Origin of the sequence: Rhodococcus sp. NCIMB 12038 (assembly GCF_002165735.1) — a bacterium.
Classification (GTDB): Bacteria; Actinomycetota; Actinomycetes; order Mycobacteriales; family Mycobacteriaceae; genus Rhodococcus_F.
Map to the genome: position 1 here is coordinate 171,640 of NZ_NHML01000017.1, position 56,171 is coordinate 227,810.

Sequence of the window (56,171 nt, forward strand, 5' to 3'; positions counted from 1 at the left end):
CGCGGGCCCCAGAACCAGCATCCGGGCCGTCTTGGACAGTTCCACCAAAGCGTGGGCGGGTGGACCGGGATGGGTACTGCGCTCCACCTCCAAGTCCTGCTGCCCGTTCAGTACGGCGCGCTCGGCGGCCGCGAGGACCTCCTCGCCGTCCGGGTGCCCGTCCGCGCCACCCCCCGAATTCGGATGCTTCGGTAACACGTGGACGAGGCGCAGCGGCTCCTCGAAGCGCCGCGCGGCGGACGCAGCCCACGCCGCCGCCTCCAGTGCGCCGTCCGATCCGTCGATACCTGCCACGATGCCGCGTCGAATCCGTGCTGTGCTCATGGGGGTGCTCCTCACCTCCATTCCAGTTTGATCCAGGACGGCGGCGACGCGCCAGAGGTAAATCGGCAGGCGGCCGATACCGGTGCGATCGACGTGGTCCCCGGGAATACTCGGGAGACCGGCGAGCGAAGACGAACCCGGGCTCTTGTCACGCAGGCCGACCCCGACGTGGTCGAGGAGTGGAAGTGGCGAGGGGTCCTCGAGGGCAACACCCGGCGCGCCATCGACTTCCACGAGGGCGACACGGTCGACGCGAAGGCGTTCCAGGCGCTCGTCCACGCAGCCGTGGCACTGAACACAGCCTGATGCGGGCCAAGGGGTTTCGGTCGCCGAGACCCCGGTTCACCTGGGCTTTCCTCTCGTTTCGTGGTGTGGTGAACCGGAGGCGCGCGTGAACCGTGTGTACTGCTGGGAGGTGGTGACCGATGCCGGATGCCCAGACGGAGCTCATGCACGCCCTGTACGAGGAACATGCCCCCGCCGTGTGGCGGTATGCGCTCCGGCTGACCGGCGACCGCGCCCGCGCCGAGGACATCGTGCAGGAGGTACTGCTGCGCGCCTGGAAGCACCCGAACGTGCTCGACCAGTCGGAGTCTTCGGCTCGGGCGTGGTTGTTCACGGTCGCCAGGAACCTCGTGTTCGACGAGCACCGCAGTGCCCGCTCCCAGCGTGAGGTCGGGATGAGTACGACACCCGAACGGGCCGCCCCGGACGGTTCGGACGGCGCACTCGACGCCTGGATGATGGGGGATGCGCTGGCCCGGGTCAGCGCCGACCACCGTGCGGTCCTCGTGCTCGGCTACTACCGGGGTATGTCGACCCACCAGATCGCCGACGAACTCGGGATACCCGAGGGAACGGTGAAATCCCGCATGCATTACGGATTGCGGGCACTTCGATTGGCTCTGCAGGAAATGGGGGTGACCCGATGACGCTCGACGACTTCGAGTCGCACGACGATCCCTACGTCCGCTGGGACGCCGCCTACGTGCTCGGTGCCATGTCCGGCGCCGATCGGCGCGAGTACGAGGCCCACCTCGCCCACTGCGCACAGTGCTCGCAGGCCGTGTCCGAATTGGCGGGCATGCCCGGACTGCTGGCCCTGATCACACCGGAAGAAGCGTTCGGCACGCTGTCCGACGGTGCGCCCGCAGACGAGGAGATGCCCGCACCACGCGTGCTGACCGGGCTGGTGGGCACGGTGCAGCGGCGCCGACGTCACCGGCGCGCGGCGACGGCCCTCGCAGCGGCGGCCGCCGTGATCGCCGTGGCCGTCCCCGTCGGGGTGCTGGCGACCCAGGACCGGACACCGGCCGCACCCGTCACGGCGCTGCCCGTCCCGGACCGTGCGAACACAACCGAGGCGGTGTTCGCGCCCGTGGTTCCGACGACGATCACAGCGAGCGCGTCCGTCGTGTCGACGTCCTGGGGCACGGTGATCTTCGTCGAGTGCTCCTACGAGGACACGTGGCCCGGCGACGGACGCTACGGCGCCGACACCGAGGGGTACGCGCTCACCGTGACCGATCGCTCCGGAGTGGTCACCACCGTGGCCACCTGGACCGGGGAAGCCGGGCAGACGGTGCGGCCCACGGCCACCACCAGCCTGCCCCTCGACGCGATCGCGAGCATCGACGTGCGATCCGACGACGACCATCAGGTATTGCTGACCACAGCGTTGTGAACGGGCCGCAGGGAGTCGGCCCAGTTTCCGTACTCCCTGCACGCAGGGCCGCCGTGTCGCCTCCGTCACGACCGTTTCGGGAAAAATGTTCTGCCACCGGTGAACCCGGCCGGTACGTGGTTCGTGTGTATATCCAGTGGGTGATCACAGGTCGCCCCATCCGATCCACGACACGGGGGTCTGCCGATGAATCTCACACATCACGAGCCACGGAAAACCGGTCGGAGCATGCGTGTCGCCGACTACATCGTCGCGGCGCTGGCGGCCGAGGGCGTCGAGCACGTCTTCGGTGTGGGAGGCGCGAACATCGAGGACCTGTACGACGCGCTGCACCGCTCCCCGGACGTCGAGGGTGTCGTCGCCAAACACGAGTTCTCGGCGACGACCATGGCTGACGGATATGCCAGAACCTCGAACCGGACCGGTGTGGTCGCCGCGACGTCGGGCGGTGGTGCGCTCAATGTGATCGCCGGGCTCGGTGAGGCATTCGCGTCCCGGGTACCGCTGCTGGCGTTGATCGGGCAACCGCCGACGTCGCTCGAAGGGTCGGGCGCGTTCCAGGACACGAGCGGACTGGCGGGGTCGATCGATGCGTCCCGGTTGTTCGGCGAGGTGTCGCTGTACTGTGCGCGCGTCGAATCGCCGCTCGACCTCGACCGACAACTGGCCGAGGCGCTTGCGGCGGCGCGGCGCGGGGGACCGGCAGTACTGCTGCTGCCGAAAGACATTCAGCGGGCGGTCGGCGAGTTCCCGGAACCACCCCGAACGGACTCGGCCGCACAGCGCATTTCCACCACCGACGTCACGCGGCTCGCCGAGGCACTGCGCGACGACTACGGCCGCATCACCGTCATCGCAGGCGACGAGGTCGCGCGGGCAGGCGCGCGAGAGGAACTCGCAGAACTCGTGCACGTGCTCGGGGCGCGGGTCGCCGTCACACCCGACGCGAAGGACGTGCTCGACCCGGCGGTACCGGGACAACTCGGGATCACCGGCGCGATGGGGAACCCGGATGTGATCGACGCACTGCAGGATTGCGACCTCTGCTTGCTCGTCGGCACCCGATTGCCGGTGATGGCGCGGGGAGGGCTCGACACCGTGCTGGAGAAGACGCTGGTGTACAGCGTCGGGTCGGCGACGCCGTACGTGCAGGCCCGGCACGTCCCGACCCGGGATCTGCGGGCGACGCTACGCGGGCTCGTCACCGACATCGGACCCGCCGCAACACCGGTACCCGTCGCGCACAGCGATCCGACCCCGATCGACGTGCCTCGATCGGACACGTCGGGCCTGCACTACACGGACGCGGTGAAGGCGCTCGCCGCAGCGCTGCCCGACGGCGCCGACGTGTTCGCGGACGCCGGGAACACGGGTGCCGCTGTGGTGCATCACCTTCCGGTCGCGAGGGGAGGGCGGTTCGTGGTCGCGCTGGGAATGGGCGGGATGGGCTACACCTTCGGCGCCGCGATCGGTTCCGCGTTCTCACGGGGCCGCCGCACGTTCGTGATCGCGGGCGACGGCGCGTTCTACGCGCACGGACTCGAGATCCACACGGCCGTCGAGTACGGCGTGCCGGTCACGTTCGTCGTGTTCAACAACAACGCCCACGCGATGTGCCTCACGCGCGAACAGGTGTATTTCGAGGGCACGTACACCTACAGCCGGTTCCGTCCCGCACGCATCGGGGCCGGGGTCGGCGCGCTGTTCCCCGGGCTGCCGTCCCACACGGTCGACACCCACGCCGATCTCGCCCACGCTCTGCGGTCCACGGCGGAGTCGACGGGGCCCGCCGTCATCGAGGTCGTCTGCGACGCCGACGAACTGCCGCCGTTCCTGCCGTTCCTGACCGCCCCCGTTCCAGCCGAAAAATCCGAACCCCGAGAAGGAGCACGCTGATGACCGCCCACGAGATCGCACCGCTGCCCGACCTTCCCGCCGACCTGCCCGGCCTCGTCCGCATCGAGACCTCCGACCGTCACGCGACGACACCGATCATCATGGACATGCTGAGGTCGGTGTACCCGCACGACCAGGTGTTCGGAAAGTACTGCACCGTCCAGGACTACATCGACTGCCCGCCGGACGAGGTGTTCCGCTACCTTTCGCACACCCGGAGCCTCGCGGAATGGACGTACAGCCTGCGGGGATTCACCCCCGCAGGAGAACCCGGGCTGTGGCTCGCGTACGACCGGCTCGGCGACACGACCGAAATCTACACCCGCACCGTCGCACACCCCGCCGCGATGACCGTCGACTATCACTGCGCCTGGGACCAGGGGAAACACCTGTGGATGGTGTACCTGATGCGGGTGGTGGACGCGCGCACGGTCCTCGACGTCGACGGATCCGTCGTGCTGTGGACCAACTGCCACCACCCGTTCTACGACGAGAATCCCTACCCCGAGACCGCTCCCGCCGACCGGGTTCCGTGGGTGGGTGACTTCTGGGAGATGTTCTCCGCCGGACACCAGCTCGAGATGAGCAATCTCAAGGCGATCTGCGAATACCGATGGTCGAACGACCTGCCCGTGACCCCGACCTGGATGAGTGAGTGAGACATGGACACCGTCAGCCTGATCGACATCGCCGGCTACCTGCCCGAGAACCGGGTGGGAGCAGACTATTTCGCCCGATTCGCCGACTCCGACCGGCTCGCCGCGAACATCATGTTCCGCGCGCCGAAATTCCGCCACCACATCGCGAGCGACGAGAACGCCGTCGACATGGCCGAACGCGCGGTCGCCCCGCTGATCGAACGGAACGGCTCCGAACTCGTCTCCAACGTGGACGTCCTCATCACCCACACCCAGCTGCCGGACGTCCCGGTCCTGGGCACCGGCGGAGAACTCGCGCGCCGGCTGGGGATCACCCCGGACTGGGTGGTGGACCTGCACAACGGGGGCTGCGCGTCGTTCGTGTACATGATCAAGCTGGCGCGCCAGATCATGCAGACCGGTGACGCGTCGACCGCCCTGATCGTGTCGGTGCAGAACAGTGCAGGCCAGATCTTCACGCAGTCGGACGTGCGCGTGCTGGCGCAGTCGGCGGTGCCGGGTGACGGCGCCGGCGCGTGCCTGCTGGTGAAATCGGAGGCCGCGCCGGTGCTCGGGCTCGAGTGCCGGACCTACCCCGAGTTCGCCGGGGACATGACGGCCGCCGTCGATCCGCCGCGCAAGTACTGGGAGGCGGGAACCGGCCAATTGCACATCGGGTTCACCGAAACGAAGATCGCGAAGGTCTTCGCCCGCGGGAACCGGCTGGTCCCCGAGGTTGCGCTCGCGGTGTGCAAGCAGATCGGCATCACCCCGGACGAGATCGACACCCTGGTCACCAACCAGCCCAACCGGCTGTTCCTCCGCAACTGGCGGGACGCACTCGAGCTACCGCCGGAACGACATCCCGACACGTTCGACGAATGCGGGAACCTGTTCGGCGCCGCGATCCCCGTCACCCTCGACCTCGAGAACCGGGCGGGCCGGATCCCCAACGGTTCGCTGGTGATGATGTCCGCCTTCGCGCACGCGGGCGACTTCGCCGGGGCCGGGGCCATCCGATGGGGCGCCGCCCCGGTGGGGGTGTGAGATGACGGCGCCGACCCTTGCCGGGCCCGGCGTGAGATACGATCTCGCGCTGAGCGAGAACCCCTTCGCCCCACTGCCTTCCGTGCTCGCCGCGCTCGACGGTGTGATGATGCAGGCGCATCGGTATCCGGAGTTCCTGCCCGACCGGTTGGTGGGGGTCATCGCCGATCACGAAGGGCTCGACGCCGATCAGGTGGTGGTGGGCGAGGGCGCCACCGGCGTCGCCCTGCAGATCATGCGCTCCGTCGCGGGGCCGGGGGAGCGGATCGTGTTCACCGCCCCGACATTCGATGGGTACCCGATCCTCGCGAGGATCGCGGCCCTGGGCGCGGTGCCGGTACCGATACTCCCGGACGGCGGGCAGGATCTGGCGGCGATGGCGGCCGCGATCGACGACCGCACCCGGCTCGTCGTCGTGTGCCGCCCGCACAACCCCACCGGAACCCTCGTCGACGCCACCGAATTGGAGGACTTCCTCCGGCGGGTACCGGAGCGGGTGGTCGTCGTTCTCGACGAGGCGTACGTGGAGTTCGTTCACCACCGACTGGTCCTGGACGCGCACCGCATTCTCGTCGAACATCCGAACGTCGTGTTCCTGCGCACGTTCTCCAAGGCGTACGGTCTGGCCGGGTTGCGGATCGGATTCGGCTTCGCGGATGCGGTTCTGGCCCGGAGGATTCGAACGCTGCAACTGCCGTTCGGGATGGGCAGCGCCGCCGTTCCCGCGGTCACGGCGTCGTACGCCGCCGAACACGAACTCCGCACCCGGGTGTCCGCGATCGTCGCCGAACGCGAGGAACTGTGGCGCACGTTGCGGGCGGCGGGAATTCCGGTCCCGCGCAGTCACGCCAACTTCCTGTACGTCCCCGGATCGGGTGTCGGTGACGCACTCGCCCGTGCCGGCGTCCACGCGCGGACGTATCCCAGTGGTGACGTGCGGATCGCGGTCGGGAACCCGGACGCCGGGCGTGCGGTGATCGACGCGCTCAGGCCGACAGTGCGCGGAAGCGCTGCAGTTCCGTGTGCGACTGCGAGTAGCGGTCGAGCATGACGTCGAGCAGTCGGGTGTGCGGTCCGATGGTGGCCGCGTAGATGATGCCGGGCCCGCAGGATTCCGCGGCGCGGCTCAACCGGTCCGTGAGCAGTCCCGGCGCGAGGAACCATGGTGCGATCACGATGCGCTCGGCGCCGCCCTGCCGCAGCGTCGAAATAGACTGCTGCACCGTCGGTTCCGCCGCGGTGGCGAAGCACGTGACCGCGCCCGACCATCGGGTGCCCGCGACGACCGGCCCGGCCAGCGCGCGCGTGCGGTCGTTGGCCTCCGGGTCGGAAGAACCGACCGCGGCGAGGACGATCCCGAGTCCGGACTCGTCGCCGGTCGCACCGACGGCTTCGCCGATCCGGTCACGGACCGCCGCGACCAACCGGGCATCGTGCCCGAGAACGTCGGCCTGCCGGACGTGCAGGTGGGGGTGACGGAGGCGGGCCGCGTCCAGGAGTGCCGGAAGGTCGACGCGGGCGTGGAACGCGCTGCCCAGCAGCATCGGCACCACCACGGCGGAGGAATGCCCCTCGGCGGCGACCGCATCGATCACCTGGTCCACGGACGGCGCGTTGAGGTCGAGGAAGCACAACCGGACGTCGAGATCCGGGCGCCGCTCCCGAAGCGCCGACACGGCAGCCGCCACCACCCGCGCACTGCGGGGGTCGCGACTGCCGTGAGCGACAGCGATCAGCGGAGTCATCGCACTAGACGCGCTCGCCGAGCTCCACCGCTGCGATGGCGTCCCCGACGAGGCCGGCCGCGAGCGTGTTGCCGCCGGCCGGATCGATCAGCAGGAAGCTGCCGGTGTGGCGGTTCACGGTGTAGTCGTCGGCGACGATCGGCTCGGCGACACGCACCGAGATCTTGCCGATCTCGTTGAGCTCCAGCGACTCCGGGCTGGGCTCCGACGTGAGTTCCTGCTCGTTGAAACGCTCGACGAGCGTGCCCACGATGGCCTGCGTGGTGCGGGTGCCGTGCTTGAGCAGCAGGCGGGCACCGGGACGCAGCGGCTTCTCGGCCAGCCAGCAGACGGTCGCGTCGAACTCGCCGAGCGGCTCCGGGGCGTCGGCGGGAGAGGCGATGACGTCACCGCGGGAGACGTCGACGTCGTCGGCGAGCACGAGAGTGACGCTGCGGCCGGCGTGGGCGCTGTCGAGTTCGCCGTCCGCCGTGTCGATGCGGGTGACCGTGGTGCGGACACCCGACGGCAGGATCACGACCTCGTCGCCCGGCGTCACCTCACCGGCGGCGATCTGTCCGGCGTACCCGCGGTAGTCGGGGAACTCGGCGGTCCGCGGGCGGATCACGTACTGGACGGGGAAGCGGAGACCGACCCGGTGGGGTTCGGCGTCGACCGGCACCGACTCGAGGTGCTCGATGAGGGTGGGGCCGTCGTAGTACGGGGTGTTCTCCGAACGCACCGCGACGTTGTCGCCGTGCAGGGCCGACACCGGGATCTCGACGACGTCCTCGGACGCCCAGCCGAGGGAACTGGTCAGCGAGTTGAACTCCGCCGAAATGGTCGCGAACACGGTGGCCGGGTCCTCGACGAGGTCGATCTTGTTGACGGCCAACACCAGCTTGGGGACACCCAGCAGCGCGAGAACGGCGGCGTGCTTCCGCGTCTGCGAGATGACACCCTTGCGGGCGTCGACCAGCAGGATCACCATCTGCGCGGTGGACGCACCCGACACCGTGTTCCGGGTGTACTGCACGTGCCCGGGAGTGTCGGCGAGGACGAACGAGCGGCGCGGCGTCGCGAAGTACCGGTACGCCACGTCGATCGTGATGCCCTGTTCACGCTCCGCGCGCAGGCCGTCGACCAGCAGCGACAGGTCGGGGGTGGACAGGCCCTTGTCCACCGACGCCCGGGTGACGGCGTCGATCTGATCGGCGAGAACCGATTTCGTGTCGTACAGCAGACGGCCGACGAGAGTCGACTTGCCGTCGTCCACACTGCCGGCGGTGGCAAGCCGAAGTAACTGCGTGCTTCGCGGGCTACGCACATGGAGGTCGCTCATGATCAGAAATAGCCCTCTCGCTTGCGGTCTTCCATGGCCGCTTCGGAAACTCGGTCGTCGCCGCGGGTCGCGCCGCGCTCGGTCAGCCGGGACGCTGCGACCTCGGCGAGGATCGCCTCGTTGTCGCCGGCCTCGGAAAGAACTGCGCCGGTGGTGGACCCGTCGCCGACGGTGCGGTACCGCACCGACAGCGTCTGCAGGTCTTCACCCTCGGACGGTCCGCCCCACACGCCGGGCGTCATCCACATGCCGTCGCGCTGGTACACCTCGCGCTGGTGCGCGTAGTAGATGCTGGCCAGTTCGACGTCGTCGCGGGCGATGTACCGCCAGATGTCGAGTTCGGTGAAGTTGCTGAGCGGGAAGACGCGGACCTGCTCGCCGGGGGAGTGCTTGCCGTTGTACAGGTTCCACAGTTCAGGGCGCTGCTTCTTCGGATCCCATTGGCCGAAACTGTTGCGCAGCGAGAAGATGCGCTCCTTGGCCCGGGCCCGCTCCTCGTCGCGGCGAGCGCCACCGAAGACCGCGTCGAAACGGTTCTCGGAGATCGCGTCGAGCAGGGGAACCGTCTGCAGCGGGTTCCGGATCCCGTCGGGACGCTCGGTGAGCCGGCCGTCGGCGAGGTAGTCCTCGACCTTCGCGACGTGCAGGCGCAGGTTGTACTTGGACACGACGTGATCGCGGAAGTCGAGGACTTCCTGCAGGTTGTGGCCCGTGTCGACGTGCAGCAGCGCGAACGGCAGCGGTGCAGGCCAGAACGCCTTGATCGCCAGGTGCAGCAGCACCGTGGAGTCCTTGCCGCCGGAGAACAGGATCACGGGGCGTTCGAACTCGCCCGCGACCTCGCGGAAGATGTGGATCGCTTCCGACTCGAGTGCGTCGAGCGTGTCGAACTGCGTTCCGTCCAACTGCGGCCGGGCGGCGGCTTCTGCGAGGGAAGTGGAGATGTCGATGGTCATGAGGCGTGCAACCCGCATTCTGTCTTGGCCTGACCGGCCCAGCGGCCGCTGCGCGGATCGCTGCCGGGGGCTGGCTTGCTGGTGCACGGAGCGCACCCGATGGACGGATAGCCCTCGTCGACGAGAGGATTCACCAGAATCGAGTGCTCGTCGATGTAGGACTGCATGTCTTCGTCGGACCACGCGGCGATCGGATTGATCTTCACCAGACCGAACGCGTCGTCGAACGAGATCAGGGGGGCGTTGGCGCGGGTGGGGGCCTCGACCCGGCGGATGCCGGTGACCCACGCCTTGTAGCCTGCGAGCGTCTTCTTCAGCGGGGCGACCTTCCGCAGCGCGCAGCACCGGTTGGGTTCGCGGGCGAACAGATCCTTGCCCTCCGCCGCGTCCTGTTCGGCGACACTCGCCTCGGCCCGCGCGTTGATCACGTTGACGCCGTAGACCTGCTCGACGGCGTCACGGGTGCCGATGGTCTCCGCGAAGTGGTAGCCGGTGTCGAGGAACAGCACGTCCACGCCGGGATGAATCTGGGCGGCGAGGTGAACGAGCACACCGTCCTGCATATTCGACGCGACGATGTAGTCGCTGCCGAACGTGTCCTCCGTCCACTGCAACAATTCCCGCGCGGAGGCGCCTTCGAGACTTGCCGCCCCCTGCGCGGCAAGGAGCCGGAGGTCCTCCTGTGTGGCTGTGGCGAGATTCAACGCAAGTCTCCTTCGTCTGCGCGCACGACCCATTCCGCGAAGCGTTCACCCTCGTTGCGGTGCTTCACGAAGTGCCGGACGACGCGATCGATGTAGTCACCGAGTTCGGCGCTGGTGACCTTGTGCTGGCGAAGCTTCCGGCCGAAGGCCGAATCGAATCCGAGGCTGCCGCCGAGGTGGACCTGGAAGCCCTCCACCTGGTTGCCCTCGCCGTCGTCGACGAGCATTCCCTTGAACCCGATGTCCGCGACCTGCGAGCGGGCGCAGGAGTTGGGGCAGCCGTTGATGTTGATCGTGATCGGCACGTCGAGCTGCGCGTTGATGTCGGCGAGCCGCTGCTCGAGCTCGGGAACGAGCACCTGCGAGCGCTTCCGCGTCTCCGCGAACGACAGCTTGCAGAACTCGATGCCCGAGCAGGCCATCAGGTTCTTGCGCCAGTGCGACGGACGCGCGGGCAGGCCCAGCTCGTCCAGGTCGGCGATCAGCTGCTCGAGCTTGTCGTCGGCGACGTCGAGGATGATCAGCTTCTGGTACGGCGTGAAGCGGATCTTGTCGCTGCCCGCACGCTCGGCGGCGTCCGCGACCTTGGCCAGGATCGTGCCCGACACGCGACCCGCGATGGGGGCGACCCCGACGGCGTTGAGGCCGTTGCGGGTCTTCTGCACACCGACGTGGTCGATCGGCCGGGTGGGCTTCTCCGGCGCGGGGCCGTCGATGAGCTTGCGCTTCAGGTACTCGGTCTCGAGGACCTCGCGGAACCGCTCGATGCCCCAATCCTTCACCAGGAACTTCAGGCGAGCCTTGTTCCGCAGCCGGCGGTAGCCGTAGTCGCGGAAGATCGACACGACGGCCTCCCACACGTCGGGAACCTCGTCGAGCGGCACCCAGACGCCGACGCGCTGCGCCAGCATCGGGTTGGTGGACAGGCCGCCGCCGACCCACAGGTCGAGGCCGGGACCGTGCTCGGGATGGTTGACGCCGACGAACGCGACGTCGTTGATCTCGTGCACCACGTCCTGCTGGCCGGAGATCGCGGTCTTGAACTTGCGCGGCAGGTTGGAGTACTCGGGCTTGCCGATGTAGCGGCGGACGATCTCGTCGATCGCGGGAGTCGGGTCGAGGACCTCGGACAGCGATTCGCCTGCCAGCGGTGAACCGAGGACGACGCGGGGGCAGTCGCCGCACGCTTCCGTGGTCTTGAGGCCGACGCCTTCGAGGCGCTTCCAGATCTCGGGGACGTTCTCGACCTCGATCCAGTGGTACTGGACGTTCTCTCGGTCCGAGAGGTCGGCGGTGTCGCGGGCGAACTCGGTGGAGATCCCGGCGATGGTCCGCAACTGCTCGACGTTCAGGGCGCCGGCGTCGCAGCGGACTCGCATCATGAAGTACCTGGCTTCGAGCAGGTCGATGTTCTCGTCGCCGGTGAACGTGCCGTCGTAGCCCTGCTCGCGCTGGGTGTAGAGACCCCACCAGCGCATGCGGCCCCGCAGGTCGCCCTTGTCGATGCTGTCGAAGCCCTGCTTCGAGTAGATGTTCTCGATGCGTGCCCGGACGTTGAGCGGGTTGTCGTCCTTCTTGGCCTGCTCGTTGGCATTGAGGGGCTCGCGGTAGCCGAGGGCCCACTGGCCTTCGGCGCGACGCCGGGCCGGCTTTGCCGTGCGCGTGCGCGCGGGTGCTGCCTGGGCGGCAGCGGGGGAGGCGTCGGTGGTCGACGTCATGGAGCACTCCTGAATCTCAAGATGCACCGGCTGAGGCCGAGGAGGAGGGCTGATCCTCGCTCGGGGCATTCGAATCCGGCCGGAAGTCGAGAAGAAAGATGAACGGGCTGACAGGCTGAATTACTGCGCGAGACAGGGCAGACAACAACAGCTGCAGACACGCTTGAGATCGACGTGGCGACGCGCCACAAGTCGCACTCCGGGTCCGGTCATGCAGACCATTGTGCCACGTCAGATCGCTCACGCAGAGCCGGGCACCGATTTCCACCATTTTTGCGGGAAATATCACGACGAGGGGCCGTTGACGGTGGGGTGGTCACCGGTGGGGAGCCGGCCATGGACACGGAGGCGAGCCGGCCATGGACACGGAGGCGAGCCGGCCATGGACACGGAGGCGAGCCGACCATGGACACGGAGGCGAGCCGACCATGGACACTGGTGGGGTGAGCGGATTGAGTACTACCACGGTCGGTCGGGGTGAGGCGGCGGCATTCGCGCTGCCCGAGAGTGCGCTGGCGGGTGTGGGCAGCCGTCCGTTCGGGATCTACGTGCATGTGCCTTTCTGTGCCACACGCTGCGGATACTGCGATTTCAACACGTACACGGCCGGTGAGCTGGGGACGTCGGCGTCGCCGCAGTCGTGGATGGAGGGTTTGCGCCGCGAACTCGACCTGGCCGCGCAGATGACGGGCGCTCCGGCAGTCGACACGGTGTTCGTCGGCGGCGGCACGCCGTCCCTTCTCGGCGGCGACGGCCTGGCGGACGTCCTCGGCGCGGTCCGCTCGAGTTTCGGGCTCGCGGACGGCGCCGAGGTGACCACCGAGTCGAATCCGGAGTCCACGTCGCCGGAGTTCTTCGACCGATTGCTCGCGGGCGGATTCACGCGGATCTCGCTGGGCATGCAGTCGGCGGCGCAGCACGTGCTGAAGGTCCTCGACCGCACCCACACGCCGGGGCGTGCGGTGGCGGCGGCGCTGGAGGCGCGGTCCGCCGGGTTCGGGCACGTCAATCTCGACCTCATCTATGGAACGCCGGGGGAGCGCGACGAGGACCTCGACCTGTCGCTCGACGCGGTGCTCTCGGCGGGCGTCGACCACGTGTCCGCGTACGCGCTGATCGTCGAGGACGGCACCGCCCTGGCGCGGAAGGTGCGCCGCGGGGAACTGCCCGCCCCCGACGACGACGTGCTCGCGTCGCGGTACGAGCGGATCGACGCCCGGCTCGCGGAGGCGGGCCTGACCTGGTACGAGGTGTCGAACTGGGCGCGCGAGGACGCGGCCTGCCTGCACAATCTGGGCTACTGGGACGGCGGCGACTGGTGGGGCGCCGGGCCGGGCGCGCACAGCCACGTCGGCGGTGTGCGCTGGTGGAACGTCAAGCATCCGGCGCGCTACGCGGACCAGTTGGCGGCGGGAAGCCTGCCGGTCGGTGGCAGCGAGCAACTGACGGAGGAGGACGTCCACGTCGAGCGGGTCATGCTGACGGCGCGGCTGCGCACGGGACTTCCCGTGGCGGAACTGGACGACGCGGAGCAGCGCGCGGCCGAGACGGTGGTCGCCGACGGACTGCTGGTGCGTGCGGGGGAGCACCTGGTGCTGACCGACCGCGGTCGGCTCCTCGCCGACGCCGTGGTCCGGACGGTGCTGCGCTGAGACGCTTCCGTCTCAGGCCGTGACGATGCCGGGCATCTCGTCGTAGTCGAACACGCGGGCGTGCAGCACGACGCGGTTCCGCAGCGCCGAGCGCACCGCCCGGTGCAACCCGTCCTCGAGGTAGAGCACCCCGTGCCACTGCACGGCGTGCGGGAACAGGTCGCCGTAGAATGTCGAGTCCTCCGACAGCAGCCGGTCGAGTTCGAGAACCTTGGTCGTGGTGACGATCTCGTCGAGCCGCACCTGCCGCGGCGGGATCTTGGACCAGTCGCGCAGCGACAACCCGTGGTCCGGGTACGGCTTGCCGTCCATGACACCTTTGAAAATCATCGCCTCGTCATCCGCCCGTGGTGGTTGCCTCTGCTCGTCTCCGCCCACCACAGTAAGGCCTGAACCGGTATCGGCGACGCGACGATTAGACTGGACCGAGCCGAGACGCACGCGCATCTGCGCGTAGCTCAGGGGATGTGACGGCCGACCCGAACGAAGGTTCGGTGACGTCGCTGCTCGTGACGATCGAGAATTGGAGGTGGACGGCGATGTCGAGTACGGACGACAGACGGTTCGAGGTTCTCCGCGCCATCGTCGCCGACTACGTCTCGACCCAGGAGCCGGTGGGATCGAAGGCGCTGGTCGAGCGGCACAATCTGGGTGTTTCCAGTGCGACGGTGCGTAACGACATGGCGTTCCTCGAGAGCGAGGGCTACATCGCCCAGCCGCACACGAGTTCGGGCCGTGTCCCCACCGACAAGGGATACCGGCAGTTCGTCGACCGCATCGCCGACGTGAAGCCGCTGTCGACGGCGGAGCGTCGCGCGATCCTCGATTTCCTCGAGTCCGGCGTCGACCTGGACGACGTCCTCCGGCGCGGTGTGCGCCTGCTCGCGCAACTCACACGCCAGGTCGCGGTTGTGCAATATCCCACACTCTCGGCGTCGTCCGTCCGCCACCTCGAGGTGGTCGCGCTGACCCCCGCCCGGCTGCTGCTGGTGCTCATCACCGATTCGGGCCGAGTGGATCAGCGCATCGTCGAACTCGGCGACGTCCTCGACGACGAGGACCTGGCGCGGCTGCGTGGACTGCTCGGCGGAGCCCTCGACGGCAAACGGCTCGCGGCGGCGTCCATCGCCGTGTCGGAACTGGCCGACGAGGCCCCCGAAGATCTGCGCGACGCCGTCATCCGTTCGGCCACCGTGCTCGTGGAAACGCTCGTCGAGCACCCCGAGGAGCGCCTCGTCCTCGGCGGCACCGCGAACCTGACCCGCAACGCGGCCGATTTCACGGGAATCAGCGGATTCCCCGGTTCGCTGCGCGCGGTCCTCGAGGCGCTCGAGGAGCAGGTGGTGGTGCTCAAGCTGCTGGCCGCCACCCAGGACGCGGGCACGGTGACGGTCCGGATCGGGGAGGAAACCCAGGTGGAGCAGATGCGCGGCACCTCCGTCATCTCGACCGGCTACGGTGCGGCGGGCACCGTGCTCGGCGGAATGGGCGTGCTCGGACCTACCCGGATGGACTATCCGGGAACAATCGCGTCGGTGGCAGCCGTTGCGAGATACATCGGCCAGGTGCTCGCCGAGCGGTGACGGCCGGCCCGGCGACAGCGCCGCGCGTAGACAGCGCGCACAGGTACTAGTGGCGAGATAACGAAGTAGAGAAGGACGAGAGACTCAACGTGGCACGGGATTACTACGCAACGCTCGGCGTCGATCAGAAGGCGACCGATCAGGAGCTCAAGCGCGCGTACCGCAAGCTGGCGAGGGAACTGCATCCGGACGTGAACCCCGACGAGGCGGCGCAGGCCCGGTTCCGGGACATCTCGACGGCCTATGAGGTGCTGTCGGATCCGGAGAAGCGCCGCATCGTCGACCTCGGCGGCGACCCTCTCTCCTCGGGCGGCGGCGGAGGCGGTGCCGGCTTCGGCGGCGGTTTCGGTGGTGGCCTCGGCGACGTGTTCGAAGCGTTCTTCGGCGGCGGAGGCGGTGCGGGCCGCGGGCCGCGCGGCCGTGTCCAGCCGGGCGCCGATTCACTGCTGCGCACCAAGCTCACGCTGGCGGAGTGCGCGACCGGTGTCAGCAAGCACGTCACCGTCGAGACAGCGATCCTGTGCGACAGCTGCACCGGTTCGGGCACCAACGGCGACTCCAAGCCGGTGCGCTGTGAGACGTGTGGCGGCGCGGGCGAGGTCCAGTCGGTGCAGCGTTCGTTCCTCGGTCAGGTCATGACGTCCCGGCCGTGCCCCACCTGTCGCGGCGCGGGCGAGACGATTCCCGACCCGTGCCACAAGTGCGGCGGCGACGGCCGGGTGCGTGCCCGCCGCGACATCACGGTGAAGGTGCCCGCCGGCGTCGCTGGCGGCATGCGGATCCGTCTCGCCGCGCAGGGCGAGGTCGGTCCCGGCGGCGGACCCGCGGGCGACCTGTACGTCGAGGTCGTCGAGCAGGCGCACGAGGTGTTCGTGCGCGACGGCGAGGACCTGCACTGCACGATCCGGGTTCCGATGATCGACGCCGCCCTCGGCACGACCGTGACGATCGACACGATCATCGACGGTCCCAAGGAGATCACCATCGAGCCGGGCACCCAGCCGGGGTCGGTGACGGTACTGCGCGGGCACGGCATGCCGAAGCTGCGGTCCGGTATCCGCGGCGACGTGCACGCACACCTCGAGGTCGTGGTTCCGTCGCGTCTCGACCACAAGGAGACGAAGCTTCTCCGCGAACTCAAGGACCTGCGCGACCGCGACATCGCCGAGGTCGTCTCCACCGGGTCCCAGCACAGCGGCGGATTGTTCTCGCGCCTGCGTGAAGCGTTCAGCGGTCGCTGACCGTGGCGGCGACGGTCTTCTTCCTCGACCCGCTGCCCGAGGTGGGGAGCACCGCCGTCCTGGACGGCCCGGAGGGCAGGCACGCCGCGACGGTGCGCCGGATCGGTGTGGGGGAGCGGATCGTGCTGGCCGACGGCCGGGGTGGTCTCGCCGACACCGAGGTGACGGCGGCCGGTAAGGACCGGCTCGAACTCACCGTCCACGAGCGTCGTCAGGTGACGGCGCCGTCGCCGAGTGTGACGGTGGTGCAGGCGCTTCCGAAGGCGGAGCGGTCCGAGCTGGCGGTCGAGCTGGCCACCGAGGCCGGGGTCGACGCGATCGTGCCGTGGCAGTCGTCGCGGTGTGTGGCGCGGTGGGAGGGCCCGAAGGTCGCGAAGGGTGTCGCTCGCTGGCGTAGCGCGGCTCTCGCCGCCGCCAAGCAGTCCCGGCGGGCGATCGTGCCCGAGGTGTCGGATCTGCACCGCACCGCCGGGATGCTCGCCGTCGTCCGTGCGGTGGTCGGCCGGGGCGGAGTCGTCGCCGTGCTGCACGAGGCGGCGACGCAGGGCCTCGCCGAGCTTCCGCTGCGTTCGGCGGCCGAGATCGTGCTCGTCGTCGGTCCCGAGGGAGGCATCTCCGAGGACGAGATCACCGCGCTGTCCGAGGCGGGCGCCGTGCCGGTGCTGCTCGGACCGCACGTCCTGCGGACCTCGACCGCCGCGGCCGTCGCGCTGGGCGCCATCGGCGTCCTCACCGACCGCTGGGGCGCGGCCCCGCTAGCCTGACTGTCCGTGGACCGCATTCGCATCGCCTACGGAACCGAACCGCAGCAGTTCGGGCACTTCTATCCGCCCGAGGAACCGGTGTCGACCCCGGTGCCGGTGGTGATGGTCGTTCACGGCGGTTTCTGGAGCGGGAAATACCACCTGAACCTAGGCACGAGTTTCGCGGTCGACCTGGCACGCCACGGCGTCGCCGTCTGGAACATCGAATACCGCAGGCTCGGTGCGGGCGGCCGGTGGGACGAGATGTCCGCCGACGTCCTCGCCGCGCTCGACGCGATCGCCGGTCCGGTCGCCGAGCGGTCGCCGGTCCCGTTCGACCTCTCGAAGGTCCGGGTCGTCGGTCACTCGGCCGGCGGGCAACTCGCGGTGTGGCTGGCCGGTCAGCGGCAGACGACGGTCCGGCCGGACAGGGTCGTGTCCCAGGCAGGTGCCCTCGACCTCGCCTCGGCGGGGGAACGCGGCCGGCGGATCGGGTATATCGAGGACCTCCTCGGGGTGCCGTTCGACGAGGACCCGGACCGGTACCGCGCCGCGTCCCCGCTGCACCGCATCCCCACCGGGGTGCCGGTGGTGTGCATCCACGGCACCGAGGACGCGCAGGTTCCGGCGAAGGTGAGCGTCCGGTACAGCGAGGCGGCGCGGGCGGCAGGCGATCCCGTCGCGCTGCACGTCGTCGACGGGGAAGACCACTACGCGTTCCTGAATCCCGACACCGAGTGCTGGAAGATCTCGCGGGACGCCCTACTGTCCGACGACGGCGAGTTCTGAACTGCGGTCCCCGGATTCGGATGTGACCGTGCGTCCGGGCAGGACGAGCGCCACTACCACCGCGCCGATGCCCAGCGCGAGTCCGCCGACCAGGCCGGCCTGGGAGACGGCGTTCGCGAACGCCGTTCCCGCGGCGTCGAGGAGCGCCTGGGACTGCGACGCGAACAGCGGGTTTCTGCCCAGTTCCGCGGCCACGACCGACGCTCCGCCGATCGAGTCGCCCGCGACGTCCGCTGCCTGGGCGGCCTGCGCGGCCTGCTCCCCGGACAGCTGACCGACGGGCAGTGTGTCGAGGAAACCGGCGACGTCGTCCTTGTACGCCGATGCGAGGACCGAGCCGAGGATCGCGATCCCGAGCGATCCGCCCAGTTCGATCGCGGTGTCGTTGAGGCCGCCCGCGGCGCCGAGGTCGCTCTCGGGGAAGTTGCCCATGATGGCGTCCGTGGCGGGGGACACGCTGAGGCCGATTCCGACGCCGAGCAGGATCAGCGGGGCCAGGAAGTCGAGGTAGTCCGAACTGCCGTCCACGGTCGTCGTCAGCAGCACGCCCGCGGCCGCGATCACCATGCCGGTGACGACGGTGACCCGGGTGCCGAGCCTCGGGTTCACGCGCCCGCTGAGCAACGATCCGACCGACACCGCTGCGGCGAGCGGCAGCAGGTGGACGCCGGTGGCGAGAGGGCTGAGCCCCAGCACGAACTGGAATTCCTGCGACATGTAGTAGATCGACCCGAACGCCGCGAGGAACAGCAACAGCACGGCGAGGGTGGACCCACCCACCTCGCGCCTGCCCAGCCTGCGGACGTCGAGCAGTGGCTGCGGATGGCGTAACTCCCACACGACGAACAGTCCGAGACCCACCCCCGCGGTGATCGCGGCGCCGACAGCGCCTGCGCCCCAGCCGAAGTGGAATCCGTCGATGATCGCGTACACGAGCGACCCGATGGTCGTCACCGACAGCAGCCCGCCCAGCCAGTCGATCGGACCCCGGCCGTCGGCCTTCGACGGCGGCACGAGCATCAGCGCCGCGACCATCGCGACGGCGGCGATCGGGACGTTGACGAGGAAGGTGGCGCTCCACGAGTGGCTCTCCAGCAGCCAGCCGGCGAGCAGCGGCCCGAGGGCGATGGCGAGCCCGGACGTCGCGGCCCAGGCGGCGATGGCCCGCGCCCGTTCGGCCCGCGGGAACGTGGCCACGAGGAGGGACAGTGTGGCGGGCATGATGATCGCCGCTCCGACGCCCATGACCATGCGTGCTGCGACGACGGCCGTGGTGGTGTCGGCGAGGCTGCCGACGACGGCGCCGGCGCCGAACACGAGCAGTCCCGCGAGTAGCGCGCCGCGCCGGCTGTACTTGTCGCCGATCACGCCGAACAGGAGCATCAGCGCGGCGTAGGGAACGGTGTAGCCGTCGATCACCCACTGCAGATCGGAGCTGCTCAGGGCGAGGTCGCGGGTCATGTCGGGGGCCGCGACGATCAGGGCGGTGTTGGCCATCACGACGATCAGCAGGCTCAGGCAGAGCACGCCGAGCGCGGCCCAGCGTCGGGAGTACGGCCCGTCCATTCGGGAGACCGGTGTGTTCATCACGGTGGTCATGTCGACGCTCCTGGGGTTGTGCTCGATCGGATCGGCGCAGTTAATTGCACAGTGATGTGTAAGTTAGCTACTTGCACACCAGTGTGCAAGTACGATTGGCGTAGATCACACCAACCAGCGAGGGAGTTCCGCCCGTGTCTGTCCCGACGAAGTCGCCCGGTGACCCCGGGAAGACCCGCCGAAGTCACGCGCGCGCCAACCGGGCGCGAATTCTCGACGCCGCAGTCGCCGCCTTCATCGCCGACCCGGACGCGAGCATGGACGACGTCGCGCGGGCCGCCGGGGTCGTGCGCCGCACCGTCTACGCTCATTTCCCCAGCCGCGAGGCGCTCGTCGAGGGCATCGCCGACGAGGCCTCCGCCGCCCTCGTGGTCGCCATGGGGGACGAGGCGCGGCAGCCGGAGCGTCCCGACCTCGCGGTCGCCGTGATGGCGCTGCGAACGTGGCCGATCGGCGACCGCTTTCGCATGCTGCTGTCGTTCGCCCGTCGCGAACTCGGCGAGCAGCGCATCCACGACCTCCTCGGGGTGGTCCGCGACCGGGACGTGCGGGTGGTCGAGCGTGGCCGGCAGTCGGGGGTGTTCGCGTCCTACCTGCCGTCGACGGTGCTGGTGGCCCTCGCGGAAGCGATGACGATCACCCTGCTGGACCAGGCGAATTCCGGCGCAGTGCAGGATTCGGGCGAGTCGTTCGCCGTCGCGTACCTCGCGGTGCTCGGCTTGATTCCGGCCGAGGGCGCCCGCGTCGTGGACGAGGCGCGCCGGTGGCTGCGCGAGAATCCGGACGTCGCGGATCGGTGACGGCGTCGCGTAAACGAGTGGGCGCTGTGACCTGCGAGCGATAGACTTCCTTCATCGCGACGACCGTCGTGACCGACCAGGAACCCGGAAGAAGGCCATATCCCTCACGTGAGCGAACAAGACCAGAACGGCGAGACGTTCGGCGCCACGCGTCCGGCGGAACGCACCGTGCGTTCGAGTATCGATCTCCCACCCGAAACGGTCCCGCCTCTCCTCGGTTCTTCCGACGAGAATCTGCGCGCTCTCGAACGGGTCCTGGACGCAGACATCCATGTACGCGGCAACGCCGTCACGTTGACGGGACGGCCCGGTGACGTCGCGCTCGCCGAGCGGGTCATCGCCGAACTGAGCGCCATCGTCGGCCGCGGGCAGCCGCTGACCCCCGACGCGGTGCGCCGCACGGTCGGCATGCTCACGCAGGGCCTGAGCGATTCGCCCGCCGAGGTCCTCACCCTCGACATCCTGTCGCGCCGCGGCAAGACGATCCGGCCGAAGACGCTGAACCAGAAGCGGTACGTCGACGCGATCGATGCCAACACCATCGTGTTCGGCATCGGGCCGGCGGGCACCGGCAAGACGTACCTCGCCATGGCGAAGGCGGTGCAGGCCCTGCAGACCAAGCAGGTGTCGCGGATCATCCTCACCCGCCCCGCGGTCGAGGCGGGGGAGCGGCTCGGCTTCCTGCCCGGCACGCTGCACGAGAAGATCGATCCGTACCTGCGGCCGCTGCACGACGCCCTGCACGACATGATGGACCCCGAGGCCATCCCGAAGCTGATGCAATCGGGTGTCATCGAGGTGGCGCCGCTCGCCTATATGCGCGGACGCACGCTCAACGACGCGTTCATCATCCTCGACGAGGCGCAGAACACCACCGCCGAGCAGATGAAGATGTTCCTCACCCGCCTCGGCTTCGGTTCCAAGGTCGTCGTCACCGGCGACGTCACGCAGGTGGACCTTCCGGGCGGCGCCCGGTCCGGGCTCCGCGCGGCCACCGAGATCCTCGGTGACATCGACGACATCTACTTCGCCGAACTCAACAGCAGCGACGTGGTCCGGCACCGGCTGGTGTCCGACATCGTCGACGCGTACGAGCGTTTCGAGGCGGACCGGGACGGCAAGGTCGAGCTCGGGAACCGCGCACAGCGGAGAGCGGCGCACTCGCGTTCTCCACGACGGTAGGGTGAGTGTCGCCGGAACCAGGAGGAAGCGACACACATGAGCATCGAAGTCTCGAACGAATCGGGCATGGACGTCTCCGAAGAGGAGCTGATCAGCGTTGCCCGCTTCGTGATCGCGAGGATGGACGTGCACCCCGCGGCCGAGTTGTCGATGGTCCTCGTGGACTCGGCCACCATGGCCGACCTCCACATGCGGTGGATGGACCTGCCCGGTCCCACCGACGTGATGTCGTTCCCGATGGACGAGCTCGAGCCCGGCGGCCGCCCGGATTCACCCGAGCCGGGACCGTCGATGCTCGGCGACATCGTGCTGTGCCCGTCCTTCGCCGCCGACCAGGCCGACAAGGCCGGTCATCCGCTAGCCCACGAACTCGCTCTGCTCACCGTGCACGGTGTGCTTCACCTTCTCGGCTACGACCACGCCGAACCGGAGGAGGAGAAGGAGATGTTCGGCCTGCAGAACCAGTTGCTCGACGACTGGTACGAGGATCTGCGCCAGGCCGAACGGGACGCCGCGCTCGCTGCCCGGGACCAGAAGCTGCTCGGCAAGGCCGGCTTCTTCGACGCCCCGGATCAGTAACCGCCACGTGAAGGGTCTTCTGTGAGTAGCGCCATCGCGCTGATCGTCCTCGCGATCGTCCTCGTCCCTCTCGGTGGTGTCTTCGCCGCCGTCGATTCCGCGCTCAACACGATCTCGTCTGCGCGCATCGAGGAGATGGCGAAGGAGGATCGCCCCGGCGCCACCCGGGTGCTCCGCATCCTGTCGGATCGCCCCCGCTACGTGAATCTCATGGTGCTGCTGCGCATCCTGTGCGAGATCACGGCGACGGTGGTGCTCGTCGGTGGCCTGTCCGACCTCCTCGAACCCGTGTGGGCGCTCACGTTCACCGCCGTCATCATGGTGCTCGTCGACTACGTGGTGATCGGGGTCGGCCCGCGCACGCTCGGCCGCCAGCACGCGTACACGATCGCGTTGATCACGTCGCTTCCCCTGCAGGTCATCGGAACCCTGCTCGGCCCGATCAGCCGCCTGCTCATCCTGATCGGTAACGCGATCACCCCGGGTAAGGGATTCCGCAACGGCCCCTTCGCGTCCGAGATCGAATTGCGCGAACTCGTCGACATGGCGCAGGAACGCGGCGTCGTCGCCGACGAGGAACGCCGGATGATCCAGTCCGTGTTCGAACTCGGCGACACCTCTGCCCGCGAGGTGATGGTGCCGCGCACCGAGATGGTGTGGATCGAGAACGACAAGAGCGCGGGGCAGGCGACGTCGCTGGCCGTCCGCAGCGGACATTCGCGGATCCCCGTGATCGGGGAGAACGTCGACGACGTCCTCGGCGTGGTCTACCTCAAGGACCTCGTGCAGCAGACGTACCACTCCCGCGACGGTGGACGCAGTGTCCTCGTCGGCGACGTGATGCGGCCGGCCGTGTTCGTGCCCGATTCCAAACCCCTCGACAGCCTGCTCGCCGAGATGCAGCGCGACCGCAACCACATGGCCGTGCTGGTCGACGAATACGGCGGCATCGCAGGCCTGGTCACCATCGAGGACGTCATCGAGGAGATCGTCGGGGAGATCGCCGACGAATACGACCAGGACGAGACCCCGCCCGTCGAGGACCTCGGCGACGGCATGTACCGGGTGTCCGCGCGGCTGCCGATCGAGGATCTCGGTGAACTGTTCGGCATCGAGGTGGAGAACGACGAAGTCGAAACAGTCGGTGGGCTCATCGGATACGAACTCGGCAGGGTGCCGCTCCCGGGATCGGAGGTCGTCTCGCACGGTCTCGTCCTGCGCGGTGAGGGTTCGCCCGACGTGCGTGGGCGGGTGCGGATCAGCACGGTCTTCGTGCAACGCGCACCGATCGACGAGGACGACGACGTCAACGACCGTGAACGGGAGGGCGACGATGACTGAACTGGACGCCGAGGACGCGAAACTGATCGTGCTCGCGCGAGGAGCGTTCGGCCGCACCGGAAGTGGCCAGGGCGCCGCCGTCCGCGACCTCGACGGCCGCACCTACGCGGCCGGCGCGGTCGCGTTGACGGCGCTGTCGCTGACCGCGTTGCAGGCGGCCCTCGCGGCGGCGGTGTCGAGTGGTGCCGAGGGTTTCGAGGCGGCAGCCGTGATCGGCGGGAACCCGGACGACCCGGGCATCGCCGCGCTACACGAAGTCAGTGCGCAGGCGGCCGTCGTCTTCGCGCGAACCGATGGATCCGTGATCGAGGAGCAACATGAGTAAACCCGAATTCCGTTCCGGATTTGTCTGTTTCGTCGGACGGCCCAACACGGGCAAGTCCACGCTGACCAACGCGCTGGTGGGCAGCAAGATCGCGATCACGTCCTCGCGGCCGCAGACCACCCGGCACACCATCCGCGGCATCGTGCACCGCGACCACGCGCAGCTGATCCTCGTCGACACCCCGGGGCTGCACCGGCCGCGGACGCTCCTCGGCCAGCGCCTCAACGACCTCGTGCGCGACACCTACTCCGAGGTCGACGTCATCTGTCTGTGCATCCCGGCGGACGAGAAGATCGGCCCCGGCGACCGGTGGATCGTGCAGCAGGTCCGGCAGATCGCCCCGAAGACCACGCTCGTCGGCATCGTCACGAAGATCGACAAGGTCAGCAAGGACATGGTCGGGCAGCAGTTGCTGGCCGTCTCCAAGCTCCTCGGGCCGGAGACGGACGTCGTGCCGGTGTCCGCCGCGTCCGGCGAGCAGGTGGAGGTGCTGGTCGACGTCCTCGCGTCGAAGATGGAGGAGGGGCCGGCGTTCTACCCGGACGGCGAACTCACCGACGAACCCGAAGAGACGCTGATGGCCGAACTCATTCGCGAGGCCGCTCTCGAGGGGCTCGGCGACGAACTGCCGCACTCGCTGGCCGTGGTCATCGAGGAGATCATCCCCCGCGAGGGCCGCACCGAGAAGCAGGGCGAACTGCTCAACGTGCACGCGCTGCTGTACGTCGAGCGGCCGTCGCAGAAGGGCATCGTGATCGGCAAGGGCGGCGCCCGCCTCCGCGACGTGGGGACCAAGGCGCGGCTGCAGATCGAGAAACTGCTCGGCACGAAGATCTTCCTCGAACTGCACGTGAAGGTCGCCAAGGACTGGCAGCGCGACCCGAAACAGCTCGGCAGGCTGGGGTTCTAGGCGGCTCCGCCGCCCGTGCGTGGTCAGCGAGTCCAGGGACTCGTCAGCCGCTCACGGGGCCGGCGGCCCGGAGGAGCAGCAGCACCGACGCCGCGAAATCGTGCTCCCCGTCGCTGCCGGTGGCGAGCCTCCGCAACTGCAGGCCGGCGATGGTCGCCACGACCGTCGGGGCGACGGACGCCGCGTCGGGGACACCGAGGGCGGTGAGGATCGTCACCGTCAATTCGTCGTACGCGGCGAAACATTCGGCGGCGGCCTGACGGAGTTCGTGATCGCGGCCCGCCTGGATGTACAGCTCGAACGGGGCGATCCGCTCGGCGGAGAACGCCAGATCCTTCGCGACCTTCTCCGTCAGGGCGGCGACGTCCTCGAAGCTCAGCCCCTTGTCCCGGTACCCCTCCGCCAGCTCCGACAGCCGCTGCGTCTCCTCCGTCACGAACCCCGACAGCGCGGCGCGCAGCAGGTCCGTCTGCGTGGGGAAGTGGTACGTGATGGAGCCGAGCGACACCCCGGCCTGCGCCGCGATCCGCCGATTGGTCACGCCGGGAATGCCTTCCGTGCCGACTATGTGCAGCGCCGCCGCGAGGATCCGGTCACGGACGTCCGTCGACGCCACGGTCACCACCACTTCCCGGGACGTTCCAGATCCCACCGGAGCACCGACTCGAGTTGGGCCGCAACCGAAACCAGGAGCGGCTCGGCGTTGTCGTGCCCCATCAGCTGGGCGCCGATCGGCAGGTTTCCGGACGTGAACCCGGCCGGGACGTTCACGCTCGGCCAGCCCAGCACGTTCCACGGCCACGCGTACGGGCAGACCGCGGTGATCACCTTGTCCGTGGCCCACGAACCGATGCCCTCGATCCCCTCGACCCTCGGCGGGGGAGTGGCAGTGGTGGGGGCGAGGACGAGGTCGTACTCGTCGAAGATGGCGCCGACGCGTCGCCGCATCCTCGGCTCGGCCGCCCGGGCGGCGCGCAGCGGGGCCCCGCGCAACAGCCGCCCGGTCCGGGCGTTGCCCTTCGTGCGGGGATCGACGAGCGCCGGGTCGGGGACCTTCCGCATCCAGTCGTCGATGCCGACCATCGACCGGGGGAGGAAACCGAGCCCGAACATGATTCCGTAGTCGGGGTCGTCCACCACGACGCGGTGCCCGAGCCCGCGCAGCGCATCGGCGATCCGCGCGACGCCCCGACGCACCTCGGGGTGCAGTGTCGTGGGGGTGGCGGTGAAGGGGATCCGCAGCGACAGCGCAATGCGCAGCGGCCCGGGATCGCGGCCGACGGCGTCGCTGACGGTGACCGGTGGCGGGGTGTGAGTGTCGCCGTCGTGCGGTCCTGCCGCGACGTCGAGGAGCAGGGCGGCGTCGGCGACCGTCCGAGCCAGCGGTCCGTTGACGGTGAGACCGTAGAACGCCTCGGCGGCGGGCCAGGTGGAGATGCGGCCGCGTTGCGGTTTGATTCCGACGAGGTTGGTCCACGCGGCGGGGATGCGGATGGAACCGGCGCCGTCGGAGCCGATCGCGGCGGACACGAGGCCGGCGGACACGGCCGCCGCGGCGCCCCCGGACGACCCGCCCGGGGTGTGGTCGCCGTTCCACGGGTTGCGGGTGTGACCGAAGGCGGGTCCGCCGGTGAGCGGCCACTGCCCCAGTTCGGGGCTGTTGGTCTTGCCGACGACGACGGCACCGGCGGCGCGCAGTCGCCGCACCATCTCGGAGTCCCGCGCCGCGGGCGGGAAGTCGCCCGGGCAGCCGAACGCGGTGGGCTCCCCGGCCACGTCGACGTCGTCCTTGACGGCGATCGGGACACCGAGGAGCGGGAGGCGTTCACCGGCGGCGATCCGGCGGTCGGCTTCGGCGGCCTCGGCCAGTGCCTTGTTCCGGCGGACCACCTTGAACGCGTTGAGCGTCGGCTGGCTCGCGTCGATGCGGTCGAGTGCGGCGCGGGTGGCCGCGACCGACGTGGTGTCGCCGGAGACCAGGGCGTTCACCTGTTCGACGAGTCCCGGTGCCCGGTCGCCTTCCTCGTCGTGCCGCTGTTCACTGCCCAGTTGTCCCGTGCTCATCTCGCCCCTCCCCGTGACTGTTCGTTCGAACGAACAGTATCAGCGGAGGTGCGGGCGGACCACCTCTCCGATCACCCCGGCGGCGCCGCGCGCCTGAGATTCGGGCAGCCGGGCGTACCCGCAAACCAGTCCCCGGGGTCCGCCCGGCGTGGTGCGGTAGTCGGCGAGGCTCGGCACCGTCACCCCGTGGTCCTGCAGTTCCGCCGAGAGGGCGACGTCGTCGACCGAGCGCGGCAGTGTCAGGACGACATGGAGACCGGCGTCGATGCCGGCGACCCCGACGCCGTCCGTGCCGACCGCGGACAGTTGCTGATGCAGACCGGCGACGAACGCGCACCGGCGGGCCGCATACGTGCGGGACGCGCGGGCGAGGTGCCGCGACAACGCACCCGAGTCGATGAAATGCGCCAGCGCGAGGGCCGTGATCGCGCAGCAGGCCTCGCCGGTCGTGTCCAGCGCCCGGACGATCCCCGGCCGCAGCGCCGGTGGGGCGATCACCCACGCCACCCGGATCGCGGGAGTGAGGATCTTCGACGCGGTGCCCACGTAGGCCACGCAGTCGGGCCCGCGGTCGATGCTGCGCAGGGCGGGCAACGCCGAGACGTCGTAGCGGAACTCGCCGTCGTAGTCGTCCTCGATGATCAGCGTTCCCGACGCCGCGGCGTCGGCGACGAGCCGGGCCCTGCGGCCCACCGGCATCCGGGCCCCCATCGGGTACTGGTGGGCGGGCGTGCAATAGGCCGCCGCGTCGGTGCTGCGCAGCAGTGCGGGATCGAGGCCGTCGTCGTCCACGGGCACGCAGCGTGTCCGGGAGCCCAAGGACTCGAGGTCCCGGCGGGCCCGGGTGTAGCCGGGCTCCTCGAACACCACGTCGCGGCCGCTCAGCCCGGCCGCGGCGACGAGGGTCCGGAGCGCGGAGCCCACTCCCGGAACGATGACGAGTTCGTCGGGCCGTGCCGCGATGCCCCGGGTGCGGCGCAGATGCCCCGCGAGGGCGCGCCGCAATTCCGGGTGTCCGTCAGGGCCCGGAACGTCGGACGTCACCGGGGCGGCGGCGGCCGACCGCCATGCCCGGCGCCAGTCGGTGGTCGAGATCAGGCCGGGGTCGGGGTGGCCCGGGGTGAGGTCCCACCGCGCCTCCGGTGTCGCGGGCACGGCCTGCGACGCCCGCTCCGACCTGTGCGTGATCGCGTGCGAGGCGACGTGCGCGCGGGCCGCCACGTCGGCACCTGGCGCGATCCGGGTGCCGGAACCGGCGCGGGCGTTCGCGTATCCGGACGAGCAGAGTTCGTCGTACGCGTCGACCACCGACGCCCGCGCGACCGTCAGGTGGCCGGCGAGCGCCCGCGTGGAGGGCAGCGGGTCGCCGGGCCGCAGACGGCCGCCTCGGATCTCGTCGAGGATCGACTCCGCGATGCGGTGCCGAAGCGGTGCGTCGGTGTCGGGGAGCCGCAACGTCAGGTGCAGTTCGGGGCTGATCCGGGGCATGGACCCACAATACTGGTCTGCCGATATGTGCGATTGTGGATCTGGAGGCTGGTCCACATGGGGTTGAGGATGGTCTCGTGGACAAGATCAAGAGATACCCGGACCGTGCCCGAACCGAACGAGCGCAACTCGACGCCGTCCTCGACGCCGCGCCGATGGGCACCCTCGCCACCGTCGTCGACGGCCTGCCCTGGGCGGTGCCGATGCTCTACGCCCGCGACGGCGACAGGATCCTGCTGCACGGTTCCACCGGCGCCGGTGCGCTGCGGCAGGTGGCGGCAGGCGCGCCCGCGGTGCTGTGCGTCGCGATGCTCGACGGAATCGTCGTCGCGGACACGCTGTTCGACTCGTCGGCCAACTACCGATCCGCGGTGGTCCGCGGCAATCTCGTGACGCTGGACCAGGACGAATCCGCCGGCGCCCTGGACGCGCTGTCGGACGTGCTGATCCCCGGTCGCAGCAGGGAGGTCCGGGGACACCGGCGCAAGGAACTCGCCGCGACGCTGGCCCTCGCCCTCCCGATCACGCCGGGGCAGTGGACCGTCAAGGTGCGGGACGCGCCGCCGGGCGAACCCGCCGAGGCGAGCAGTGCGTGGGCCGGCGTCGTCCCCGTGCGATCGGTCGCCGGTGCGCCCGTCCCTGCGCCGTGGGTGGCGACCGGCACACCCGTGCCCGCGTCCGTGTCGCGGCTGACCCGGACCGCGTAAGGAAAGCGTCAAGAGCCGTGGTCGTCCCGTAAGCGCTTCGTCAGCGAGGCCTCTGTCGCCCGGATCCGGCGCGATGCTGGCATGACACCCCGCAACCGTGGGGTGTCATGCCTGCGCTGAACCGCAGGATCAGTACGAAGAGGGATCCTCACATGGCCGACGTGGCCTACGTTGCGCTCGTGCTCGGCGGGTTCGCCTGTTGCGCGCTCGTTCTCCGGGCCCTGCAGACCGGACGCGTGAAATGACCGCCGCCGGAACACTCGCTGTCGCCCTCGTCGCGATCGCGGCGGCGCTCGTCGTGTATCTGCTGGTCGCGCTCATCGACCCGGAGCGGTTCTGATGACGCCCGCCCTCGCGGCCGGCCTGCAGATCGCGTTCGTGATCGCGGTCCTCGCAGTGCTGTACGTGCCGGTGGGCGACTACATGGCCCGCGTGTACGAATCACGCAGGCACCTGCGGATCGAATCCGTGCTGTACCGCCTGTGCCGCATCAACCCCCACACGGAGCAGACCTGGTACGGCTACGCAGGCAGCGTGCTGGGCTTCTCGATGGCCGACGTGCTCTTCCTGTATGTCCTGCAACGCATTCAGGGCGTGCTGCCGCTGTCCGGCGACCTGTCCGGGGTCAGCCCCGCGGTCGCGTTCAACACGGCCGTGTCGTTCGTGACCAACACCAACTGGCAGTCCTACGCCCCCGAGACCACGATGGGCAACCTGACCCAGCCGGTCGGACTCGCCGTGCAGAACTTCGTGTCCGCGGCGGTCGGCATGGCCGTCGCGGTCGCGCTGATCCGCGGGTTCGTCCGCGTGGCCCGCGGCGGTGAGATCGGCAACTTCTGGGTGGACCTCACCCGCGGCAGTCTGCGGATCCTGCTGCCGTTCTCGTTTGTCATCGCGTTGATTCTGTTGAGCCAGGGCGTGATCCAGTCGTTCCACACGGGCTTCGAATCCACCGGCCTGGACGGCAGGGCCGTCACCAACGCGCTGGCGCCCGTCGCCTCGCAGGAGGCGATCAAGGAACTCGGCACCAACGGCGGCGGCATCCTCGCCGCCAACTCGGCACACCCGTTCGAGAACCCCACCCCGGTCAGCAACATCGTCGAGATCCTCGCGATCCTGCTGATCCCGGTGTCCCTCACCCGCACGTTCGGCACCATGGTCGGCGATCGCAAACAAGGTCTGACGCTGCTGGCCGTGATGGGCATCCTGTGGGGGTCACTGCTCGCCGTCACCCTCGCCGCCGAATCGGGACGACGCGGCGTCGCCGCCACCGCGGCAGGCGCGATGATGGAAGGCAAGGAAGTCCGCTTCGGCATTCCGGGCACCGCACTGTTCGCCGTGAGCACCACGGGAACGTCCACGGGCGCGGTGAATTCCGCCCACGACAGCCTGTCGCCGCTCGGTGGCGGGGCCGTGCTGCTGAACATGCTGCTCGGGGAGATCGCGCCCGGCGGTGTGGGCACCGGGCTCTACGGCATTCTCGTCCTCGCTCTGATCGCCGTCTTCGTCGGCGGACTCCTCGTCGGCCGCACACCCGAGTACCTCGGCAAGAAACTACGGCAACGGGAGATCACCCTCGCGGCACTGTCGGTGCTGGTGATGCCCGCGCTGGTCCTGATCGGAACGGGAATCACCGTGATCCTGTCCTCGACCACCGGTTACCAGGGCAACAGCGGCGACCCCGGCAGTCCCGGATCGATCCACGGATTCTCGGAGGTGCTGTATGCGTTCGCGTCGGCGTCGAACAACAACGGCAGCGCGTTCGGCGGGCTGACGGTCACGAGCGACTGGTTCCAGGCCGCGCTCGGGGTGTGCATGCTGTTCGGCCGGTTCCTGCCGATCCTCTTCGTCCTCGCGCTCGCCGGATCCCTGGCGTCGCAGAAGAAGACGGCCGCGGGCGCCGGCACCCTGCCGACGACGGGCCCGATGTTCACCGGGCTGCTCACCGGCACCGTCGTGCTCGTCGCGGCGTTGACATTCTTCCCGGCCCTCGCGCTGGGACCGATCGCGGAGGCTCTGCAGTGAGTGTGAACGTGACCAGTCGTCCGGCGACCGACCCGGCGACGACGCCGGACGGCGGCCACGCTCCGGCGCCCGTCAAGGCCGGGATCTTCAGCCCCGCCCAGCTGGTGACGGCGCTGCCGGGCGCGCTGCGCAAACTCGACCCGCGGCACCTCGCCCGCAACCCGGTGATGTTCGTGGTGTTCGCCGGTTCCGTCGTCACCACCGTCATGGCCGTCGCCGACCCGTCGTTGTTCTCCTGGGCGGTCACCGCCTGGCTGTGGTTCACCGTCCTGTTCGCGAATCTCGCCGAGTCGGTCGCGGAGGGGCGGGGCAAGGCGCAGGCGGCAAGCCTGCGGAAGGTGAAGCAGGACACGGTCGCCCACCGGGTCGCGGCGAGCGGCGCTCTGGAATCGGTGCCGGGCACCGACCTCGTCGTCGGTGACCGCGTGGTCGTCGTCGCCGGTGAGGTGATCCCGGGCGACGGCGACGTCGTCGAGGGCATCGCCACCGTGGACGAGTCGGCCATCACCGGCGAGTCCGCGCCCGTCGTCCGCGAATCCGGCGGCGACCGGTGCGCCGTCACCGGCGGCACGACCGTACTGTCCGACCGGATCGTCGTCCGCGTCACCGCGGCCCCCGGGCAGTCGTTCGTGGACCGGATGATCGCCCTCGTGGAGGGGGCGGCGCGGCAGAAGACGCCGAACGAGATCGCGCTGAACATCCTGCTGGCGTCGCTGACGATCATCTTCCTGCTGGCCGTCGTCGCGATCGGCCCGATGGGCCTGTACGCGGGGCAGGAGCAGGATCCGATCAAACTGATCGCGCTGCTGGTGTGCCTGATCCCCACCACGATCGGCGCCCTGCTGTCGGCCATCGGCATCGCCGGAATGGACCGGCTGGTGCAGCGCAACGTCCTGGCGATGTCGGGGCGGGCGGTGGAGGCCGCCGGCGACATCGACACCCTGCTGATGGACAAGACCGGCACCATCACGTTCGGCAACCGGCAGGCCACCGCCCTGCATCCCGCACCGGGAGTGTCCGCGCTCGAGCTGGCCACGGCGGCACGGCTGTCCAGCCTCGCGGACGGCACCCCCGAGGGCCGCAGCATCGTGGACCTGTGCGCCCGGGACTTCGGGCTGGATGTCGCGCCGTCGGAGGCGGAGAGAGCGGCGGAGTTCGTGCCGTTCACGGCGCAGACCCGGATGAGCGGGCTCGACATCGACGGCACCCGCATCCGCAAGGGCGCCAGCGACGCGGTGCTGACCTGGGTGCGGGCGCTCGGCGGTCACACGACGCCCGCGGTCACCGGCGCGGTGAACGAGATCGCGCAGGCAGGCGGAACACCCCTCGTGGTGGCCTCCGCTCACGCAGATGCGCCGACGGTGCTCGGCGTGATCGCACTGTCGGACGTGGTGAAACCGGGCATCGCCGAGCGGTTCGCGGAACTGCGGGCGATGGGAATCCGCACGGTGATGATCACCGGCGACAATCCGCTTACCGCCAAGGCGATCGCGGCGGAGGCCGGTGTCGACGACTTCATGGCGGAGGCGACACCCGAGGACAAACTCGCGCTGATCCGCAAGGAACAGGAGGGCGGACGGCTCGTCGCGATGACCGGGGACGGCACCAACGACGCCCCGGCCCTGGCCCAGGCGGACGTCGGGGTGGCGATGAACACCGGCACGTCCGCGGCGAAAGAAGCCGGGAACATGGTGGATCTCGATTCCGATCCCACCAAGCTCATCGAAGTGGTGGAGATCGGCAAGCAGCTGCTCATCACCCGCGGGGCGCTGACCACATTCTCGCTCGCCAACGACCTGGCCAAGTACTTCGCCATCCTCCCCGCGTTGTTCAGCGTCATCTATCCGCAGCTGGACACGCTGAACATCATGCGGCTGGCCACACCGGGATCGGCCATCCTCTCGGCGGTGATCTTCAACGCCGTCGTGATCGTGGCCCTGATCCCGTTGTCGCTGAAAGGTGTTCGCTACCGGCCGTCGTCGGCGTCGACACTGCTGGGCCGCAACCTGCTGATCTACGGCCTCGGCGGTGTGATCACACCGTTCGCCGGTATCTGGCTCATCGACCTCGTCGTCCGTCTCATTCCCGGAATTGGGTGAGTTTCCATGCGTTTTCTCCTCGGACTGCTCCGGCAGACCTGGGCCGGACTCCTGGTCCTGCTCGCACTCACCGCCGTTCTCGGCGTGCTCTATCCGGCCGCGGTGTGGGGGGTGAGCCGGATCGGCGCAGGCGCGGCCGAGGGTTCGCCGGTCCGCGACACCACCGGGTGCGTCGTCGGGAGCCGGTGGGTCGGTGTCGACCCGCAGGTGCCGGCGGGGGAGCCGGACCCGTTCTTCCACAACCGGGTCACCGGGTCGGTGGCCGAACAGGATCCGTTCGCACCGGGCGACCCCGCCACCGCGCTGCCCACCAACCAGGGACCGAGCAGCGAGATCCTGGCCGCGTTCGTCACCGAGCGCCGGAACGCGATCGCCACCCGCGAGGGCGTGCAGCCCGAGGCCGTTCCGGCGGACGTGGTCACCGGATCGGGTTCGGGCATCGACCCGCACATCAGCCCCGCGTACGCCGCGTTGCAGGTGCCGAGGGTCGCGCAGGTGAACGGCCTCCGTGAGAGCCGGGTCCGGCAGCTGGTCGACGAGAACACCGAGGGAAGGCAACTCGGGTTCCTCGGCGAGCAGCGGGTGAACGTCCTCGAGTTGAATCTCGCCCTCGGCCTGACCTCACCTCGGTGCACCGCCCCGACAGCTGGTGGATGATGGCGAGGTGAGTGGTACCGGACCCGAAGGCGAACGCCGGCGCGGCGAACTGCGCATCTATCTCGGTGCCGCACCGGGGGTCGGGAAGACGTTCGCGATGCTCGGCGAGGCGCACCGCCGCCGCGAGCGGGGGTGTGACGTCGTCGCGGCCGTGGTGGAAACCCACGGACGCGACCGCACGGCGGCGCAACTCGGTGACCTCGAACTGATTCCGCCGAAGGTCATCGCCTACCGCGGCACCTTCGGCCGCGAACTGGACGTCGAGGCCGTGCTGGCGCGCAGGCCGGCGCTGGTGCTCGTGGACGAACTCGCGCACACGAACACCCCGGGCAGTGTCCACGAGAAACGCTGGCAGGACGTCGAGATACTCCTCGCCGCGGGCATCGACGTCCTGACGACGCTGAACGTCCAGCACCTCGAAAGCCTGGGCGACGTGGTCCAGCGGATCACCGGTGTGGTGCAGCAGGAGACGGTCCCCGACGAGGTGGTGCGCGCCGCCACCCAGGTGGAGCTGGTGGACATCACCCCGGAAGCGCTGCGCCGCAGGCTGTCCCACGGCAACATCTACGCCGCGGAGAAGGTCGATGCCGCGTTGAGCAACTACTTCCGGACAGGGAACCTCACCGCACTCCGCGAACTGGCGTTGCTGTGGGTCGCCGATCAGGTCGACGCCGCACTCGCGAAATATCGCGCGGAGAACAAGATCACCGACACGTGGGAGGCTCGGGAACGGGTGGTGGTCGCGGTGACGGGCGGACCGGAATCGGAGACACTCGTCCGGCGCGCAGGCCGGATCGCGTCGAGGTCCAGCGCCGAGCTGATCGTCGTGCACGTAGTGCGCGGCGACGGCCTCGCCGGCGTTTCGGCCCCGGAGATGGGCAAGGTGCGGACGATTGCCGCGAGTATCGGGGCGAGCCTGCACAGCGTCGTCGGCGACGACGTCCCGACCACACTCCTCGACTTCGCCCGGACCGCGAACGCCACCCAGCTGGTGCTCGGGACGTCGAGACGCTCGAGATGGGCGCGCATCCTCGACGAGGGCATCGGCGCGAGCGTGGTGCAACAGTCCGGGTCGATCGACGTGCACATGGTCACGCACGGCGAATCCCAGCGGCCGAGGCGGTTGTCGCCGGTGGGTACGCGGTCCCGCACGGCGATCGCCTGGATCGCCGCGGTCCTCGTTCCGTCCGTCGCCACCCTGGTGATGAGCGCCGTCGACCGCTGGCTCGGATTGAGCGGTGAGGGCGCACTGTTCTTCATCGTGGTGCTGCTCGTCTCGCTGCTCGGCGGTGTCGCACCTGCGGCCTTCTCCGCGCTGATCTCGGGTCTGTTCCTCAACTACTTCTTCACGCCGCCGGTGCACAGCTTCACCATCGCGGAGCCGGACAACTTCATCACCACCGTCGTGCTGCTCGTGGTCGCCGTCGCCGTCGCCGTCCTGGTCGACGCGGCCGCCAAGCGGTCGCGGGAGGCCCGGCGGGCGTCGCAGGAGGCCGAGTTGCTGGCGCTGTTCGCCGGATCGGTGCTGCGGGGAGCCGATCTCGGCACGCTGCTCGAGAAGGTGCGCGAGACGTACGGTCAGGAGTCGGTGAGCGTCCTGCACCGGGACCGCGGTCTCGTGGGATCCGTCGGTCCGAATCCGCCGGCGAGCGTCGACGACGCCGACACGGTCTGCGAGGTGGGGGAAGGGGAGTACGCGCTCGCCCTGCGCGGGAGCGAACTGCGCGCCCGGGACCGCCGCGTGCTGCTCGCCGTCGCGAACCAGGCCGTGGGGATGATCCGCCAGGCGGAACTCGCGCAGGAGGCGGGGCAGGCGCAGGCGCTGGCCGAGGCCGACCGGCTGCGGCGGTCGCTGCTGTCCGCCGTCAGCCACGACCTCCGGACCCCGCTGGCCGCGGTCAAGGCCGCCGCGTCCAGCCTGCGCAGCGACGACGTCGACTTCTCCCCGGAGGACACCGCCGAACTGCTCGCGACCATCGAGGAATCGGCCGACGTCCTGACCTCCCTCGTCGGCAACCTGCTCGACTCGTCGCGGCTCGCGGCGGGGGTGGTGACCCCGACGCTGCGCCCCGTGTATCTCGACGAGGTGGTGCACCGGGCGCTGGTGGGGCTGGGAATCGGCGGCCGGACCGGGACCCGGGCCCGCGAACGGGTGGAGGTCGACGTCGGGACGGTCGCGGCGATGGCGGATTCGGGCCTGCTCGAGCGGGTGCTCGCGAATCTGATCGACAACGCACTCCGCTACGGTGAGGACTCCGTGATCCGGGTCGGTGCGGCGGCGGTGGGAGACCGCGCCGTCGTCACCGTCGCCGACACGGGCCCGGGAATTCCGCGGGGGCGGGCGGAGGAGATGTTCGCCCCGTTCCAGCGGCTGGGGGACCGCGACACGACCACGGGAGTCGGGCTCGGGCTGTCCGTCGTCCGCGGTTTCGTCGACGCGATGGGCGGCACCATCAGCGCCACCGACACCCCCGGTGGTGGTCTGACGATGGTGGTGGAACTGGCCGGAGCGGGAGGGGAGCACCCATGACGAGAATCCTCGTCGTCGACGACGAACCGCAGATCCTCCGCGCCCTGCGGATCAATCTCAGTGTGCGCGGATACGACGTGGTGACGGCCGCATCCGGGGCCGCCGCACTGCGCGCCGCGGCCGAGCGACCGCCGGATGTGATCGTGCTCGACCTCGGGTTGCCCGACATGGACGGCACCGAGGTGCTCGCGGGCCTGCGCGGCTGGTGTCCGGCGCCGGTGATCGTGCTGTCGGCCCGCACCGATTCCGCGGACAAGGTGGACGCACTGGACGCGGGCGCCGACGACTACGTCACCAAGCCGTTCGGGATGGACGAGTTCCTGGCCCGGGTGCGGGCCGCGGCCCGCCGCGCGACGACGGCCGTCGACACGAGCGAACCTGTGGTGGAGACGGATTCGTTCACGGTCGACCTGGCGGCGAAGACGGTGCGGCGGGCGGGGGCCGAGGTGCACCTGACGCCGACGGAGTGGGGGATGCTCGAGATGCTCGTGCGTAACAAGGGCAAGCTGGTGGGGCAGAAGGAACTGCTCCGGGAGGTGTGGGGCCCGGCGTACGCCACCGAGACGCATTACCTGCGGGTGTACCTGGCGCAGTTGCGGCGCAAGCTCGAGGACGACCCGTCGCACCCGCGTCACCTCATCACCGAGGCCGGAATGGGGTACCGGTTCCAGGTGTGAGGCCCGGCGGCTCAGCCTGCGGACCGTCGCCGCCCGGGCGTGGGAGACTGGACCGGTGAGGTTGTATCGAGACAATGCGGTGGTCCTGCGCCAGCACAAGCTGGGCGAGGCCGACCGTATCGTCACCCTCCTCACCCGGCAGCACGGTCTGGTGCGCGCGGTGGCCAAGGGCGTGCGCCGCACGAAATCCAAGTTCGGCGCCCGGCTCGAGCCGTTCGCGCACATCGACGTGCAGCTCTACCCGGGCCGCAACCTCGACATCGTCACCCAGGTCCAGACGGTCGACGCGTTCGCGACCGACATCGTCGACGACTACTCCCGGTACACCACGGCGTGCGCGATCCTCGAAACCGCCGAGCGGCTCGCCGGGGAGGAACGGGCCCCGGCGCTGCAACTGCACCGCCTGACGGTCGGGGCGCTGCGGGCCGTCGCGGAACACCACCGGCCGTGCGAGCTGATCCTCGACGCCTTCCTGTTGCGGGCCATGGGTTTTGCGGGGTGGGCTCCTGCCCTCGACGACTGCGCGCGGTGCAGCGCACCCGGCCCGCACCGGGCATTCCACGTGGCCGCCGGGGGAGCGGTGTGCGTCCAGTGCCGGCCGCCGGGCGCCGCCACCCCGTCACCGGGTGTCCTCGACCTGATGGACGCCCTGTTCCGCGGCGACTGGGCGAGCACCGAGCAGGTGCCCGAGTCGTTGCGGGGGCAGGCCAGCGGTCTGGTCGCGGCGCATCTGCAATGGCACCTCGAACGGCAACTCCGCACCCTCCCGCTGATCGAACGCGCACGACCGCATGCGGCGGTAGGGGCGGAGGATTCGGTCAGGCAGGATGGGGACCGTGATTCGACGACGCGAACCCCGAGCTCCGCATAATTCCGGGGCCGAGCGCCAGATCCGGCCGCCGGACCCGCATCCCTCGGGCGCCCGCCCGCCGGGCCTGCAACCCGAACTCGTGCCCCGGCACATCGCGCTGGTGATGGACGGCAACGGCCGCTGGGCGCAGGAGCGGGGACTGCCCAGGACCGCAGGCCACGAACGCGGCGAGGCCGTGTTGATGGACGCCGTCTGCGGGTGCATCGAGATGGGCGTCGAATGGCTGTCGGCATACGCGTTCTCCACCGAGAACTGGAAACGCAGCCCCGAGGAGGTGCGCTTCCTGATGGGCTTCAACCGCGACGTGATCCGCCGCCGCCGTGACGAGATGCACGAGATGGGGGTGCGGGTGCGGTGGGCCGGTCGCAGGCCCAAGCTGTGGCGCAGCGTCATCAAGGAACTCGAGATCGCCGAGGAGCTGACGAAGCACAACACGGTCATGAACCTGACCATGTGCGTCAACTACGGCGGCCGCGCGGAGATCGCCGACGCGGTGAAGGAGATCGGCAGGCGGGTCGCGGCGGGTCAGCTCGACCCGGAGAAGATCACCGAGGCGACCGTCGCCCGCTATCTCGACGAGCCGGACATGCCGGACGTCGACTTGTTCCTCCGGCCGTCCGGCGAGCAGCGCACGTCCAACTTCCTGATCTGGCAGTCGGCCTACGCCGAGATGGTGTACCAGGAGAAGCTGTTTCCCGATTTCGACCGTCGCGACCTGTGGGCGGCGTGCGTCGAATACGCGTCGCGCGACCGCCGGTTCGGTGGCGTGAAATGACCGTCGACGGAGCACCCGCACTGCTCGGGCGGACAGCGGACGCACTGGAGCACTTCGCCACCGTCGCCCGGGCGGACGACGGCTCGCTGAGCTTCGAATACGCCGGGGCGCTGTGCTCGATCAGTGCGATGACCCTCACCGACGGCCTCGACGTGCTGTCGATGACGTGCGTGCTGGCCTGGGATCGTCCGGTCAGCGCCGCGCTGCACAAGAAGGTCGCGGAGCGCAACGGCGCGTTGCAGTTCGGCTCGATCGCGGTGTTCGGTCACGGCCGGCTCGCGGACGTCATCCTGCGGTACACGTTCCCCGCCGCCGGGTTGGGGGACGAGGCGCTGACCACGATGCTGCTTCTCGTGCTGAGCGGCGCAGACACCGCCCGGCAGGGCCTGATCCCCTGATGCCTACCGCGGCGCGCTGCAGTCCTTGCACACGCCGAAGATCTCGATGGTGTGGCTGACGTCGGAGAAACCGTGCGCGTCGGCGATCGACTGCGACCACTGCTCGACGGTCGGCCCCTCGACCTCGACGGTGTAGCCGCACGCGCGGCAGACCAGGTGATGGTGGTGTCCGGAGGAACAGCGCCGGTACACCGATTCGCCGGTGTCGGTCCGCAGGACGTCGACGGTGCCTGCGTCGGCGAGGGTCTGCAGGGTGCGGTAGACGGTGGTGAGCCCGATGCCCTCGCCGCGCTTGCGGAGTTCGTCGTGCAGTTCCTGCGCCGACCGGAACTCCTCGATGTCGTCGAGGAGTGCGGAGATGGCGCTGCGCTGCTTGGTGGCGCGGACTCCCACGACGACGGGTTTGCGCTGGCCGGTGTTCTGGGTCAAGGCTTCTATCCTTCCTCGGCGTGCGCGACGGCGTCCACGACGATGTGGGCGAGGTGGTCGTCCACCAGGCGGTAGAGGACCTCACGTCCGGTGCGTTCGCCGCGTACGACGCCCGCGGCCTTGAGCACGCGAAGATGCTGGCTGATCAGTGGCTGGGTGACGCCGAGTGCCCCGACGAGTTCGTGTACGCAGCGCTCGGATTCGCGGAGTTGGAGGACGATCGCGATGCGGACGGGGGCCGCGAGGGCGCGCAGGATGTCGCCTGCCGCCGTCAGTGTCTCCTTCGACGGCACGGGTGCGGGCGGCGCCGCCTCGAACGGATGCAGATCCCCGGGATCGACGACGCTCACCAGTGATCTCCTTCGGTGTGCCGGACAGGTGTGCCGGACAATGGACGGGACCGTGGCCGCGTGGCCGTCGGCCCCGGGAGGAACACCCCATCTTATTGCAAATCGATTCCATTTTGATATGCACGAATACGCATGTCAACCGGCGGGGTGAACCGACCGCGATCGGGCAGATAGGCTGGGATCCGAAAAGCGCACGTGAACCATGCATCTATTACCCAGATGGAGAGCACCCGAGTGGCACCGAAGTCCAAAGTCGAAACCGTCGTCAATCTCGCCAAGCGTCGTGGCCTGGTCTACCCGTGCGGTGAGATCTACGGAGGCACGAAGTCGGCCTGGGACTACGGCCCCTTGGGCGTCGAGCTCAAGGAGAACATCAAGAAGCAGTGGTGGCGCAACATGGTCACCAGCCGCGAGGACGTCGTCGGCCTCGACTCCTCGGTGATCCTGCCGCGCGAGGTCTGGGTGGCGTCGGGTCACGTCGGCGTGTTCAACGACCCGCTCGTCGAGTGCCTGAACTGTCACAAGCGTCACCGTCAGGACCACCTGCAGGAGGCGTACGCAGAGAAGAAGGGCCTCGACAACCCGGACGACGTCCCCATGGACGTCGTGGGCTGCCCCGACTGCGGCACCGTCGGTCAGTGGACCGAGCCCCGCGACTTCAACATGATGCTCAAGACGTACCTCGGCCCGGTCGAGAGCGAAGAGGGCATGCACTACCTCCGCCCGGAGACCGCGCAGGGCATCTTCGTGAACTTCGCGAACGTGCTCACCACGTCGCGCAAGAAGCCGCCGTTCGGCATCGGCCAGATCGGCAAGAGCTTCCGCAACGAGATCACTCCCGGCAACTTCATCTTCCGCACCCGCGAGTTCGAGCAGATGGAGATGGAATTCTTCGTCAAGCCCGGCGAAGACGAAGAGTGGCACCAGTACTGGATCGACTACCGCATGGACTGGTACACCGGCCTCGGCATCAACAAGGACAACCTGCGGCTGTACGAGCACGCGCAGGACAAGCTGTCGCACTACTCCAAGCGCACCGTCGACATCGAGTACCGCTTCCACTTCCAAGGCAGCGAATGGGGCGAGCTCGAGGGTGTGGCCAACCGCACCGACTTCGACCTGTCGACCCACTCGAAGTACTCGGGCACCGACCTCAACTACTACGACCAGGCCTCCGGTGAGCGGTACACGCCGTACGTCATCGAGCCGGCGGCCGGTCTGACGCGTTCGCTGATGGCGTTCCTCGTCGACGCGTACACCGAGGACGAGGCGCCGAACGCGAAGGGTGGCGTCGACAAGCGCACCGTGCTGCGCCTGGACCGTCGTCTCGCCCCGGTGAAGGCCGCGGTGCTGCCGCTGTCGCGTAACGCGGACCTGACGCCGAAGGCCAAAGATCTCGCCGCGACGCTCCGCCAGCACTGGAACGTCGAGTTCGACGACGCAGGCGCGATCGGCCGCCGCTACCGCCGTCAGGACGAGATCGGCACGCCGTTCTGCATCACCGTGGACTTCGACACCCTCGAGGATCACGCCGTGACCGTGCGTGAGCGCGACTCCATGGCCCAGGAGCGGGTCGCGCTCGACCAGGTCGAGGGCTACCTGGCGCAGCGCCTCATCGGTTCCTGATCCGCGGTCACCTGCGCGCGTCGCAGGTGGTGGTCAGATAGTTCGTCAGGATTCGGCGGTTCTCCGCGGACACCGGGATACGCGAGTATTCCGGTGCCGAGGAGCCGACCGCGATCCACAGCGGAAAGACGAAGGGCTTCTTCGCTTCCGCGAGTGCGTGTGGGTCGCAGCGTGCCGCGTCGATCGTGATGTCGACGCTCAGCCGGTCCTCGTCCGCCCGCATGGTGGCGGGCAGCGCCCCACGCAGGGCATACAGGACGCTGCCGCCGATCTCGTCGACCCGGACGTCACCTGACGCCGTTCCCCGGCTCACGACGAGCCGAGCGGGGAGGGGAGCGGCCGGCTCCGGCGGCGCCGCCGCAGGGATCAGCGTCACCGGGACGGCCCGCGCCAGTTCCTCTGCGGCGCAGTCTCCGTCGTGGATGCGGCCGAGGACGTCGTACGGGGTGGCGAGCGGCACCCGCACGGGCGACGCGCCCTGATCGGCGACCCCGATCACGGCGTACGCCGGGTCCGGCCGGGTGTCGCAGCGGACGGCGCCGTACTCGGCCTCGACGTCGATCCGGTTGCCGGGGCCGAGTTCGACGACCCGCCCGGTCTCGGGCGCCGCCTCGAAGCCCGGGCTGTCCAGCGCCACGGATGTCACGGTCACGGGCTCGCCGCCGGTATTCGCGATCCGCACGTGGATCCGGCCGCCCGCCGCGTCGTCCTCCCGGCTGCGGTACGCCTCCGCCGACAGCGGGATCGCCGGCTCGTCCCCGGTGTCTCGCCCGCCCGCGCACCCCGACAGGACGCCGCAGCAGGTGGCCGCGACGCAGGCGAGTGCGACGAATGCTCGGGGGGACGTCAGAATCGGCCGCCCCCGCTGATCCGGCCCGAACTGCTCGGCCCGCCGAACGAACGGGGACCGCTGTCGCGGCCGCCGCCGGAGCCGCGGCTACCCCAGTTGCCGCCGCCACTGAATCCGCCGCGCAGGATGCTGTCGATCAGGATGCCGCCGAGGATCGCGCCGGTGGCATTCCCGCCACCGCCGCCGGGGCCGGGCCGCTGGCGGGACTCCCAGCGGCTCACGTCGTTCTGTGCCAGGCGCAGCGCGTCGGCGGCCAGGCCCGCGGCGGCCTGGGCGTGCTGCAGTGCGCGGGAGGCGTCGGTGGTGCGCAACTGTTGCGCCCCCGCCAGGTGCCGCTGCGCCTCCGTCAGGCGGGTCCGTGCCTCCGCTCCCACCGCGCCGCGGCGGGTGCCGATGAAGTCCGACGCCGCCGTGACCTGCGACTGCGCCGCCACGAGGTCCTGCTCGAGACGCTGTTGCGCACGTTCGGCCTGCTGCCGCGATTCCTGCGCCTCGGCGAGCACGGCGTCGAGTTCCGCGTCGGCCTTCACGATCTGGGTGAAGCTGCCGAGCGGGTCGGTGTCCGCGGCCGTCCGGGCCGCCGCCAGCGCGGCCTCGGCCGCAGCGCGGGCCGCCGCGAGCCGGTCCCCACCCTGCTCGGTGAACTGGGCCGCGGCCGCAATCCCCGCCTCCACGTCGGTGATCGCGGCAGGCAGCGTGGCGATGGCGTGCCGGATGTCCTCCGCGGCGTGATCGACGGCGTCGAGCAGAATCCGGGCCTGTTCGAGGGCGCCCTCGGCGCCGCGGATCGCCGACACCGCCGGTCCCTGCTTCCCCGGTGGCAGGGCGACCGCGTCCCGGCCCTCCGCCACGGCCTTCTCCGCGTACGCGAGCCGCTCCTCCGCCATCGTCACGTTGTGGGCGACGGAAGCGAGTGCGGCGGCCGGGAATTCGGTCTGCAGGGTGGCGAGGGTCTGCGTGGAGTCGGGAATGCGCACGGTCAGCGCCACCATGTCGCGGGTGAGCGCGTCGAGCCGATCGGGGGCGTTGATCAGCAGGTCCCGCAAACCGTCGAACTCCTGGACCTTCTCGTTGAGTTCGCGGTCGGCGCGCCCGCACGAGGTGATGATGTCGATGAGCATCTCCCGCTGCTGCTGCGGGGTCTCGGGGATCGCGTCGTCGAGTCGCTGACGCACGGTGAACGCCGCCGCGAGGGTGGACTGCGCGGTGTCGAACGCCGCCGTGAACGCAGCGGTGGCCTGCTCGCCGAATTCGCCGCGGGCCAGTTCGAGTTCCTCCTGGCTCGTGCGCAGCGCGTCGTCCGTCTCGACGAGCACCTCCTTGGCTCGCTCGTCGAGCGTGTCCAACGGCAGCGCCGTCAGTGCGGCCGTGTCTTCGGGGCTGATGCTGCGTGCCGCCTCGACGCCCGCCCGGGACCGGTCGTGCTTCCTCTTCCGCGAATACAGGACGAGCCCGCCCGCGCCCACGACGACCACGCCGCCGCCGATCAGCAGCGTGCGCACCGACATTCCGCCGCCCGGACTCATCGCGTCACCGAGCCCGCCTGCCGCGGCGATCGCGCCGCCGGCCCAGTCCTCCTCGCGCAGGGCCGGTTCCACCGCGTCCACCCGGATCGACTCGGCTTCGTCGCTGGTGATCTCGGACAGCCCGTCCGGTGCGATGAGGGCGTACTCACGGTCGACCGTCGCGACCGCGAGCAGTGCGTCGCGATCGCCGAGGGACGATGCCTGCGCCGTCTGATCCGCCCACGGGCCTGCGCCGAGACCGTTGAAGTCGGGAACGTAGACCACCCACAACCGCACCTTGTGCTCGTCGTAGAGCTGGTCGATCGCGGCCTGGACGTCGCTCTGCTGGTCCGCGTCGAGTACCCCGACGGTGTCCGTGATCTGGCCGGGCAGGCGGAACGGTGCGTCCGCCGACGCGATCGCGGGGGAGAACAGGATCGCCACGAGCGTCAGGAGTGTGGAGACGGCGCCGAGGGCGGCGCACCGCCGGGCGCCGGGGAAGGGGATTCGGGGGTGGGACGACGGCGTCTGCTCGAGGCGCGGTGCGAGTGGCATGCCAGCAAATCTATCGGGTGTGGCGAGTCGTCATCGGGACAGTTCGGCGACAGCTGGCAGAATCAGGGAGTGAATTCTGCACCGAGCCGTGAACGCCACGACCTCCCGCGCCATCCTGCGCGCCTGGGGTTCGCAGGCACGCTGGCGCGGTGGACCCGCCGGATCATCGCCGGCGTCGTTCTCCTCGCGGCGACTCTGGTGCTCGGCACCGCGGTCCGGGTGTGGCAGGTCGCGCGGATCGACGACACGTCGACGGCCGACGCGATCGTGGTGCTCGGCGCCGCCCAGTACTCGGGAACCCCGTCGTCCGTGTTCGAGGCCAGGCTCGAGCAGGCGTACAAGCTGTACGAGCGCGGGGTGGCCCCGGAGGTCATCACGGTCGGCGGCAAGCAGGAGGGCGACGAGTACACCGAGGCGGCGTCCGGGAAGAACTACCTGATCTCGCGCGGTGTCCCCGCCGACAGCATCACCGCGGTCGAGGAGGGGTCCGACACCCTGCTCAGCATCGAGGCGGTGAGTGAGGCGATGGGTGCGCAGGGCATCGATTCGGCGGTGCTCGTCAGCGACCCGTGGCATTCGCTGCGGACCCGGACGATGGCCCGCGACGCCGGACTCGAGGCCTGGACGGCGCCCACCCGGCAGGGGCCCGCGGTGTTCACCCGAGAGTCGCAGTTGCACGGAATCGCCCGGGAGACAGGGGCGTTGATCTGGTATCAGCTCACCCACTTCTCGGCCGACTTCCCCTACACGGCGGGACAGTAGGCGTTTCGATGACACCACACACGACACCCCGCGGCGAGGTGTACTCCGCGCACGACGTCGCCCGGCGGGTCCGCGAGGCACCGAAACGGGCGGGGATCCCGGGCAGCCAGATCGCGGCCGCCCAGCACCGCTCCGTCTTCTCCCGCGACCGCGCGCGCGTCCAGCACTCGGCAGCGCTGCGCAGGCTCGCCGACAAGACCCAGGTGGTGGGCCCCCGGGACGGGGACACCCCGCGGACGCGGTTGACGCACTCGATCGAGGTGGCGCAGATCGGCCGCGGGATCGCCGACGGTCTCGGCTGCGATCCCGATCTGGTCGACCTCGCCGGCCTCGCGCACGACATCGGTCACCCGCCGTACGGTCACAACGGTGAGAAGGCCCTCGACGAGGTCGCGGAACGCTGCGGCGGGTTCGAGGGCAACGCCCAGAATCTGCGCATCCTGACGAACCTCGAACCGAAGGTGCTCTACCCCGACGGACGCAGCGCCGGGCTCAACCTGACCCGGGCGTCGCTGGACGCGGCGATCAAGTACCCGTGGACCCGGCCGCGCCCGGGCGCCAAGTTCGGGGCCTACGACGACGACGCCGAGGTGCTCGCGTGGATCCGTGAGGGCGCCCCGGACGGTCACCAGTGTCTCGAGGCGCAGGTCATGGACTGGGCCGACGACGTCGCCTACTCCGTGCACGACGTCGAGGACGGGGTGATCGACGGGCGCATCGACCTGCGTGCGCTGGCCGATCCGGTGGACCAGCGGGCGCTCGCCGAGTTCGGCGCCGCGGAGTTCGTGGGACTCGACGTCGAGGAACTCGTCGAGGCCGCGAAACGGCTCAGCCTTCTGCCGGTCGTCGTCGCGGTGGGCAGCTACGACGGCACGCTCACCAGTTCGGTCGCCCTGAAAAACCTCACCAGCGAACTGGTGGGCCGGTTCGCGACCGCCGCGATCATCGGGACCCGCGACGTCCACGGCGACAAGCCGGTCGCCCGGTACGACGCCGATCTGGTGGTCCCGCCGGTGGTGGCGTCCGAGGTGGCGCTGCTCAAGACGTTCGCATTGAATTTCGTGATGTCCGATGCCGGCCACCGGGCGCGGCAGGAACGGCAGCGGGACCGCGTGCACCGCGTCGCGGAATGGCTGCTCGCGACCGCACCCGACGGGCTCGACCCGATCCTGGTTCCGGCCTGGAACGCCGCGGCCGACGACCCCGCACGAGTCCGGGTCGTCGTCGACCAGATCGCCTCCTACACCGAGAGCAGGCTCGAACGCGTCGACAAGTCCAGTCTCGGGGCCCAGGCGAGCTGGGGCTGACGAACATCGAAGTCGGACCAATCCGGCCGGCGCGGTGCTACGAATAGGACTACAGACAGCTTGCACCCAATGGTCAGGGAGACGGGATGAAGTCTGCAGTGCGCAAGATCATCGGTTCGACATCCGCAGCGCTGGCGGTGGCGGTCGGCGCCGCCCTGCTGGCCCCACCCGCGGTACAGGCCGCGCCCGCATACCCGTTCGCCGACCCCGACCCGTTCTACGGTGCGCCCGCCGATGTCGGGGCGCGCGCCGACGGTGACGTGCTGGCGAGCCGTCCGGTCGCCGCCACCGGTTTCCCCACCGCCGACGCCTGGCAGGTCAAGTACAAGTCGACCAACTCCGCAGGCGCGCCCATCGCCGCGGTCACCACGGTGCTGGTGCCCCGCGGCACTCCCGCGAACCGGCCGCTGGTGTCGTATCAGCCGTTCGTCAACGCGCTCGGGCTCGAATGCGCACCGTCGCATCAGCTGTTCAACGGCGGACTCCAGGAGGCCCCGGCCCTCAACGCCCTGCTCGCGCGGGGATGGGCGGTCGCCGTGCCCGACCACCTCGGTCCCACCAGCGCGTACGGGGCGGCGAAACTCGGCGGCCGGCTCGTCCTCGACGGCGTCCGCGCCGCGCAGCGGCTCCCCGAGGCCGGTCTCGGCGGCAGTCCGGTCGGGCTCGCCGGGTACTCGGGTGGCGCCATGGCGACCAACTGGGCTGCGGCGCTCGCCCCCACCTACGCCCCGGAATTGAACATCGTGGGCGCCGCCGAGGGCGGCACCCCGGTCAACATCGGCGAACTGGCCGACCGCCTCGGCGGCACCCGCTCGCAGGCGTTCGGCCTGGGTTTCGCGGCCGCTATCGGGCTCGAGCGTGAGTACCCGACGCGTTCCCCGCTCGGGGACGGCCTCAACGACGAGGGACTCGCCCTGCGCGCGCAGATGAGCAACATGTGCACCGATTCGATCCTCGGCGCCGGTGCGGGCAAATCGCTGCCCGACCTGACCAACGGTCCCGGGATCCTCGCCGATCCGTCCGGCCGCGCGGTGATGGACGAGAACAGCGTCGAACTGTATCCGGGGGTTCCGCGGACCCCGATGTTCGTCTGGCACGGCAGCGCGGACCCCCTCGTCGCCATCGGACCGGTGCAGAACACCGTCGCCCGGTACTGCTCACAGGGTGCGCGGGTGCAGTTCGACGTGATCCCGGGCGCCGACCACGGCACCGCCACCATGCTCGGCGCCGGCCCCGCGTTCAGCTATCTCGGCGACCGATTCGCCGGGATTCCCGCCCCCTCGAACTGCTGATTCCGAGGCGGAATTCCGGGCTCTGGGAGAGCGCCTAGACTGTCGGGCGTGGCTGGCAGAATCCCTGATCGTGACGTTGCGGCCATTCGCGAGCGCACACGGATCGAGGACATCGTGGGGGAGTACGTCTCCCTCAAGCGCGCGGGCGGCGACTCCATGAAGGGGCTGTGCCCGTTCCACGACGAGAAGTCGCCGTCGTTCCACGTGCGCCCCAACCACGGGCACTTCCACTGCTTCGGGTGCGGCGAGGGCGGCGACGTCTACTCGTTCCTCCAGAAGATCGACCACATCAGTTTCGTCGAGGCCGTCGAGCAGTTGGCCGACCGGCTTAACTACACCATCTCGTACGAGGGTGGCGGAACGTCGGTGCAGCGCGACCGCGGCACCCGCGCCCGGCTGGTCGCGGCCAACGCGGCCGCGCAGGAGTTCTACTCGGCGCGTCTACAGGAGCCCGACGCGCAGGCCGCCCGCGACTACCTGACGGAACGGAACTTCGACGCCCAGGCCGCGCAGCAGTTCGGCTGCGGGTATGCGCCCGACGGCTGGGACATCCTCACGAAGCATTTGCTGGGCAAGGGTTTCGACGTCAAGGAACTCGAGGCCGCGGGCCTGTCGAAGGCAGGGCGGCGCGGTCACATCGACCGCTTCCACCGGCGGCTGCTCTGGCCGATCCGGAACCTCTCCGGCGACGTCATCGGTTTCGGCGCCCGCAAGTTGTTCGACGACGACACCATGCCCGGCAAGTACGTCAACACACCGGAAACCGTGCTGTACAAGAAGTCTCAGGTGCTGTTCGGGCTCGACCTCGCCAAGCGGGAGATCGCCAAAGGGCATCAGGCGGTGGTGGTCGAGGGATACACCGACGTCATGGCGATGCACCTGGCCGGGGTCAAGACCGCCGTCGCCGCCTGCGGCACCGCGTTCGGTGACGACCACCTCTCGATGTTGCGGCGACTGCTGATGGACGACAGCTATTTTCGCGGCGAGATCATCTACACGTTCGACGGGGACGCCGCAGGCCAGGCCGCGGCGATGAAGGCGTTCGAGGGTGACCAGAAGATGGCCGGGCAGACGTTCGTCGCCGTCGCGCCGGACGGCATGGACCCGTGCGAACTGCGGCAGAAGTCCGGTGACGCCGCCGTCCGCGATCTGGTGGCACGTCGCACCCCGATGTTCGAGTTCGTGGTCAAGTCGATCCTCACCGAGCACGACCTCGAGACCGCGGAGGGCCGGGTCGAGGCGCTGCGGCGCACGGTGCCGGTGGTCGCCCAGATCAAGGAAGCGACGCTGCGTGACAGTTACTCCGTCCAGTTGTCCGGCTGGGTGGGCTGGGACGACATCGCCGCGGTCCGGCAACGGGTGCGTGACGAGGCGCGCAAGGGGGCGTCCACCCGCGGGTCGGTGACCGCGCCGCCCAGGAAGAGGGCGGCCCGGGACGAGAACCAGGACGCCCCGCCATTGCCGGTCGGCCTGTCCCGGCCCCGGCCGAACGACCCGACGCTGTGGGCGCAACGCGAGGCGCTGAAAGGTGCGCTGCAGTACCCGGCCATCGCGGGCACCGTCTTCGACTCGCTGCCGGTGGAGACGTTCACGCACCCGACGTACGTCGTGATCCGCGAATCGATGATCGCGGCGGGCGGCGCCAGCGCGGGCCTCGGCGGCGGCGAGTGGGTCGACGCAGTCAGTCGGGGAGTCGAGGACGTCACAGCGGCGTCTCTCGTGTCCGAACTCGCCGTCGAACCGTTGCCCGCCGAGGAGGACACCGTCCCGCGATACATCTCCGGCGTCATCGCACGCCTGCAGGAGGTGTGGGTGGGGGAGCAGGTGGCGGAACTGAAATCCAAGCTGCAGCGCATCTCGCCGGCTACGGCGTCGGACGAGTTCCACTCGCTGCTCGGCGACCTCGTCGCCCTGGAACAGTACCGCCGGAGCCTGCTCGATCAGGCGATCGGCGACACCAACCGTGACGGCATGGCCGGCTGAACCGGCCGCCGTCGGCTACTTCTTCTTGAGCTGATCCTGGGGAACCAGGATGGTCGTGTCCTCGTCGAGCGGTTTCATGGGTTCGAGCTTGGGCTGGGTGTTCAGCGAGTCGGACAACTTTTGTCGTGACATCTGCAACACCTTCTTCGTGGCCGGGCTGGTGGCCACGGCCTTGGTGGCCCGGCTGATCTGTTCGTAGCGCGCACGTCCTGCTCGCGTACCCAGCACGTACCCAGCAGCGATACCGATCAACAACCGCATCATTCCCGCTTCCTCCCGACGCACAACGACCTCCCCCATCCTGCCTGATGCGTCGACAGGCAGGCGATTTGGTACTGGGGTGGGGCTATGCGCTACAGTTTCTCTCGCATCGCCGGGAACGGCGAAGCACAGCAGAATAATCCCCTGTAGCTCAATTGGCAGAGCTTCCGACTGTTAATCGGACGGTTGCTGGTTCGAGTCCAGCCGGGGGAGCACCGAAACCCCGTCCGGTCCATCCGGGCGGGGTTTTCTGCTGCACCCGGCCAATTCGGATCGGTGCGCGTCCCGGGCGAGTACATTCCCGCTGTATCGGCAGCAAGCGACCGCGGGGTGTGCGATGAGCGAGGACGGCGGCGAAACCGAGCGGACGGGGCCGGTCCGGCGTTTCGGCGCCCGCGATGCCCCACGGTGGTTGCTGCCCTCGATCCTGTACGTCCTGCTGGCCGTCGCCGCCTACCAGTTGTCGGGGTGGCTGTTCGTCAACCTGCGCGGATTCCTGGGACTGCTGTTTCTCGCGTGGCTGTTCAGCATCACCCTCGAACCGGTCGTCGACTGGCTCGAGCGCCGGGGGCTGCGGCGCGGCCTCGCCACCGGACTCGTTCTGCTGGCACTGTTCGTCTTCGCCATCGGATTTCTGGCGCTCTTCGGGACACTGCTCGCCCAGCAGCTCGCCCAGCTCCTCAAGGCCTTGCCGAGCGCCCTGTCCTCCGTCACCGACTGGTCCAATCGTGTCTTCGACACAGACTTCGCGACCGGCGAGGATCTGATCCGCCTCACCCCCGAGACCGTGCGGGACCTCGCCGAGCGATTCACGCCCGGAGTTCTCGGCGTGCTGTCCTCGCTGCTCGGCGTCGTTTTCCAGATGTTGACGCTGCTGCTGTTCGTGTTCTACATGTCCGCGCAGGGACCGGCTCTCCGCCGCACCATCTCGAGCTGGTTTCCCGCGCGGCAACAGCGGGTCATCTCGGTGGTCTGGGAGATCTCGGTCGAGAAGGCCGGTGGTTACGTCGTGTCGCGGCTCATCCTCGCCGCCATCAGTTCGGTCGCCACCGGCATCTTCCTCGTGGTGATCGGCGTGCCCTATTGGCTGCCGCTGGCACTGTGGACCGGCATCGTCTCGCAGTTCGTCCCCACGCTGGGCACCTACCTCGCGATCGCCCTCCCGGCGATCATCGCGGCGGCGTCCCAGCCCATGGACGGCGTGTGGGTGATCGTGTTCGGCACCGTCTACCAGCAGATCGAGAACTACGTGCTGCACCCGCGCATCACGTCCGCGACGGTCTCGATCCACCCCGCGGTCGCGTTCGGGTCGGTGATCGTGGGCGCCTCGCTGTTCGGTGCGGTCGGAGCGCTGGTGTCGGTCCCGGTGGTCGCGGCGATCCAGGCCCTCGTCGAAACGTACGGGCGACGATACGAACTCGTCGCCGACGAACCGGCGACGGTCATCTCAGTCGAACAACGCGAACACGCGAGCGACGAAGAACGCCGCGATTCCCAGGATGAGTAGCCCGATCAGGATGAAGGCGAGGACCGGCACCGTCCGACCCGGCATCGGCTGCGGGTGCGACAACCCCGACGTCTGGCCGGCGTCCGGTGGTGTGTCGCCCGGCTGAACGCCCCCACCCGCGTCGAGGGCCGGTGCGTCTTCCGGTTCCGGTCCTGGATGTTCGACGCTCATCGTCCACTCCCTTCCCGTGATCCTCGGCAATGACGGTGACACCCGCGTACCCCGGGAGGCGTATTTGCACACAGGACGACGAGCAGGCGCCGCGATCGGGACGTCGAATCGACCCGTCGACGACGAAAAGCGCTGTCGGGACCGGCTTCGTCCCGGCTACGCGCCCGCGGCGGGCGCACGGTAACATCGGCAGGCCGCGATGCGAGTAGTGCGGTGATGGGGCGGTAGCTCAGTCGGTTAGAGCCGTGGACTCATAATCCATTGGTCGCGGGTTCGAGCCCCGCCCGCCCCACCCACTTCCCCGGTCGGCCGGGGCTTCCCAAGTCGGCCCGGAGGCGGGCAGTGTGAAGTCCATGGAGTTGGCGCGCGAGGAACGGGAAGAATTCGCCGAACTGCTCGCCGGTCTGTCCCCGCACCAGTGGGAGTCGCCGAGCCTGTGCGAGCGGTGGCGGGTCCGGGACGTGGTCGCGCACGTGATCAGCTACGACGAACTCGATTTCCGCAGCCTGGCCGCACGGTTCGCGAAGGGCTGGTTCCTGCAGGATCGGGTCAACGAACTCGGGGTCGCCGACCTCGCGGACCGCACCCCCGCGCAGCTGCTCGAGTTGATGCGCATTCACGCCGAACCCAGCGGTCTGCCAGCCGGTTGGTTCGCTCCGCTGATCCGCGGCGCCTGGCGAGCTCGCGGGGTGAAGCTGGTGGCGACGGATCTCGACTGGTCCCACGGCCGGGGACCGCAGGTGAGTGGAAGCGGGGAAGCGCTGCTGATGGCGATGGCTGGGCGCCGCGACGCACTCGGCGACCTCACCGGTCCCGGCCGGTCAGCATTCGCCGCCCACGTCGGCGCCTGACCGAGGCACGCACGTGCCGCGTCGTTGTTCTCGGTGCCGGAGCGGGGCAGACTGAAAGTCACCCGAGGAGGCCATAGTGGACCTGCAGATCGTGCCGATCGACAAGCCCGAAGACATGAACGTGATCATCGGACAGTCCCACTTCATCAAGACCGTCGAGGACGTGCACGAGGCCCTGGTGGGAGTGGGTCCGCACCTCCGGTTCGGTATCGCGTTCTGCGAGGCGTCGGGACCCCGCCTCGTGCGCAACTCCGGCAACGACGACCGCCTCGTCGAGTTGGCCACGCGCAACGCCGTCGCCGTCGGCGCGGGCCACTCGTTCTTCGTATTTCTGGAGGACGGCTATCCGGTGAACGTCCTGAACACGCTGAAACAGGTGCCGGAGGTGTGCGGCATCTTCTGCGCCACCGCCAACCCCGTCGAAATCATCGTGGCCGAGACGGAACTCGGCCGGGGCATCGCCGGCGTGATCGACGGGCGCCCACCGGCCGGTGTGGAGACGAGTGCCGACGTCGCCGACCGCAAGGCGTTGCTGCGGACGATCGGGTACAAACTCTGAGCGAGCGGGTGCGCGGTCAATGAGATGCGAACGACGTTCGCGTGGGAACACCTTCTCCGTCAACCTCGACACTGTCCCAAACTGTAGATGTGTATCCACGGGACGTCTGCCCACTCTGTCACGAGTCGCGGCTCGGCTCCTGGTAGCCCGACGATAACCATTGATCCGGACAGTTCCTACGCTGAGAACGTATTCGCGTGACATGCTGCAGACTTCTGTCAGACAGAGGGCAGTCCAGCGGGCCAAAGTCAAGTGCCCTCCCCGAGACAGGACGGAAATTGAGGCATCCTGCCGCAGTTACCGTTCCTCAACGGTCTGCACCCTCGGTCGAGCGGGTGTCCGAGAGTAACAATTGGCGTGCATGATCGTCCGGTACTGGCTGGCGGCATTCGCGCGGCAGTGCAGTACGGCCTCATGCGACGGGATGTATGCGCTTTCGACGCTATAGGCGAGGCCATTCTCGGCGGAACTGCAATAGTGTCGGCGATGCAAGGGAGCGGCGCCAGTGGGGTCCAGTGGTTCCAGAAAGTGTGCGCGTGGACCGCGCGTTGTTGCCGATGTTCGTGGCACGCGAGCTCCGACTGCTCATTGGATCGGCGGCGTCGGCTGGTTGTCCACACAACATCGGTTTTCACAGAAAGCAGAAGAACGGCGATTCGTTTAGGCCGTCTGATCTTGTTCGAGCTAGTCTATTGCGCAGTCAACCTGGAGGTTTCATGCGAAGTGTCGTGTTCTTCAACAACAAGGGGGGCGTTGGAAAGACGACGCTTGCCTGCAATATCGCTGCACAGTTCGCTGATCAACGCAGTCTTCGGGTCTTGCTGGTGGACTGTGATCCGCAATGCAATTCGACCCAGTTGATTTTGGAGACCGATCAATGGGCATCCATTTACTGGGAAAAGATCGGTGACGACCAGCAGACAATCATCGACATTTTGCAGCCGATTGAACTTGGTGACGCCGATATTCAATGCGGTGTCTCTCCGATGAAATCCTCGCAAAATAGGTTCGGAGTCGATCTCATTCCGGGGCATCCGCGAATGTCTATCATCGAAGATTTATTAAGCCGTGCGTGGGGAGAGGCGATCGGTGGGGATATCGGTGGTATCAGGCGAACCAATTGGATACCGTCGCTCCTTCGCGAGTATGAGGACCGTTACGACGTCATCTTGTTCGACGTGGGCCCAAGCCTAGGATCTCTCAACCGCACTATATTGATCGGAGCGGACTACTTCGTCGCTCCGATGGGGGCCGACATCTTTTCCGTTGTGGGGATTCGAAACATAGCCGAGTGGTTGAACAACTGGATCTCCGTTTACAAAACTGGATTGTCCTTGTGTACAAGTCGTCATCCAGATGCTCTCGAAAAATTTGGGATTGATCCCGAAGGTCAGGTTAATGCATCATTTGTTGGCTATACCGTACAGCAATACATAACGAAGTCTAAACAGGGAGTGCGCCGCCCGACTCAGGCCTTCGAAGCAATTCTGTCAGGGATACCCAACGAAGTGGAACAGAGCTTGGGAAAATTCACGCCGCCAGATCTGGATATGAATGATCTCAAACTTGGCGATGTTCCAAATATGTATAGTCTTATTCCACTTGCCCAGTCGGTTAACGCGCCAATCTCTGCCTTGCAGTCCTCGGACGGCCTCGCGGGGGGTCAATATAGACAGCAGGAGAACTATTTGCATACCATCAGGGCAGTGACTGAGTCGCTCGCAAGAAATATGGGTTCCTGATGGCCATAAAATGGCCGCAGTCGTTGTTGACTGAAGTGGCTGAGCGTCGGTGCGTAGTCGTTCTCGGTGCGGGTGCTTCTGCATCCTCCGCGAGTGCGTCTGGAGTAACGCCGCCGGATTGGACGACTTTCATCGAAGCAGGGGTGGGGCGGATGTCGTCAGCGGGTGATCGAGATGCGGCGATGGAGTTACTTAGGAAGGGGGCTGCGCTGGACGCAGCGCAGATCGTCGCAGATTCTCTGGGAAAAGCTGATTTCGCCTTGTTTATTCGCGATCAGTTTGAAAAGCCTTGCTTTCTTCCGTCAGAGCTTCATCGACTTATTCTCGAAATCGATCCGAAGGTGATGATCACCACTAATTACGATACGATTCTAGAGTCTTTGGCTCGCGGCGGCGCTGCGGCGGCGGGTTACAATGTTTGCCGATACTACGATCGACATCTCATAAACGATCTGCGATCGAATCGTCGGGTGATAATTAAAGCCCACGGTTGTGTTTCTGATCCGCAAAATATAGTACTGACGAGGAAGCAGTATTTCGAGGCGCGTCGAGATTCTCCACATTTTTACGCCGCGCTCGATGCAATATTTCTCAATAGTACGCTTCTATTCATTGGCACAGGATTTATGGGTGACCCGGACATTGAACTCTTGTTGCAAACCTCCTACATTGCCGCGCCAAGCGATCACACACACTACGCCGTGGTGCAGGGCGGGCGACATCCTTCAGTAACTCGCGCCATTGAAGAAACCTATAACATTAGGTTCCTTGAATACGAAGAAGGTAAGCATGACCAAGTTGTCGAAGCGTTGAGAAGTCTCTCCGCTGATGTCAGTGCTTATCGGGCGGTCGGCGGAAGCTAGTGCCCAACGGTTCGGGTGATGAACAAATTGGGAATGGCCCTACCGAACCTGGTCGCGCGACTTGCACCACTGCGGGGCACGAGTGCGGCTCAGTGGTTGGGTCGGAACCGCTCGACCTACTTGCCGAGGGGTCGCGCTGGGAATAATGCCAACGCGGCCGCCGAGGTGAGCGAAGTGGTCGCCCGGTTAGCGCGGGCCGATGCCGCGGGATACATGACGTGTTTGATCGTGCCCTGGACTCGCCCAGCGGCTAACCTACGGCGTGCAGTGCTCTTAGCCTCGAATGCGCACCGCCTCGGGGAAAATGTCCATCTTCCGAGATTGATGCATCGCGAACCCGAAACCTAGACGTAGGGTCGTACTGGTGGCGGCACGGTCTGGGTCATATCGATCGAAAAGAGCGGGCCTCCGGCCGCCTCGCGACTCGACTGGCTATATGGAGAATGGCTTGATCCTCGGGGCAGCAATTCGCGGTCGGACAATACCCGTG

Annotated in this window: 56 protein-coding genes and 2 tRNA genes (1 of these 58 running past the window's edge); 40 read left to right on the top strand and 18 right to left on the bottom strand. The window is 68.7% G+C overall.

Annotation, left to right across the window (positions count from 1 at the left end):
• Positions 1-324, bottom strand: the beginning of a protein-coding gene (locus tag CA951_RS25875; protein WP_087559546.1) for a universal stress protein. The gene continues 546 nt to the left of window position 1, outside the view; the window shows 324 of its 870 coding nt (coding positions 1-324); the start codon lies at positions 322-324; its stop codon lies beyond the left edge, outside the window.
• A gap of 30 nt (positions 325-354) precedes the next feature.
• Here CA951_RS25875 and CA951_RS43825 point away from each other — a divergent pair, with 30 nt between their 5' ends.
• From CA951_RS43825 to CA951_RS25910, 7 genes are all read left to right on the top strand, one after another.
• Positions 355-630 (top strand): hypothetical protein, encoded by a 276-nt coding sequence (locus tag CA951_RS43825; protein WP_373414358.1) that lies wholly within the window; start codon positions 355-357, stop codon positions 628-630.
• Positions 631-749: 119 nt separating this feature from the next.
• Positions 750-1,256 carry a sigma-70 family RNA polymerase sigma factor gene (locus tag CA951_RS25885; protein WP_087559547.1) on the top strand — a complete coding sequence of 169 codons (507 nt, stop codon included), beginning with the start codon at positions 750-752 and terminating at the stop codon, positions 1,254-1,256.
• A complete protein-coding gene (locus CA951_RS25890) occupies positions 1,253-2,008 on the top strand; it encodes a zf-HC2 domain-containing protein (RefSeq protein ID WP_087559548.1) in 756 nt (251 codons plus the stop codon). Before CA951_RS25885 ends, CA951_RS25890 begins: the two co-directional genes overlap by 4 nt.
• A 186-nt stretch (positions 2,009-2,194) precedes the next feature.
• Complete coding sequence (locus tag CA951_RS25895) at positions 2,195-3,904, top strand: thiamine pyrophosphate-binding protein (RefSeq protein WP_087559549.1); 1,710 nt, start codon at positions 2,195-2,197, stop codon at positions 3,902-3,904.
• Positions 3,904-4,563, top strand: a complete 660-nt coding sequence (locus CA951_RS25900) for an SRPBCC family protein (RefSeq protein ID WP_087559550.1) — start codon at positions 3,904-3,906, stop codon at positions 4,561-4,563. Before CA951_RS25895 ends, CA951_RS25900 begins: the two co-directional genes overlap by 1 nt.
• A gap of 3 nt (positions 4,564-4,566) precedes the next feature.
• Positions 4,567-5,589 (top strand): 3-oxoacyl-ACP synthase III family protein, encoded by a 1,023-nt coding sequence (locus tag CA951_RS25905; RefSeq protein WP_087559551.1) that lies wholly within the window; start codon positions 4,567-4,569, stop codon positions 5,587-5,589.
• A gap of 1 nt (position 5,590) precedes the next feature.
• Entirely contained in the window at positions 5,591-6,640 is a 1,050-nt protein-coding gene (locus CA951_RS25910; RefSeq protein ID WP_087559552.1) for an aminotransferase class I/II-fold pyridoxal phosphate-dependent enzyme, read from the top strand.
• Here CA951_RS25910 and CA951_RS25915 read toward each other — a convergent pair.
• From CA951_RS25915 to CA951_RS45185, 6 genes are all read right to left on the bottom strand, one after another.
• On the bottom strand, positions 6,576-7,334 hold the full coding sequence (locus CA951_RS25915; protein ID WP_087559553.1) for a sirohydrochlorin chelatase: 759 nt from the start codon (positions 7,332-7,334) through the stop codon (positions 6,576-6,578). The genes CA951_RS25910 and CA951_RS25915 overlap by 65 nt on opposite strands.
• A 4-nt stretch (positions 7,335-7,338) precedes the next feature.
• Entirely contained in the window at positions 7,339-8,655 is a 1,317-nt protein-coding gene (locus CA951_RS25920) for a sulfate adenylyltransferase subunit 1 (protein WP_087559554.1), read from the bottom strand.
• Positions 8,656-8,657: 2 nt separating this feature from the next.
• On the bottom strand, positions 8,658-9,611 hold the full coding sequence (gene cysD / locus CA951_RS25925; protein WP_087559555.1) for a sulfate adenylyltransferase subunit CysD: 954 nt from the start codon (positions 9,609-9,611) through the stop codon (positions 8,658-8,660).
• Complete coding sequence (locus tag CA951_RS25930; protein ID WP_087559556.1) at positions 9,608-10,348, bottom strand: phosphoadenylyl-sulfate reductase; 741 nt, start codon at positions 10,346-10,348, stop codon at positions 9,608-9,610. Before CA951_RS25930 ends, cysD begins: the two co-directional genes overlap by 4 nt.
• On the bottom strand, positions 10,312-12,033 hold the full coding sequence (locus CA951_RS25935; RefSeq protein ID WP_087559557.1) for a nitrite/sulfite reductase: 1,722 nt from the start codon (positions 12,031-12,033) through the stop codon (positions 10,312-10,314). Before CA951_RS25935 ends, CA951_RS25930 begins: the two co-directional genes overlap by 37 nt.
• A 120-nt stretch (positions 12,034-12,153) precedes the next feature.
• The gene (locus CA951_RS45185; RefSeq protein WP_373414349.1) at positions 12,154-12,255 is read right to left on the bottom strand and encodes an Ms4527A family Cys-rich leader peptide; all 102 of its coding nucleotides are present in this window, start codon (positions 12,253-12,255) and stop codon (positions 12,154-12,156) included.
• 206 nt (positions 12,256-12,461) lie between these two features.
• Here CA951_RS45185 and hemW point away from each other — a divergent pair, with 206 nt between their 5' ends.
• Entirely contained in the window at positions 12,462-13,685 is a 1,224-nt protein-coding gene (hemW, locus tag CA951_RS25945) for a radical SAM family heme chaperone HemW (protein WP_256974071.1), read from the top strand.
• Between the two features lie 12 nt (positions 13,686-13,697).
• Here the strand turns inward: hemW and CA951_RS25950 are convergent, their stop codons facing one another.
• Positions 13,698-14,015 (bottom strand): type II toxin-antitoxin system VapB family antitoxin, encoded by a 318-nt coding sequence (locus tag CA951_RS25950; protein WP_005261240.1) that lies wholly within the window; start codon positions 14,013-14,015, stop codon positions 13,698-13,700.
• Positions 14,016-14,224: 209 nt separating this feature from the next.
• Here CA951_RS25950 and hrcA point away from each other — a divergent pair, with 209 nt between their 5' ends.
• The 4 genes from hrcA (at position 14,225) to CA951_RS25970 (ending at position 18,041) form a co-directional block, all read left to right on the top strand.
• Positions 14,225-15,268, top strand: a complete 1,044-nt coding sequence (gene hrcA / locus CA951_RS25955) for a heat-inducible transcriptional repressor HrcA (RefSeq protein WP_072946667.1) — start codon at positions 14,225-14,227, stop codon at positions 15,266-15,268.
• Positions 15,269-15,357: 89 nt separating this feature from the next.
• On the top strand, positions 15,358-16,509 hold the full coding sequence (gene dnaJ, locus CA951_RS25960; RefSeq protein WP_087559560.1) for a molecular chaperone DnaJ: 1,152 nt from the start codon (positions 15,358-15,360) through the stop codon (positions 16,507-16,509).
• Positions 16,510-16,511: 2 nt separating this feature from the next.
• A complete protein-coding gene (locus CA951_RS25965; RefSeq protein WP_087559561.1) occupies positions 16,512-17,273 on the top strand; it encodes a 16S rRNA (uracil(1498)-N(3))-methyltransferase in 762 nt (253 codons plus the stop codon).
• A 6-nt stretch (positions 17,274-17,279) separates the two neighbouring features.
• Entirely contained in the window at positions 17,280-18,041 is a 762-nt protein-coding gene (locus tag CA951_RS25970) for a S9 family peptidase (protein WP_087559562.1), read from the top strand.
• On the opposite strand, the gene CA951_RS25975 is transcribed toward CA951_RS25970, so the two are convergent.
• On the bottom strand, positions 18,015-19,640 hold the full coding sequence (locus CA951_RS25975) for an MFS transporter (RefSeq protein ID WP_087559563.1): 1,626 nt from the start codon (positions 19,638-19,640) through the stop codon (positions 18,015-18,017). The two genes, CA951_RS25970 and CA951_RS25975, sit on opposite strands and share 27 nt — an antisense overlap.
• A gap of 134 nt (positions 19,641-19,774) precedes the next feature.
• On the opposite strand from CA951_RS25975, the gene CA951_RS25980 reads away from it, so the two are divergent.
• The 6 genes from CA951_RS25980 to era all read left to right on the top strand — a co-directional run bounded on the left by CA951_RS25980 (position 19,775) and on the right by era (position 24,777).
• On the top strand, positions 19,775-20,440 hold the full coding sequence (locus tag CA951_RS25980) for a TetR/AcrR family transcriptional regulator (RefSeq protein WP_087559564.1): 666 nt from the start codon (positions 19,775-19,777) through the stop codon (positions 20,438-20,440).
• Between the two features lie 108 nt (positions 20,441-20,548).
• Positions 20,549-21,622, top strand: a complete 1,074-nt coding sequence (locus CA951_RS25985; RefSeq protein ID WP_087559565.1) for a PhoH family protein — start codon at positions 20,549-20,551, stop codon at positions 21,620-21,622.
• Between the two features lie 36 nt (positions 21,623-21,658).
• Positions 21,659-22,201, top strand: coding sequence for an rRNA maturation RNase YbeY (gene ybeY / locus CA951_RS25990; RefSeq protein WP_087559566.1), 543 nt, complete (start codon positions 21,659-21,661; stop codon positions 22,199-22,201).
• 21 nt (positions 22,202-22,222) lie between these two features.
• Positions 22,223-23,542, top strand: coding sequence for a hemolysin family protein (locus CA951_RS25995; RefSeq protein ID WP_087559567.1), 1,320 nt, complete (start codon positions 22,223-22,225; stop codon positions 23,540-23,542).
• Positions 23,535-23,867, top strand: a complete 333-nt coding sequence (locus CA951_RS26000; protein WP_087559568.1) for a cytidine deaminase — start codon at positions 23,535-23,537, stop codon at positions 23,865-23,867. The genes CA951_RS25995 and CA951_RS26000 overlap by 8 nt, the downstream gene beginning before the upstream one ends.
• On the top strand, positions 23,860-24,777 hold the full coding sequence (gene era, locus CA951_RS26005) for a GTPase Era (protein ID WP_087559569.1): 918 nt from the start codon (positions 23,860-23,862) through the stop codon (positions 24,775-24,777). The genes CA951_RS26000 and era overlap by 8 nt, the downstream gene beginning before the upstream one ends.
• 43 nt (positions 24,778-24,820) lie before the next feature.
• Here the strand turns inward: era and CA951_RS26010 are convergent, their stop codons facing one another.
• From CA951_RS26010 to CA951_RS26020, 3 genes are read right to left on the bottom strand one after another with little or no spacing between them, the layout of a single operon-like run.
• On the bottom strand, positions 24,821-25,393 hold the full coding sequence (locus tag CA951_RS26010; protein ID WP_087559620.1) for a TetR/AcrR family transcriptional regulator: 573 nt from the start codon (positions 25,391-25,393) through the stop codon (positions 24,821-24,823).
• Positions 25,394-25,395: 2 nt separating this feature from the next.
• Positions 25,396-26,841, bottom strand: a complete 1,446-nt coding sequence (locus CA951_RS26015; protein WP_087559570.1) for an amidase — start codon at positions 26,839-26,841, stop codon at positions 25,396-25,398.
• A 39-nt stretch (positions 26,842-26,880) separates the two neighbouring features.
• Positions 26,881-28,329 carry a PLP-dependent aminotransferase family protein gene (locus CA951_RS26020; RefSeq protein ID WP_087559571.1) on the bottom strand — a complete coding sequence of 483 codons (1,449 nt, stop codon included), beginning with the start codon at positions 28,327-28,329 and terminating at the stop codon, positions 26,881-26,883.
• Positions 28,330-28,406: 77 nt separating this feature from the next.
• On the opposite strand from CA951_RS26020, the gene CA951_RS26025 reads away from it, so the two are divergent.
• From CA951_RS26025 to CA951_RS26070, 10 genes are all read left to right on the top strand, one after another.
• Positions 28,407-29,036, top strand: coding sequence for a pyridoxamine 5'-phosphate oxidase family protein (locus CA951_RS26025; protein ID WP_087559572.1), 630 nt, complete (start codon positions 28,407-28,409; stop codon positions 29,034-29,036).
• Positions 29,037-29,277: 241 nt separating this feature from the next.
• Positions 29,278-29,376, top strand: coding sequence for a K(+)-transporting ATPase subunit F (kdpF, locus tag CA951_RS26030; protein ID WP_087559573.1), 99 nt, complete (start codon positions 29,278-29,280; stop codon positions 29,374-29,376).
• Positions 29,376-31,061 (top strand): potassium-transporting ATPase subunit KdpA, encoded by a 1,686-nt coding sequence (gene kdpA / locus CA951_RS26035; protein ID WP_087559574.1) that lies wholly within the window; start codon positions 29,376-29,378, stop codon positions 31,059-31,061. The genes kdpF and kdpA overlap by 1 nt, the downstream gene beginning before the upstream one ends.
• A complete protein-coding gene (kdpB, locus tag CA951_RS26040; protein WP_087559575.1) occupies positions 31,058-33,160 on the top strand; it encodes a potassium-transporting ATPase subunit KdpB in 2,103 nt (700 codons plus the stop codon). The genes kdpA and kdpB overlap by 4 nt, the downstream gene beginning before the upstream one ends.
• A gap of 6 nt (positions 33,161-33,166) precedes the next feature.
• Positions 33,167-33,817: a potassium-transporting ATPase subunit C gene (locus CA951_RS26045; protein WP_087559576.1), complete on the top strand. Its 651-nt coding sequence runs from the start codon at positions 33,167-33,169 to the stop codon at positions 33,815-33,817.
• 7 nt (positions 33,818-33,824) lie between these two features.
• Positions 33,825-36,347 (top strand): sensor histidine kinase KdpD, encoded by a 2,523-nt coding sequence (locus CA951_RS26050; protein ID WP_087559577.1) that lies wholly within the window; start codon positions 33,825-33,827, stop codon positions 36,345-36,347.
• Positions 36,344-37,024 (top strand): response regulator, encoded by a 681-nt coding sequence (locus CA951_RS26055; RefSeq protein ID WP_012688186.1) that lies wholly within the window; start codon positions 36,344-36,346, stop codon positions 37,022-37,024. Before CA951_RS26050 ends, CA951_RS26055 begins: the two co-directional genes overlap by 4 nt.
• A gap of 55 nt (positions 37,025-37,079) precedes the next feature.
• On the top strand, positions 37,080-37,895 hold the full coding sequence (gene recO / locus CA951_RS26060) for a DNA repair protein RecO (RefSeq protein WP_087559578.1): 816 nt from the start codon (positions 37,080-37,082) through the stop codon (positions 37,893-37,895).
• Positions 37,861-38,670, top strand: coding sequence for an isoprenyl transferase (locus CA951_RS26065; protein WP_087559579.1), 810 nt, complete (start codon positions 37,861-37,863; stop codon positions 38,668-38,670). The genes recO and CA951_RS26065 overlap by 35 nt, the downstream gene beginning before the upstream one ends.
• Positions 38,667-39,068, top strand: a complete 402-nt coding sequence (locus tag CA951_RS26070; RefSeq protein WP_087559580.1) for a hypothetical protein — start codon at positions 38,667-38,669, stop codon at positions 39,066-39,068. The genes CA951_RS26065 and CA951_RS26070 overlap by 4 nt, the downstream gene beginning before the upstream one ends.
• 3 nt (positions 39,069-39,071) lie before the next feature.
• On the opposite strand, the gene CA951_RS26075 is transcribed toward CA951_RS26070, so the two are convergent.
• The gene (locus CA951_RS26075) at positions 39,072-39,497 is read right to left on the bottom strand and encodes a Fur family transcriptional regulator (protein ID WP_087559581.1); all 426 of its coding nucleotides are present in this window, start codon (positions 39,495-39,497) and stop codon (positions 39,072-39,074) included.
• Positions 39,498-39,502: 5 nt separating this feature from the next.
• Positions 39,503-39,847 (bottom strand): helix-turn-helix transcriptional regulator, encoded by a 345-nt coding sequence (locus CA951_RS26080; RefSeq protein ID WP_087559582.1) that lies wholly within the window; start codon positions 39,845-39,847, stop codon positions 39,503-39,505.
• A 234-nt stretch (positions 39,848-40,081) separates the two neighbouring features.
• On the opposite strand from CA951_RS26080, the gene CA951_RS26085 reads away from it, so the two are divergent.
• Positions 40,082-41,473 (top strand): glycine--tRNA ligase, encoded by a 1,392-nt coding sequence (locus CA951_RS26085; RefSeq protein WP_087559621.1) that lies wholly within the window; start codon positions 40,082-40,084, stop codon positions 41,471-41,473.
• Positions 41,474-41,480: 7 nt separating this feature from the next.
• Here the strand turns inward: CA951_RS26085 and CA951_RS26090 are convergent, their stop codons facing one another.
• A complete protein-coding gene (locus tag CA951_RS26090; RefSeq protein ID WP_256974072.1) occupies positions 41,481-42,125 on the bottom strand; it encodes a hypothetical protein in 645 nt (214 codons plus the stop codon).
• Positions 42,126-42,319: 194 nt separating this feature from the next.
• The gene (locus tag CA951_RS26095) at positions 42,320-44,383 is read right to left on the bottom strand and encodes a YgcG family protein (RefSeq protein ID WP_087559584.1); all 2,064 of its coding nucleotides are present in this window, start codon (positions 44,381-44,383) and stop codon (positions 42,320-42,322) included.
• Positions 44,384-44,452: 69 nt separating this feature from the next.
• On the opposite strand from CA951_RS26095, the gene CA951_RS26100 reads away from it, so the two are divergent.
• The 4 genes from CA951_RS26100 to dnaG all read left to right on the top strand — a co-directional run bounded on the left by CA951_RS26100 (position 44,453) and on the right by dnaG (position 49,727).
• Positions 44,453-45,145, top strand: coding sequence for a YdcF family protein (locus CA951_RS26100; RefSeq protein ID WP_087559585.1), 693 nt, complete (start codon positions 44,453-44,455; stop codon positions 45,143-45,145).
• Positions 45,146-45,153: 8 nt separating this feature from the next.
• On the top strand, positions 45,154-46,452 hold the full coding sequence (locus tag CA951_RS26105) for a deoxyguanosinetriphosphate triphosphohydrolase (RefSeq protein WP_087559586.1): 1,299 nt from the start codon (positions 45,154-45,156) through the stop codon (positions 46,450-46,452).
• A gap of 86 nt (positions 46,453-46,538) precedes the next feature.
• Positions 46,539-47,744, top strand: a complete 1,206-nt coding sequence (locus CA951_RS26110; RefSeq protein ID WP_256974073.1) for a lipase family protein — start codon at positions 46,539-46,541, stop codon at positions 47,742-47,744.
• Positions 47,745-47,792: 48 nt separating this feature from the next.
• Complete coding sequence (gene dnaG / locus CA951_RS26115) at positions 47,793-49,727, top strand: DNA primase (RefSeq protein ID WP_087559588.1); 1,935 nt, start codon at positions 47,793-47,795, stop codon at positions 49,725-49,727.
• Positions 49,728-49,742: 15 nt separating this feature from the next.
• On the opposite strand, the gene CA951_RS26120 is transcribed toward dnaG, so the two are convergent.
• Entirely contained in the window at positions 49,743-49,991 is a 249-nt protein-coding gene (locus tag CA951_RS26120; RefSeq protein WP_037226505.1) for a hypothetical protein, read from the bottom strand.
• Between the two features lie 137 nt (positions 49,992-50,128).
• Here CA951_RS26120 and CA951_RS26125 point away from each other — a divergent pair.
• Together CA951_RS26125 and CA951_RS26130 are read left to right on the top strand one after the other, a co-directional pair.
• Positions 50,129-50,201 (top strand) — tRNA-Asn (locus CA951_RS26125).
• A 124-nt stretch (positions 50,202-50,325) separates the two neighbouring features.
• On the top strand, positions 50,326-51,495 hold the full coding sequence (locus CA951_RS26130) for an AI-2E family transporter (protein ID WP_087559589.1): 1,170 nt from the start codon (positions 50,326-50,328) through the stop codon (positions 51,493-51,495).
• Here the strand turns inward: CA951_RS26130 and CA951_RS26135 are convergent.
• Positions 51,436-51,666 carry a DUF6480 family protein gene (locus CA951_RS26135; protein WP_087559590.1) on the bottom strand — a complete coding sequence of 77 codons (231 nt, stop codon included), beginning with the start codon at positions 51,664-51,666 and terminating at the stop codon, positions 51,436-51,438. The genes CA951_RS26130 and CA951_RS26135 overlap by 60 nt on opposite strands.
• A gap of 218 nt (positions 51,667-51,884) precedes the next feature.
• Here CA951_RS26135 and CA951_RS26140 point away from each other — a divergent pair.
• The 5 genes from CA951_RS26140 (at position 51,885) to CA951_RS26160 (ending at position 55,681) form a co-directional block, all read left to right on the top strand.
• A tRNA-Ile gene (locus CA951_RS26140) sits at positions 51,885-51,958 on the top strand.
• A gap of 61 nt (positions 51,959-52,019) precedes the next feature.
• The gene (locus tag CA951_RS26145; RefSeq protein WP_179220307.1) at positions 52,020-52,517 is read left to right on the top strand and encodes a maleylpyruvate isomerase family mycothiol-dependent enzyme; all 498 of its coding nucleotides are present in this window, start codon (positions 52,020-52,022) and stop codon (positions 52,515-52,517) included.
• A gap of 76 nt (positions 52,518-52,593) precedes the next feature.
• A complete protein-coding gene (locus CA951_RS26150; RefSeq protein ID WP_087559592.1) occupies positions 52,594-53,076 on the top strand; it encodes an adenosine-specific kinase in 483 nt (160 codons plus the stop codon).
• A gap of 536 nt (positions 53,077-53,612) precedes the next feature.
• On the top strand, positions 53,613-54,818 hold the full coding sequence (locus CA951_RS26155; RefSeq protein WP_179220308.1) for a ParA family protein: 1,206 nt from the start codon (positions 53,613-53,615) through the stop codon (positions 54,816-54,818).
• Positions 54,818-55,681: an SIR2 family protein gene (locus tag CA951_RS26160; protein ID WP_087559594.1), complete on the top strand. Its 864-nt coding sequence runs from the start codon at positions 54,818-54,820 to the stop codon at positions 55,679-55,681. Before CA951_RS26155 ends, CA951_RS26160 begins: the two co-directional genes overlap by 1 nt.
• Positions 55,682-56,171: the final 490 nt, after the last annotated feature.

What these genes read in the sequence shown, in the direction of transcription:
- cysD (WP_087559555.1), bottom strand. Translation starts at nt 9,611, where the DNA reads ATGACCATCGACATCTCCACTTCCCTCGCAGAAGCCGCCGCCCGGCCG.
- CA951_RS26045 (WP_087559576.1), top strand. Translation starts at nt 33,167, where the DNA reads ATGCGTTTTCTCCTCGGACTGCTCCGGCAGACCTGGGCCGGACTCCTG.
- CA951_RS25905 (WP_087559551.1), top strand. Translation starts at nt 4,567, where the DNA reads ATGGACACCGTCAGCCTGATCGACATCGCCGGCTACCTGCCCGAGAAC.
- kdpF (WP_087559573.1), top strand. Translation starts at nt 29,278, where the DNA reads ATGACCGCCGCCGGAACACTCGCTGTCGCCCTCGTCGCGATCGCGGCG.
- ybeY (WP_087559566.1), top strand. Translation starts at nt 21,659, where the DNA reads ATGAGCATCGAAGTCTCGAACGAATCGGGCATGGACGTCTCCGAAGAG.
- CA951_RS26110 (WP_256974073.1), top strand. Translation starts at nt 46,539, where the DNA reads ATGAAGTCTGCAGTGCGCAAGATCATCGGTTCGACATCCGCAGCGCTG.
- CA951_RS25885 (WP_087559547.1), top strand. Translation starts at nt 750, where the DNA reads ATGCCGGATGCCCAGACGGAGCTCATGCACGCCCTGTACGAGGAACAT.
- CA951_RS45185 (WP_373414349.1), bottom strand. Translation starts at nt 12,255, where the DNA reads ATGGTCTGCATGACCGGACCCGGAGTGCGACTTGTGGCGCGTCGCCAC.
- CA951_RS25935 (WP_087559557.1), bottom strand. Translation starts at nt 12,033, where the DNA reads ATGACGTCGACCACCGACGCCTCCCCCGCTGCCGCCCAGGCAGCACCC.
- CA951_RS26160 (WP_087559594.1), top strand. Translation starts at nt 54,818, where the DNA reads ATGGCCATAAAATGGCCGCAGTCGTTGTTGACTGAAGTGGCTGAGCGT.
- CA951_RS26130 (WP_087559589.1), top strand. Translation starts at nt 50,326, where the DNA reads ATGAGCGAGGACGGCGGCGAAACCGAGCGGACGGGGCCGGTCCGGCGT.
- CA951_RS26070 (WP_087559580.1), top strand. Translation starts at nt 38,667, where the DNA reads ATGACCGTCGACGGAGCACCCGCACTGCTCGGGCGGACAGCGGACGCA.
- era (WP_087559569.1), top strand. Translation starts at nt 23,860, where the DNA reads ATGAGTAAACCCGAATTCCGTTCCGGATTTGTCTGTTTCGTCGGACGG.
- CA951_RS25920 (WP_087559554.1), bottom strand. Translation starts at nt 8,655, where the DNA reads ATGAGCGACCTCCATGTGCGTAGCCCGCGAAGCACGCAGTTACTTCGG.
- CA951_RS25975 (WP_087559563.1), bottom strand. Translation starts at nt 19,640, where the DNA reads ATGACCACCGTGATGAACACACCGGTCTCCCGAATGGACGGGCCGTAC.
- CA951_RS25890 (WP_087559548.1), top strand. Translation starts at nt 1,253, where the DNA reads ATGACGCTCGACGACTTCGAGTCGCACGACGATCCCTACGTCCGCTGG.
- CA951_RS26095 (WP_087559584.1), bottom strand. Translation starts at nt 44,383, where the DNA reads ATGCCACTCGCACCGCGCCTCGAGCAGACGCCGTCGTCCCACCCCCGA.
- CA951_RS25930 (WP_087559556.1), bottom strand. Translation starts at nt 10,348, where the DNA reads ATGGGTCGTGCGCGCAGACGAAGGAGACTTGCGTTGAATCTCGCCACA.
- CA951_RS26000 (WP_087559568.1), top strand. Translation starts at nt 23,535, where the DNA reads ATGACTGAACTGGACGCCGAGGACGCGAAACTGATCGTGCTCGCGCGA.
- CA951_RS25910 (WP_087559552.1), top strand. Translation starts at nt 5,591, where the DNA reads ATGACGGCGCCGACCCTTGCCGGGCCCGGCGTGAGATACGATCTCGCG.
- hemW (WP_256974071.1), top strand. Translation starts at nt 12,462, where the DNA reads ATGGACACTGGTGGGGTGAGCGGATTGAGTACTACCACGGTCGGTCGG.
- CA951_RS25895 (WP_087559549.1), top strand. Translation starts at nt 2,195, where the DNA reads ATGAATCTCACACATCACGAGCCACGGAAAACCGGTCGGAGCATGCGT.
- CA951_RS26135 (WP_087559590.1), bottom strand. Translation starts at nt 51,666, where the DNA reads ATGAGCGTCGAACATCCAGGACCGGAACCGGAAGACGCACCGGCCCTC.
- kdpA (WP_087559574.1), top strand. Translation starts at nt 29,376, where the DNA reads ATGACGCCCGCCCTCGCGGCCGGCCTGCAGATCGCGTTCGTGATCGCG.
- hrcA (WP_072946667.1), top strand. Translation starts at nt 14,225, where the DNA reads ATGTCGAGTACGGACGACAGACGGTTCGAGGTTCTCCGCGCCATCGTC.
- CA951_RS26015 (WP_087559570.1), bottom strand. Translation starts at nt 26,841, where the DNA reads ATGAGCACGGGACAACTGGGCAGTGAACAGCGGCACGACGAGGAAGGC.
- CA951_RS26055 (WP_012688186.1), top strand. Translation starts at nt 36,344, where the DNA reads ATGACGAGAATCCTCGTCGTCGACGACGAACCGCAGATCCTCCGCGCC.
- CA951_RS25915 (WP_087559553.1), bottom strand. Translation starts at nt 7,334, where the DNA reads ATGACTCCGCTGATCGCTGTCGCTCACGGCAGTCGCGACCCCCGCAGT.
- CA951_RS26105 (WP_087559586.1), top strand. Translation starts at nt 45,154, where the DNA reads ATGACACCACACACGACACCCCGCGGCGAGGTGTACTCCGCGCACGAC.
- CA951_RS26120 (WP_037226505.1), bottom strand. Translation starts at nt 49,991, where the DNA reads ATGATGCGGTTGTTGATCGGTATCGCTGCTGGGTACGTGCTGGGTACG.
- CA951_RS25950 (WP_005261240.1), bottom strand. Translation starts at nt 14,015, where the DNA reads ATGATTTTCAAAGGTGTCATGGACGGCAAGCCGTACCCGGACCACGGG.
- CA951_RS26020 (WP_087559571.1), bottom strand. Translation starts at nt 28,329, where the DNA reads ATGCCCCGGATCAGCCCCGAACTGCACCTGACGTTGCGGCTCCCCGAC.
- CA951_RS26145 (WP_179220307.1), top strand. Translation starts at nt 52,020, where the DNA reads ATGGAGTTGGCGCGCGAGGAACGGGAAGAATTCGCCGAACTGCTCGCC.
- CA951_RS25900 (WP_087559550.1), top strand. Translation starts at nt 3,904, where the DNA reads ATGACCGCCCACGAGATCGCACCGCTGCCCGACCTTCCCGCCGACCTG.